General features: G+C 38.7%; 58 protein-coding genes, 2 pseudogenes and 2 other annotated features (1 of these 62 only partly in view). Of the genes and pseudogenes, 17 read left to right on the forward strand and 43 right to left on the reverse strand.

The window, feature by feature from the left end; translation table 11 throughout:
* Positions 1–588: 588 nt before the first annotated feature.
* Positions 589–933 (reverse strand): helix-turn-helix domain-containing protein, encoded by a 345-nt coding sequence (locus I6N95_RS11510; RefSeq protein WP_209527854.1) that lies wholly within the window; start codon positions 931–933, stop codon positions 589–591.
* A 148-nt stretch (positions 934–1,081) separates the two neighbouring features.
* On the opposite strand from I6N95_RS11510, the gene I6N95_RS27055 reads away from it, so the two are divergent.
* The 13 genes from I6N95_RS27055 to I6N95_RS11575 all read left to right on the forward strand — a co-directional run bounded on the left by I6N95_RS27055 (position 1,082) and on the right by I6N95_RS11575 (position 9,939).
* Positions 1,082–1,648: a hypothetical protein gene (locus I6N95_RS27055; RefSeq protein WP_245249447.1), complete on the forward strand. Its 567-nt coding sequence runs from the start codon at positions 1,082–1,084 to the stop codon at positions 1,646–1,648.
* Between the two features lie 9 nt (positions 1,649–1,657).
* Positions 1,658–2,107 carry a hypothetical protein gene (locus tag I6N95_RS11520; RefSeq protein WP_209527857.1) on the forward strand — a complete coding sequence of 150 codons (450 nt, stop codon included), beginning with the start codon at positions 1,658–1,660 and terminating at the stop codon, positions 2,105–2,107.
* A gap of 40 nt (positions 2,108–2,147) precedes the next feature.
* Positions 2,148–2,297, forward strand: coding sequence for a hypothetical protein (locus I6N95_RS11525; RefSeq protein ID WP_209527860.1), 150 nt, complete (start codon positions 2,148–2,150; stop codon positions 2,295–2,297).
* An 84-nt stretch (positions 2,298–2,381) separates the two neighbouring features.
* A complete protein-coding gene (locus I6N95_RS11530; protein ID WP_209527863.1) occupies positions 2,382–2,633 on the forward strand; it encodes a hypothetical protein in 252 nt (83 codons plus the stop codon).
* 50 nt (positions 2,634–2,683) lie between these two features.
* On the forward strand, positions 2,684–4,051 hold the full coding sequence (locus tag I6N95_RS11535) for a hypothetical protein (protein WP_209527866.1): 1,368 nt from the start codon (positions 2,684–2,686) through the stop codon (positions 4,049–4,051).
* On the forward strand, positions 4,041–4,292 hold the full coding sequence (locus I6N95_RS11540; RefSeq protein ID WP_209527869.1) for a hypothetical protein: 252 nt from the start codon (positions 4,041–4,043) through the stop codon (positions 4,290–4,292). The genes I6N95_RS11535 and I6N95_RS11540 overlap by 11 nt, the downstream gene beginning before the upstream one ends.
* 111 nt (positions 4,293–4,403) lie before the next feature.
* Positions 4,404–5,111, forward strand: a complete 708-nt coding sequence (locus I6N95_RS11545; protein WP_209527872.1) for an ATPase — start codon at positions 4,404–4,406, stop codon at positions 5,109–5,111.
* Between the two features lie 352 nt (positions 5,112–5,463).
* Positions 5,464–5,655: a hypothetical protein gene (locus tag I6N95_RS11550; RefSeq protein ID WP_209527875.1), complete on the forward strand. Its 192-nt coding sequence runs from the start codon at positions 5,464–5,466 to the stop codon at positions 5,653–5,655.
* Positions 5,652–5,855, forward strand: coding sequence for a hypothetical protein (locus I6N95_RS11555; protein WP_209527878.1), 204 nt, complete (start codon positions 5,652–5,654; stop codon positions 5,853–5,855). The genes I6N95_RS11550 and I6N95_RS11555 overlap by 4 nt, the downstream gene beginning before the upstream one ends.
* A gap of 153 nt (positions 5,856–6,008) precedes the next feature.
* The gene (locus I6N95_RS11560; RefSeq protein WP_209527882.1) at positions 6,009–6,281 is read left to right on the forward strand and encodes a hypothetical protein; all 273 of its coding nucleotides are present in this window, start codon (positions 6,009–6,011) and stop codon (positions 6,279–6,281) included.
* An 18-nt stretch (positions 6,282–6,299) separates the two neighbouring features.
* On the forward strand, positions 6,300–7,673 hold the full coding sequence (locus tag I6N95_RS11565; protein ID WP_209527885.1) for a replication initiation factor domain-containing protein: 1,374 nt from the start codon (positions 6,300–6,302) through the stop codon (positions 7,671–7,673).
* Between the two features lie 970 nt (positions 7,674–8,643).
* Positions 8,644–9,651 carry a DMT family transporter gene (locus I6N95_RS11570; RefSeq protein ID WP_209527890.1) on the forward strand — a complete coding sequence of 336 codons (1,008 nt, stop codon included), beginning with the start codon at positions 8,644–8,646 and terminating at the stop codon, positions 9,649–9,651.
* Positions 9,652–9,654: 3 nt separating this feature from the next.
* Positions 9,655–9,939: a hypothetical protein gene (locus I6N95_RS11575; RefSeq protein ID WP_209527893.1), complete on the forward strand. Its 285-nt coding sequence runs from the start codon at positions 9,655–9,657 to the stop codon at positions 9,937–9,939.
* Positions 9,940–10,040: 101 nt separating this feature from the next.
* Here the strand turns inward: I6N95_RS11575 and I6N95_RS11580 are convergent, their stop codons facing one another.
* The 19 genes and pseudogenes from I6N95_RS11580 to I6N95_RS11670 all read right to left on the reverse strand — a co-directional run bounded on the left by I6N95_RS11580 (position 10,041) and on the right by I6N95_RS11670 (position 25,348).
* On the reverse strand, positions 10,041–10,766 hold the full coding sequence (locus I6N95_RS11580) for a response regulator transcription factor (RefSeq protein ID WP_209527896.1): 726 nt from the start codon (positions 10,764–10,766) through the stop codon (positions 10,041–10,043).
* A gap of 11 nt (positions 10,767–10,777) precedes the next feature.
* The gene (locus I6N95_RS11585; protein ID WP_209527899.1) at positions 10,778–11,962 is read right to left on the reverse strand and encodes a histidine kinase; all 1,185 of its coding nucleotides are present in this window, start codon (positions 11,960–11,962) and stop codon (positions 10,778–10,780) included.
* A 171-nt stretch (positions 11,963–12,133) separates the two neighbouring features.
* The gene (eutM, locus tag I6N95_RS11590; protein ID WP_209527902.1) at positions 12,134–12,412 is read right to left on the reverse strand and encodes an ethanolamine utilization microcompartment protein EutM; all 279 of its coding nucleotides are present in this window, start codon (positions 12,410–12,412) and stop codon (positions 12,134–12,136) included.
* Between the two features lie 23 nt (positions 12,413–12,435).
* Entirely contained in the window at positions 12,436–13,071 is a 636-nt protein-coding gene (locus I6N95_RS11595; RefSeq protein WP_209527905.1) for a phosphate propanoyltransferase, read from the reverse strand.
* Positions 13,071–14,525, reverse strand: coding sequence for an acetaldehyde dehydrogenase (acetylating) (locus I6N95_RS11600; protein ID WP_209527908.1), 1,455 nt, complete (start codon positions 14,523–14,525; stop codon positions 13,071–13,073). The genes I6N95_RS11595 and I6N95_RS11600 overlap by 1 nt, the downstream gene beginning before the upstream one ends.
* A gap of 262 nt (positions 14,526–14,787) precedes the next feature.
* A pseudogene (locus I6N95_RS27905) lies at positions 14,788–15,048 on the reverse strand (BMC domain-containing protein); the annotation flags it as partial.
* 30 nt (positions 15,049–15,078) lie between these two features.
* On the reverse strand, positions 15,079–15,672 hold the full coding sequence (locus I6N95_RS11610) for a cupin domain-containing protein (protein WP_209527914.1): 594 nt from the start codon (positions 15,670–15,672) through the stop codon (positions 15,079–15,081).
* 20 nt (positions 15,673–15,692) lie between these two features.
* Entirely contained in the window at positions 15,693–15,953 is a 261-nt protein-coding gene (locus I6N95_RS11615; protein ID WP_209527917.1) for a EutN/CcmL family microcompartment protein, read from the reverse strand.
* Between the two features lies 1 nt (position 15,954).
* Positions 15,955–16,266, reverse strand: a complete 312-nt coding sequence (locus I6N95_RS11620) for a BMC domain-containing protein (protein ID WP_209527919.1) — start codon at positions 16,264–16,266, stop codon at positions 15,955–15,957.
* A 15-nt stretch (positions 16,267–16,281) separates the two neighbouring features.
* Entirely contained in the window at positions 16,282–17,127 is an 846-nt protein-coding gene (gene eutJ / locus I6N95_RS11625; RefSeq protein ID WP_209527922.1) for an ethanolamine utilization protein EutJ, read from the reverse strand.
* On the reverse strand, positions 17,124–17,720 hold the full coding sequence (locus I6N95_RS11630; protein WP_209527926.1) for a hypothetical protein: 597 nt from the start codon (positions 17,718–17,720) through the stop codon (positions 17,124–17,126). The genes eutJ and I6N95_RS11630 overlap by 4 nt, the downstream gene beginning before the upstream one ends.
* A gap of 35 nt (positions 17,721–17,755) precedes the next feature.
* Positions 17,756–18,190 (reverse strand): EutP/PduV family microcompartment system protein, encoded by a 435-nt coding sequence (locus tag I6N95_RS11635; RefSeq protein WP_209527929.1) that lies wholly within the window; start codon positions 18,188–18,190, stop codon positions 17,756–17,758.
* On the reverse strand, positions 18,187–18,516 hold the full coding sequence (locus tag I6N95_RS11640; RefSeq protein WP_209527932.1) for a BMC domain-containing protein: 330 nt from the start codon (positions 18,514–18,516) through the stop codon (positions 18,187–18,189). Before I6N95_RS11640 ends, I6N95_RS11635 begins: the two co-directional genes overlap by 4 nt.
* A gap of 12 nt (positions 18,517–18,528) precedes the next feature.
* The gene (cutD, locus tag I6N95_RS11645) at positions 18,529–19,464 is read right to left on the reverse strand and encodes a choline TMA-lyase-activating enzyme (RefSeq protein WP_209528490.1); all 936 of its coding nucleotides are present in this window, start codon (positions 19,462–19,464) and stop codon (positions 18,529–18,531) included.
* 43 nt (positions 19,465–19,507) lie between these two features.
* Positions 19,508–22,078 (reverse strand): choline trimethylamine-lyase, encoded by a 2,571-nt coding sequence (cutC, locus tag I6N95_RS11650; RefSeq protein ID WP_209527936.1) that lies wholly within the window; start codon positions 22,076–22,078, stop codon positions 19,508–19,510.
* A gap of 27 nt (positions 22,079–22,105) precedes the next feature.
* Positions 22,106–23,236 carry a 1-propanol dehydrogenase PduQ gene (locus tag I6N95_RS11655; protein ID WP_209527939.1) on the reverse strand — a complete coding sequence of 377 codons (1,131 nt, stop codon included), beginning with the start codon at positions 23,234–23,236 and terminating at the stop codon, positions 22,106–22,108.
* A 2-nt stretch (positions 23,237–23,238) separates the two neighbouring features.
* Positions 23,239–24,708 carry an aldehyde dehydrogenase family protein gene (locus I6N95_RS11660; RefSeq protein ID WP_209527942.1) on the reverse strand — a complete coding sequence of 490 codons (1,470 nt, stop codon included), beginning with the start codon at positions 24,706–24,708 and terminating at the stop codon, positions 23,239–23,241.
* A 47-nt stretch (positions 24,709–24,755) separates the two neighbouring features.
* Positions 24,756–25,040 (reverse strand): BMC domain-containing protein, encoded by a 285-nt coding sequence (locus I6N95_RS11665; protein WP_209527945.1) that lies wholly within the window; start codon positions 25,038–25,040, stop codon positions 24,756–24,758.
* A complete protein-coding gene (locus I6N95_RS11670; protein WP_209527948.1) occupies positions 25,037–25,348 on the reverse strand; it encodes a BMC domain-containing protein in 312 nt (103 codons plus the stop codon). The genes I6N95_RS11665 and I6N95_RS11670 overlap by 4 nt, the downstream gene beginning before the upstream one ends.
* Before the next feature lie 331 nt (positions 25,349–25,679).
* On the opposite strand from I6N95_RS11670, the gene I6N95_RS11675 reads away from it, so the two are divergent.
* A complete protein-coding gene (locus I6N95_RS11675; protein WP_209527950.1) occupies positions 25,680–26,645 on the forward strand; it encodes a choline kinase family protein in 966 nt (321 codons plus the stop codon).
* Between the two features lie 582 nt (positions 26,646–27,227).
* Here the strand turns inward: I6N95_RS11675 and I6N95_RS11680 are convergent.
* On the reverse strand, positions 27,228–28,016 hold the full coding sequence (locus I6N95_RS11680) for a pseudouridine synthase (protein WP_209527953.1): 789 nt from the start codon (positions 28,014–28,016) through the stop codon (positions 27,228–27,230).
* 192 nt (positions 28,017–28,208) lie between these two features.
* Between I6N95_RS11680 and I6N95_RS11685 the strand changes: the two genes are divergently transcribed.
* Complete coding sequence (locus tag I6N95_RS11685; protein ID WP_209527956.1) at positions 28,209–30,128, forward strand: M13 family metallopeptidase; 1,920 nt, start codon at positions 28,209–28,211, stop codon at positions 30,126–30,128.
* A 17-nt stretch (positions 30,129–30,145) separates the two neighbouring features.
* Here the strand turns inward: I6N95_RS11685 and I6N95_RS11690 are convergent, their stop codons facing one another.
* Positions 30,146–30,547: a hypothetical protein gene (locus tag I6N95_RS11690; protein ID WP_209527959.1), complete on the reverse strand. Its 402-nt coding sequence runs from the start codon at positions 30,545–30,547 to the stop codon at positions 30,146–30,148.
* A 413-nt stretch (positions 30,548–30,960) separates the two neighbouring features.
* Here I6N95_RS11690 and I6N95_RS11695 point away from each other — a divergent pair, with 413 nt between their 5' ends.
* Positions 30,961–31,884: an ROK family protein gene (locus I6N95_RS11695; RefSeq protein ID WP_245249449.1), complete on the forward strand. Its 924-nt coding sequence runs from the start codon at positions 30,961–30,963 to the stop codon at positions 31,882–31,884.
* 37 nt (positions 31,885–31,921) lie between these two features.
* Here the strand turns inward: I6N95_RS11695 and trpA are convergent, their stop codons facing one another.
* From trpA to parE, 18 genes and pseudogenes are all read right to left on the reverse strand, one after another.
* Positions 31,922–32,698 (reverse strand): tryptophan synthase subunit alpha, encoded by a 777-nt coding sequence (gene trpA, locus I6N95_RS11700; protein ID WP_209527965.1) that lies wholly within the window; start codon positions 32,696–32,698, stop codon positions 31,922–31,924.
* Positions 32,691–33,896, reverse strand: a complete 1,206-nt coding sequence (gene trpB / locus I6N95_RS11705; RefSeq protein WP_209527969.1) for a tryptophan synthase subunit beta — start codon at positions 33,894–33,896, stop codon at positions 32,691–32,693. The genes trpA and trpB overlap by 8 nt, the downstream gene beginning before the upstream one ends.
* Entirely contained in the window at positions 33,897–34,508 is a 612-nt protein-coding gene (locus I6N95_RS11710; RefSeq protein ID WP_209527972.1) for a phosphoribosylanthranilate isomerase, read from the reverse strand. It abuts the gene before it with no gap.
* On the reverse strand, positions 34,505–35,269 hold the full coding sequence (trpC, locus tag I6N95_RS11715) for an indole-3-glycerol phosphate synthase TrpC (protein ID WP_209527975.1): 765 nt from the start codon (positions 35,267–35,269) through the stop codon (positions 34,505–34,507). The genes I6N95_RS11710 and trpC overlap by 4 nt, the downstream gene beginning before the upstream one ends.
* Positions 35,266–36,288 (reverse strand): anthranilate phosphoribosyltransferase, encoded by a 1,023-nt coding sequence (trpD, locus tag I6N95_RS11720; RefSeq protein WP_209527978.1) that lies wholly within the window; start codon positions 36,286–36,288, stop codon positions 35,266–35,268. Before trpD ends, trpC begins: the two co-directional genes overlap by 4 nt.
* Positions 36,263–36,874, reverse strand: a complete 612-nt coding sequence (locus tag I6N95_RS11725; protein WP_209527981.1) for an anthranilate synthase component II — start codon at positions 36,872–36,874, stop codon at positions 36,263–36,265. Before I6N95_RS11725 ends, trpD begins: the two co-directional genes overlap by 26 nt.
* The gene (trpE, locus tag I6N95_RS11730) at positions 36,858–38,240 is read right to left on the reverse strand and encodes an anthranilate synthase component I (RefSeq protein WP_209527983.1); all 1,383 of its coding nucleotides are present in this window, start codon (positions 38,238–38,240) and stop codon (positions 36,858–36,860) included. Before trpE ends, I6N95_RS11725 begins: the two co-directional genes overlap by 17 nt.
* A 95-nt stretch (positions 38,241–38,335) precedes the next feature.
* Positions 38,336–38,564: a binding site (T-box leader), on the reverse strand.
* 50 nt (positions 38,565–38,614) lie between these two features.
* Positions 38,615–38,825, reverse strand: a binding site (T-box leader).
* Between the two features lie 120 nt (positions 38,826–38,945).
* Positions 38,946–39,866, reverse strand: coding sequence for a DUF1803 domain-containing protein (locus tag I6N95_RS11735; RefSeq protein ID WP_209527986.1), 921 nt, complete (start codon positions 39,864–39,866; stop codon positions 38,946–38,948).
* A 99-nt stretch (positions 39,867–39,965) separates the two neighbouring features.
* Complete coding sequence (locus I6N95_RS11740; protein WP_209527988.1) at positions 39,966–40,892, reverse strand: manganese-dependent inorganic pyrophosphatase; 927 nt, start codon at positions 40,890–40,892, stop codon at positions 39,966–39,968.
* 13 nt (positions 40,893–40,905) lie between these two features.
* Positions 40,906–41,859 (reverse strand): LysR family transcriptional regulator, encoded by a 954-nt coding sequence (locus I6N95_RS11745; RefSeq protein WP_209527990.1) that lies wholly within the window; start codon positions 41,857–41,859, stop codon positions 40,906–40,908.
* 129 nt (positions 41,860–41,988) lie between these two features.
* Positions 41,989–43,690 (reverse strand): annotated as a pseudogene (locus I6N95_RS27065) (ABC transporter permease/substrate binding protein).
* 10 nt (positions 43,691–43,700) lie between these two features.
* The gene (locus tag I6N95_RS11760) at positions 43,701–44,894 is read right to left on the reverse strand and encodes a quaternary amine ABC transporter ATP-binding protein (protein ID WP_209527993.1); all 1,194 of its coding nucleotides are present in this window, start codon (positions 44,892–44,894) and stop codon (positions 43,701–43,703) included.
* Between the two features lie 240 nt (positions 44,895–45,134).
* Positions 45,135–45,767 carry a GntR family transcriptional regulator gene (locus I6N95_RS27715; RefSeq protein ID WP_209528494.1) on the reverse strand — a complete coding sequence of 211 codons (633 nt, stop codon included), beginning with the start codon at positions 45,765–45,767 and terminating at the stop codon, positions 45,135–45,137.
* On the reverse strand, positions 45,761–46,849 hold the full coding sequence (locus I6N95_RS11770) for a hypothetical protein (protein WP_209527995.1): 1,089 nt from the start codon (positions 46,847–46,849) through the stop codon (positions 45,761–45,763). The genes I6N95_RS27715 and I6N95_RS11770 overlap by 7 nt, the downstream gene beginning before the upstream one ends.
* Before the next feature lie 111 nt (positions 46,850–46,960).
* A complete protein-coding gene (gene pflA, locus I6N95_RS11775) occupies positions 46,961–47,737 on the reverse strand; it encodes a pyruvate formate-lyase-activating protein (RefSeq protein ID WP_209527997.1) in 777 nt (258 codons plus the stop codon).
* 135 nt (positions 47,738–47,872) lie between these two features.
* Positions 47,873–50,119 carry a formate C-acetyltransferase gene (gene pflB / locus I6N95_RS11780; protein WP_209527999.1) on the reverse strand — a complete coding sequence of 749 codons (2,247 nt, stop codon included), beginning with the start codon at positions 50,117–50,119 and terminating at the stop codon, positions 47,873–47,875.
* A 368-nt stretch (positions 50,120–50,487) separates the two neighbouring features.
* Positions 50,488–52,956, reverse strand: a complete 2,469-nt coding sequence (parC, locus tag I6N95_RS11785) for a DNA topoisomerase IV subunit A (RefSeq protein WP_209528002.1) — start codon at positions 52,954–52,956, stop codon at positions 50,488–50,490.
* A gap of 14 nt (positions 52,957–52,970) precedes the next feature.
* Positions 52,971–55,046, reverse strand: a complete 2,076-nt coding sequence (gene parE / locus I6N95_RS11790) for a DNA topoisomerase IV subunit B (protein ID WP_209528006.1) — start codon at positions 55,044–55,046, stop codon at positions 52,971–52,973.
* 372 nt (positions 55,047–55,418) lie between these two features.
* On the opposite strand from parE, the gene I6N95_RS11795 reads away from it, so the two are divergent.
* Positions 55,419–56,300: a Rossmann-fold NAD(P)-binding domain-containing protein gene (locus tag I6N95_RS11795; protein ID WP_209528009.1), complete on the forward strand. Its 882-nt coding sequence runs from the start codon at positions 55,419–55,421 to the stop codon at positions 56,298–56,300.
* 67 nt (positions 56,301–56,367) lie between these two features.
* Here I6N95_RS11795 and I6N95_RS11800 read toward each other — a convergent pair whose 3' ends face one another.
* From I6N95_RS11800 to I6N95_RS11810, 3 genes are all read right to left on the reverse strand, one after another.
* On the reverse strand, positions 56,368–56,550 hold the full coding sequence (locus tag I6N95_RS11800) for a hypothetical protein (protein WP_209528012.1): 183 nt from the start codon (positions 56,548–56,550) through the stop codon (positions 56,368–56,370).
* 251 nt (positions 56,551–56,801) lie between these two features.
* On the reverse strand, positions 56,802–57,233 hold the full coding sequence (locus tag I6N95_RS11805; RefSeq protein WP_209528015.1) for a hypothetical protein: 432 nt from the start codon (positions 57,231–57,233) through the stop codon (positions 56,802–56,804).
* Between the two features lie 15 nt (positions 57,234–57,248).
* Positions 57,249–57,671, reverse strand: partial view of a CoA-binding protein gene (locus I6N95_RS11810; protein ID WP_209528018.1) — the 3' portion only. It continues 6 nt past the right edge of the window; only the last 423 of its 429 coding nucleotides appear in the window; the start codon falls outside the window, past its right edge; it ends in the stop codon at positions 57,249–57,251.

Below are 57,671 nucleotides of genomic sequence, written 5' to 3' on the forward strand. Positions count from 1 at the left end.
TTAAAGTAGCAAGATTAGCCCAATCATAATTTTTCAGTCATTTTTTTTCAAATCTCAATCATTCTCAAACACTTGCTATGACTGGGCTCTCTCTCTTTCATTAAAAACTACTTTGTATAATATATAGTCTGTAAACAATTGATTTTATAACCGTTATCGTTCGATAAACGGATTCTTGTTGTGTTTTCTTTTTGATACAATGAATTTATAAAAAGGAGAGTGAAAAATATGTGTGAGGATTGTGACATGAGACCAGCTGTTGATTTTGTTTATTACCCGGTATGTGAAAGCTGTTTAAAACATCTTTTAGATGAAATTGATAAGCAGAATAAACGGTTATAATTTTATGGATGTAGATAATTCAGAAATCTTATTTATTTTAAGTAAAGGAATCAACACATTTAAAACAGAGTTAAAAATTGATCGACAGTTTAAAAGATATGATAATTTTGATATCGAACAAATAAATGAAGTTATCCTTTATTATAATACCTGTTTAAAACTATTAAGAAAAGAAGACTACACAAAGCTTTCATATCGAAAGTTAAGAAAACACCGCCTGATCAAATTAAGAAAAGACCAGCTAAATTAGCTAGTCTTTTTTTGTATTTTTTTTTCTATTTGTTGGATTTCTCTTGAAAGTTGCTTTAAGTATCTCATAAGTTCTTCTGGGCTCTCCTCTGTTTGACTAGGTCTCAAATTGTAAGGAGGGAAGTCGAAAAATTCTCTTACTGAAATATCTAGAGCGTCACATATATTTGTAATTGTTTTTATCGTCGGGTTTTTACTCTTACCTGTATAGATTGAGTTAAGAGTGCTTGGGGTCAAGTCTGCTAATGTTGCTAAACGATTGGGAGTTATTTTTTCTTGATTAACCAGTTCTTGGATTCTTTTTGAAACAAGAACGTTGTGTTGTTTTTGGTTATCAACCATTACTTCACCTACTCTCTAAACTATATAATATATACAAATGCGCGATATATCAAATGCATTTCATACGATTTATAGTTGACAATGGTTTATATATCGTATACAATATGTTTGTAAATACGATATATAGTATGGTTAAGGAGGGGTTTCAATGTCAAAAATTATCAAAGAAGAGAGTTATCAAGTCATTTATTGTTATCGCACAAAGTTCGGAACGTTCCACTCAAATACGATCGAAGGTTACTTTGATTATGGGCTAGCCATAGAACTACGAGAATCAACTGTTAATGTCCACGTTGATGGTTGTCAAATGATTGGCGCTTATGTGGTGCCTGCTGTTGAGAACAGCGACGATGCTTATTATTTAGAAGACTCAGACATTGATACAGAATCTTTACTACTTGATAAAACCAGTCCTATCTATGTGCCAAAAGGATTGTTTTATATATTAGATTATCAAACGAAAGGAGAGATTTTCATGTTTCAGAACACAGGTAAATTAATTTTCGATTCAGTAGAAGACAAAACTAGTGCTAAGGGGAATCCTTACAGAATAGTCCATATTATTGACCCATTGGACTATCAACGTCTTGAATATTTCGCTGATAATGATTTGAAAGTGAATTGTGTCAAAGGCGAAGAATGTACGTTAGTCCTGAAAGCCACTCGTCAAGGCTATTCAACAAATATGACTGCTTTAGCTGTTAATAAAAAGTAGGTGTAAGTTATGCCTGAAACATTGACAGATAAAGAACTTTTGGAAGTTACCAAAAAGCTTTTAGAAACGTATGAAAGTGAGCTAGAGCGTGAAAGTATTGAACGTGATAAACAGGATGTTGTCGATTCTAAGCAAGCTGAAATACTTGCTAAAGAGAAGGTAGCACAAGAAGAGAAAGAAACATTGTTTAACGAGACTTCGGAATTGGAAAAACAGGAATTAGTTGAGTTTAGAGCTAATCTGATGAAGTCTATCGACAAATTGGAACCCGTTAATTATATGGATCAATTTGTAACGCTTGATTCACGCTTACAGACCATTGAAATGAACACTAATGTTAGTGAGAGTATTGAAAATTCTAGTTTTTATGCAGATATTTCCATCATGTTTTTTTTATGGTTTATCTTTCCGGCAATTTTTATGTATAAAGCATTAGATTGGTTTTTTCATTGGATGTAAGTTGAATATAAATTAAAAATAATCGAAGGAGGGGTTTTTCATGACTTGGACAGCTGAAATGTTTGAACCAATTGTAGATGCAGCTAAAGCGTTCGTCCCAATCGGTATCGGTGTGGGTGTTGCTTACTTTGTTGTTGTGGGTGGCGCTAAAAAAGGTTTTGCGTTTATTCGTGGAATGTTTAAAGGGTAATTTGATGTTAAGGCTCATGCCTGACTTGCTAGGCTTAATTGCCTAGCTTTTTTTATTGATTAACTAATAGAAAGGTGACGGAAAATGATTAATTTGAAAAAAATTGGTAAATGGGTGACGATCGTTGGGCTAGTTTTTTTAGCTTATATCTTGCTCCCACTCATTCAATTGCTGTCGGGCGGTCTGATTCAGTTGGCGTTGGCAGTGCTGATTATGGGAGTAAGTCTGGCAGTGATTCGGTTTGGGGCGACAATGGCGTTTTATGGCATCAAGGGAGTGAAACCAGATTTCAGAGTTCTGCAGAAACTAGGGCGGAAGACGAAAACGGATGGATAGGAGATCTTTTAGATTGGCTGTTAGATGGTATTACGAGTCAATTTACTAAAATGTGGGATAACCTGAGAGACGAATTTGCCAATATGACGGCCATTTTTACTAGTCAAAAAGGGTTATTATCAGAAATTAATTTGCGGTTGACAGATATTAGGGAAGACTTGCGGTTTGTCAAAGCTGATTTAAAAGCAATGGCATCAATTACTAATCATGTGAAATTGCTTCATGAAAATTTTTTGACATATAAAAGTGTGTTTGAACTTCGTATGATTACGGTTATTGATACGATAACTAATTGGAAATTAACAGAACGATTGACTGAGGTTAACACTAATATAAAAAATGCTACTACTGCTGTTACTCGTGTAGGTGATTATATTGGCACTGATAGTGGTTCTAGTGGGTTGAATTATCAGTTAAGACAGTCATTAACTGTTTTAAAAAGTACGAATAGTTATATTACAGCGATAAATAATAGCCTTGGTAGTGAGATAAGTAGTACGGGGATAAATTACCATATTAGACAACTGGTGAGTAATGTTAAGAGTTCACTTAATTATATGCAGTTGATGTATTCAAGTTTGGGAAATGAATCCTCAAGTTCAGGAATTAATTATCATATGAGACAAGCAGTTAATCAATTGAAAAGTGTGAGTACTGTTTTAAGTGCTGTTTATACAAATCTTGGTACAGATACTTCTAGCACAGGGTTAAATTATCAAGTGAGACAAATAATGACGTATGTCAAAGATTCAGCGACTTATTTGGGGCATATATATACAAATTTAGGGTCTGAAGGTTCAAGCGTGGGGCTTAATTATCAAGTGAGACAGATTTTATCGGCTGTTAAAGCGATTAAACCGTCTACGGGTGGTTTTACCTTAGACGAGCTTGAGAAAATGCTTAAAAAGGCACTCAAAGAGATTGATTTTAAAATAAATATTGGGGATACCGTTAACGAAGCTGGTAAAAATATTTGGGACGTATTGGACAGTTTAACGGATGGCATTTTTGATTTAGGAAAAGAAATTGTGAAGGCAACTGCTGAGATTATCAAGGTACTGGCGGATCTAATTGGGGATATCATGAAAGAACTATTGAAATTAATTGTTCCTGATAATACGGATTTTATCGACAAGGGTTTTGAGGATTTGTCAGAGAAATTCAATAAAAAGTTTGAGGTTGTCTTTAAACTAAGTGGTGATATTAAGGCGTTATTCACTCCGATAGAAACGAATGCCTTCGATTCAATGAGTTTTGAGTATATGGGCACCAAAGCAGATATGAACCAAGCTAAGCGATCATTAGACCCCTATGCGTCAAAATTTAGAGTCTTAATGCAAATCATTATCTGGATTCTGTGCGTTATCGGTTGCTATCGTAAAGTAACTGGGAAAGGGGATTTAATTAATGATAGTTGAGTTGTTATTCAAGTTAATTGTAGGGCTCGTTGGTCTATTTTTGAACTTAATCCCCACGATTAATTTTGATATTAGTTTGCCTGATACGACTTATTTTAGACAGATCTTAGGGGCGATTAATTGGGTATTCCCTGTTGAGACGTTGGTTCAAGCTCTTGTCATTTGGTTCCTTTTCCAAAACTCACAATTTGGGTTAAAAATATTTAATTTCCTTTGGAAAAAGATTCCATTTTTAGGATAACTTATTTTTAGGCTCGGCGTAGCTTCACTTGTGAAGCAGGGCCGACCTAAGATAGTTACCTCAAATGAACCGGTTCAAACCATTAATAAATTAAGAAAGTAGGAGTTTTCAATGAAACTTGCTGAGTTTATCAAATATAAATATGTGGATGCCAAGTATGCCTTTACTTTAAAAAAAGAAGGACGTAAACCATTTACTGAGTATGGAATGACATTATACGCTGGTCGACAGGGTGGGGGTAAAACAATGAGCCTAGTTAAACGAGCTAATGAGTTAAGAGACGAATATACGGGGCTATTCATTGCTAGTAACTTCGGATATGAGTTTGAAGACTTTAGCCTTAATTCGTTTAAAGACATTTTAAAAGTGGTCGAATTAGCTCAATTACGTGATTCTATCGGTGTGCTAGTCCTTTGGGACGAGATTCAAAATGATGTGGACAGCTTTTCAAAGACACCAATTGAGATTCTAAGATTTATTACCCAACAGAGAAAACAAGGCGTGAAAATTTTAGCCACGTCTCAAGTCTTTACACGCGTTTCTAAGGCGATTAGAGAACAGACTTATGAAGTTGTCGAGTGTAAAACATTAGCTGGTAGATGGACGTTTAACCGCTATTATGACGCTGACGAGTACGAACTATACTTTGACAATCCTGATAAACGAAAAGAACGGTTATCTTGTAAAAAGCGTGATAATTTCATTCAAACTGATTTTTTACGTGGTTGCTACGATTCTTATTTAGTCATTCAAACTCTAAACGAAAAAGTGAAACAGGAGGATAAAAAACAAGTAATTGCGATTGGGGTTGAAGTTTAATGACAGATTATGTGAAAGCCTGTTGGTTTATTTACATTGTGGTAGCTATTCTTGCGATCATTTACTTTAAGTTCATGGATAAGGAGGATTAAACATGGAGATATGGCGCAAATTGGGAATTGATAAAGAATTAATTATTAGTGTTTTGTTTATCATTGTCATGTTTTTTATTTTAGGACAATTTGTCAAATAATTATTAATTAGCCTGGTTAAAGTGTGTAACTGCTACTGCAGTAAAGGTGTGTAACTTTTAGCCTGGCTATATTTTTTACTGTAGTAAGGTGAGTAACTTTTGCACGTGTGAAAGTGTGTAACTGCTCCAGGGGCAAAAAAATAGGAAAGAGGTTTTCTCATGGCTATTAAAGACAATAATTTTAGAATTTCAATCACGTTGACACCTCTACAAAATGAACGGATGTTGTATTTGCTAGATAAACTCAATGAACATCGGCATTGGAATAAGTACAGTAAAACAGATTTATTCACTAGCTTGCTAAATGAGCGGTATAAACAAGAAATCTATAAAGGCGGTGTCGAAAAATGATAGATGCACTGTTGGTATTTATATTAGTCCCTATTTTAATTTGGGCGTTGATTGTGTTGTTTAAACCGCTAATTAATTTAGTATTTCAAGATAGAATCGCAAAAGAAAAAGAGGATTTGGCAAACGAAATCATGAAGGCAATTAGGCTTGAAGTAGATAAAGAATATAGAGAGTCGATTGAAAAACATAAGGGTTGTTAGGGCTTGCCCTGACCGTCCCAACCGTGGGGCGCAATCCAAGGGAGATTAAAAGTTACTGGTAATAATAAGGTGACGTCAAAAACTTGCTAAATACACCATGCCCAACCACCTTGTTTACTTCTTTTGAACTTATCTTTTAAGGGGGTGATATTTTTGTTCTTTGATTTTGACTTTGTCATTGTCGAGAAGTTTGAACGCTATGAATCAAAACGAATTGACCGGAAACACCAACTACTAACGATTAAACTACCACACTCAAAACAAAAGTTATGCTTTGTTATTAATCGTTATGTTAATGTCCCCCATCTAAAAAAAGGGGATAGGGTGCGCCTGCGTTTAGAAATTTTTGTGCGGGGGAGGAGTACTACACCTTTGTTTAAAGTGGTCGCCATTTTCAAAGAAAATGTTGACTTTGTTGTTATTTAATTTTTGAGGAGTGACAAAATGACAAACGAAAATCCAAAAATAACCCCCTCCTCTAACAGGGGGGTTATGACATCATCACCAAAAACTCTAAGTGCTTGCGTTGACTGGTTTACGTGCACTTTTTTCTCTGCACAAAAATGGCAAGAACTGTGCGGAATTATGCAACTTAAAACAGGTCAATTTGTTGAGTCAGAAAAAGGGTTAAATGGTTATCGTAAAAGTGCTAGATGGGATCATATTGAAATTTACTATGAACCCCATGCTGATACTATGGGTATGTCATTAAATATGAGTGGGCAAGGGTGCCGTCAATTTGAATCAACGTTTGAGGAAAATCAATGGTCATGGTCAGATTTTTTTGAGTATGTGCTTGGTTATGATACACAAATCACACGCTTAGACCTTGCGTTAGACGATTTTAAAGGGTATTTCACGTTGAAACAGATTGAAAATAAGATAAAAACCGGCTGTGTTGCTAGTATTTTTAGGACAGCACGTAATTTTGAAGAACATTTGTTAGAAGACGGTTCGACTAACGGTCAAACGATTTATTTTGGAAAATCAGACGTTATGATTCGTTTTTATGACAAGTATAAAGAGCGGATTAATAAAGGGTATGCTCTCAAGGAAGATATCACATTTTGGCAACGGACTGAGATACAACTTAGACATGAGCGTGCTAATAAAGCAATTGAGACCATTGTTAGACGACCTGATGAGCTGGGGGAATTTATTAAAGGCGTGTTAAACCGTTATCTGGATTTCAAAATTAAAGGCAATGATAAAATTAAATCACGTTGGGAAACGGCTCGTTGGTGGAAACGTTTTATTGGAAAGGTTGAAAAAGTTTATTTAACTCAAGACGTGGCCGATAAAACCATTTTACGGACGAAAAATTGGATTGATTCTCAAGTATCTGGTTCAGTTGCGACACTATACGAAGCGTTTAACGATGATAATTTGTTCTTAGAATACTTACTAAAGACTGGAAAAGCTAAAATGACAGACCAACAAAAAGAGCTTGCTAAGGGCTTTAAATCTGATTTGAACCAACAATTAATGGTTAAAGGTGAAATGTTAGATAGCTTAAATCAGGTACTAACTAAAGGAAATCAAGTGTTTGGTGACGATTCTATGAACATTTCGCCAATTGATTACATAGATATGGTCGAGATTGAATCTGAAATGTTAGTCTCAAATCAGTTAAGAGATCTCGACGAACAAAAACGTATGCTCCAGAAACAATTTGATGAACAGCTGGCAACACAAAAACATTTAGAAACATTAATAAGTCGTTATGGCGAACTGCCAAATATGCCAATTGATAATCATACGAAACTCAACGGAACTTTTCAACAATACGATAAAGAAACTGGCGAACTTTTATTTTAAAGTAGCAAGATTAGCCCAATCATAATTTTTCAGTCATTTTTTTTCAAATCTCAATCATTCTCAAACACTTGCTATGACTGGGCTCTCTCTCTTTCATTAAAAACTACTTTGTATAATATATATTATGTAAACTAGAAATAAATATTTTCAAGATACCCAAATCAGCAAACGCTTCTCTTCTCCCCTCGAGTAATCTGTCGCTGAATTCTATATAATCCGTTACTCCTCAAAACTAAAAAATAATCAATTCAGCATGTTTCAAATGATCTGGATAACTCAAAATTATCTACAGTAATTTTTTTCTTTACACTCTTGAGGAATTCGGATATAATCATTATGAAACATATAGTTTTTCCTTTCTGAATGGGTTTTAGTCGATTTCATTCTAGTTGGAAACTACTATATGTTTCTAATTGTTTGCACTAAAATATGTTTAAATATTTTTTCTTCATCCACACCGTAAATTACACAAGCGTAAAGCCGAAATGGTAGTTTACATAATACTTATATTGTTAACTTAGATCCCCCGTTAAACAAACTTTTCCAACAATCGGCAAAAACATTTGAACACCTATGCTCGATAGATTGCTTTATTGATGCTGATAAGTTCCTCACTTGTTAAGTCCCTCCACTGCTCTTCAGGTAGTTTCCCCAGTTGAACGTTCATTATCCTCTTATGCTATAATGTAACGACCTAATAGTATAATAAGTGACACATTCTCCTAATTGGACGATTTAAACCTTGTTTATTGACTTGTTTTCTATGATAGATAATCCATAAAAGTAAAAATAATCCTAAGCAGAAATAAAAATACGCTTATAAGTCCAATAAAATCTTTCAATTGTATAATTTTATCCCGCATATTTCACTTATAATAAAGGAGTAGCAATTATCTCGAAGCAGATTAGTTGTATCCGCTTTCTGAGCGTGCAATCAATCTGTCAAATAATTAATTAGAGGTGTAAATGTATGGAAGAAAAACTAAATGTCGGGAGCGGACTAGCTCTAGATAAAAAGAAAAAAATGTCATCATCATTCGTAAAACAAGGTATTGCTGCTGGTTTTATATCAGCCATTACTTTTGGGCTCTACAGTACCGTCTCTGCTTATGCAATGGGATTAGAACCGATGGTTGGCATTGCCAGTGTCTTTGCAGTTCCTTTTGTGGCATCAGCGATCAATGATTCCATCGCTGCGATTTGGTTAGTGATTTTCAATACCATTAAAGGACGCTTTAAAGAAATCGGCAGAAGTCTCTGTACCATTCCAGGTCTAATGGTTATCTTAGGCGCTGTTTTTGGAGGACCTATTGCCAATGGTGCTTATTTAATCGGAATTGCTTCAGCGGGTGCTGCTGCCATCCCAATTTCAGCCTTATTTCCAATGTTCGGTGCAATTTTTGCCAGGATGTTTTTAAAACAGCAAATCTCTAAACGAGTGGGGATTGGTATGGCCATTTGTATTGTTGGAGCTATCTTAATCTCCCTCGACGGTGGTGGAAATGTAGGGACTAATTTCACTTTAGGAATTATCTGCGCATTAATTGCAGCAGTTGGCTGGGGATTGGAAGGCGTCTTTTCAGCTTTTGGTATGTCAATGATTGATTCCAATATTGCCATCACTATTCGTCAAGGTGTTTCTGGTATTTTATTTATTACTGTTGTCTTACCAATCTTCAAAGCTCTTGGGTTGTTTACAGCTGTTCTTTCTTCACCAAAAATCATGATTGTCATTGCGATTGGTGCCTTATTCGCCGCCGTGTCATTTTTAGCATGGTATATTGCCAACAGTAAAGTTGGTGTGGCAACGGGAATGTCTTTAAATAGCACTTATGTTTTATGGGGTGTTATTTTCTCAGCAATTTTCTTGCACACTACTTTAAGCCCAATGATGATTATCGGGGCCGTTATTATCACAGCTGGAGCGATCATCGTTTCCGTTAACCCCTTAGACTTTATTAAGAAAAAGGAGGCTTAGTCAATGTTACTACCAATTAGATCACGGGTATTGCATTTTCTTGCTACCCAAAAAAAAGCCGACATTGAACAAGTCATGGCTGGTCTCAAACCTGAATATGGAACAGAGCGTCAATTTAACGAGGCCAATTTTCTAGACCATCTTCTTTCGCTTAAAGAAAACGGCTTAATTGACGAAGCATCCTATGACTTAAATCAAGAAGGTAACTTGCAAATCGTCTATCAAATCAATCAAGATGGCTTAGATACCATTAACAAATACTTACCAAAGAAATGGCGTTTAACTTAAGACAAAGTCATTTATATCGTGACTCGAAAAATAATTAGAATACTTTCTCTATATTCCAAAAAAAGCGTCTGGGCGCTACTCCCAGACGCTACATATTAGGCTCACAATTGTTTTCGGTACTTAATCGGAGTAATTCCCATTTGATTACAAAACACACGATTAAAATACGAAGGATCATTGAATCCACATTCGCTTGAAATCCGATAAGAAGGATAATTGGTTTCTTTTAGAAGCTTACAAGCAAGTTTGATTCTAAGGTGATTGACATAGTCGGTATATGAAACACCTACTTCCTTTTTAAAGACACGACTAAAATATTGAGGCGTCATAAAAACATGGGCAGCAACAATTTCTAATGTTAACTGTGTGCGATATTTGTCTTCAATAAACTGTATCGCCTCTTTAATGAAACTTTGATAGTTCGCTTGCTCTGGCTCTTCTTTAGGCATTTCTGAAGATGTTAACGCAATGAGTTCCACTAATACAGCCACAATTTCTCTCGGATTCGCGGGTTTCAATAAGTATTTGTTGACGTTCAACTCAATCGCTTTTTGAGCATAAGAAAAATCAGAAAAAGCCGACAAAACCACAACTTTTACATCTGGTAAAAATGTTTTAATGATTTTTAAAGCACTTAAGCCGTCTTTTTCAGGGATTAAAATATCCATAAAAATAATGTTAGGTTGCTTCTCTTTCGCTAATTCGATCGCTTGATTACCAGTAATGCATGTCCAAACGTCAAATGCTGTTCCAACTTCCTTTTCTACTATTGTCGCTAAAAACTCACGCTCAATATCCTCATCTTCAACGATTAATATGCCACTCATTTTGTCTCACCTCAACTATTTTTCGGGATTTTTATCGCAATCGTACTACCACTATAATCCGACTTCGTGATAAACAGACCAAAGTCTGAACCAAAATATTTCTTTAGTCGACGGTCTGTACTACGAAATCCTAAACTCATTTTATCATCGCGATTAGCCTTTATCTCCTCTAAAACGCTTCTAGGAAAACCATTGCCATCATCCGCTACTGAAATAATAATGTGATTACCTGATTCTTCTGCCCACAAACGAATCGTGCCACCATCACGTTTTGGAGTTATTCCGTGAATTAATGCATTTTCAACGATCGGTTGGAGTGTCATGTTTAAAATATAGTGGGACCGAAGATGATCCGGAATATCAATCTTATAATTCAACCGATCCTTGAACCGCACTTTTTGAATATAGAGGTATTTTTTTATGTAGTCAATTTCTGATTCAATTGTATGAACTTGACTTTCTTGCTTCAATGTATAACGTAAAATATCTGATAGGCAATAAATCAACTCTTCTGTCGTATGAGACTCTTCAAAATACGCCGTTCTGGCAATCGAATTCAGAGTATTAAAGAGAAAGTGAGGATTAATGACAAGGGAATCATTTTTCGTTTCTAGTTCGACAATCTTTTTTTCAAGTATCTCTTTTTCAATCGACATTCGTTCCAGGTCATGGTGACCATCGATTATTTTTTCTTTAATATCCAATGCGATATTGTTAGCCACATGCCCACAAATTTGCTCATAGATTCGAATTTCTTTTTGGTCGACTGTTTTAAGAGCTGCCAAAGCCTTGGCAATTTTTTCGACTGCAACCCCTGTCTCCTGTTCAATTTGAGGCAGATCAAGTAAAAATTTCTTATACTCTGTTTCTGTTGAAAAAGCTTGAATACCAATAACATATCCCAAAATCTGCTCCTCAACAATAATCGGCATATAAATATTTTCTAAGCCATAGTCGCAGACATAACGATTATCGACTTGTTCATGTAGGCATTTTAAGCAATAATCACAAACTTGGTTACTACGCTCTTGACAAACGATTTTACAAAAATCCGGTACTGGATTAAATTCCATTAATATTTCCCCTAGATTATCGACTAATATTAGCGAGACACTAGAAATGGGAATCAAACTACTATACCGACTGTACAACTTATTGTCCACTAGTTGATGTAAAGGGTTCGCTACACTGTCCACTGAAGACACCACCTTAAATAGTTTTACAACTTTTAACTGTCGGGCTAAAGGTTGATGTATAAAGCGTTTACCTATTTAAACATACTATATAATTAAGACAATTACAAACTCAAAATGATAGACTTAAGAGGCTTTCCCTCTTAAGTCTATCACAATCATTGTGCCATTAAATTAAGCCTTTGTTGGCAAGATGGTTTCCACATCACCATGAGGTCGTGGAATCACGTGAACTGAAACTAACTCACCAATCCGTTGTGCTGCTGCAGCTCCAGCATCGGTTGCTGCTTTTACTGCTCCAACATCCCCTCGGACCATAACCGTTACTAAACCACCGCCGACTAATTCTTTACCAATTAAAACAACATTTGCTGCTTTAACCATGGCATCCGCCGCTTCTATTGATCCTACTAATCCTTTTGTTTCGATAAGTCCTAATGCTTCTGATTTCATGTTTGTTTCCTCCTAATAGTGTGTTAGTTAATATATACTCTGGATTTTGAAGATAATCCCATAGCATTCGCTTCTTCAGTGTCAAGATGACACTCCAATCTAAATGAGTCGCTGACTCGTACCACAACGTTCTCTAGTACACCGCCACGCCCTCCAACTAATCGCAAGCTAACCTCTTGTTGATCTGCCAGACCATAGTGTTTCGCATCAGATCTTGTCATATGAATATGACGCTGAGCAATGATGGTTCCTCGTTTTAAAATAATCGTTCCTTTACTACCAATAATGGTCAGTCCAGGTGTTTGATCTATTTCGCCAGATTGCCTAACTGGTGCTTTCACACCTAGTTTGAAGCAGTCACCTGCTAAAATTTCCACTTGTGTCTCTACTCTTGCAGGGCCTAAAACACGTACTTTTTCAATGGCTCCTTTTGCTCCAGCAATTAAGACTGTCTCTTTACAGGCATATTGTCCTGGTTGAGACAATTCCTTTAAAGGAGTCAACTGATATCCTTGGCCGAATAGCTGAACAATATCTAGCTCAGACAAATGAATATGCCGATTAGAAATCCCCAATGGAATCCCTTCATCTGACTGCCCATCTAAGTCTGCCGCTAAGATATCAACAAAAAGCTTGGCAAACTCTGTCGATTTTGTCATTAATCGCCACCACTTTTCTGTAGTAATCTCACTAACTCCGATACTAAATCCACTAATCCATGTGACTCAGATGAGTGCGAAGGTAAATCTGGCAATTGCGGACACTCTTTAATTCCGTATGCCACACGTTTGATATTTATCAAATGTAGAGGCGTCACATTATCAGAGGTGGCACTACCTCCCCAAGTTCCACAGCCTAAAGTAAAGGCCGGAGAAAGTCCTGTACTGACACCAACACCACCATGTGTTGATCCTGTATTAACCAAGATTCGGAAAACAGGTTTCTCAGAGAATTTCATGACAATGTCAGGATTTTCAGTATGAATGGAAAAACTGTGACCAATACCACCATTATTAAGTAACGAAATAGTCAATTCACATGCTTCTTCCCAATCTTCAACTGTGTAAAATCCTAGAACTGTTGTTAATTTTTCATAAGATAGAGGGTCACTTGCTCCAACAGATTGCTGTCTTCCTAATAACACCTTCGTTCCTTGAGGTATTTTAATACCTGCTACCTCAGCGATTACTTCTGGTGAACGCCCAACGAGCTTCGCATTCATCGCATGTCCTTTTACAAATAAAACTGAGGCTACTTTTGCTGTTTCTTCAGCAGTCATAAAGTAACACCCTTGTTGTTCAAACTCACGAACGACTTCCGCTTCAATGATTTTTTCAACAATTACCGTCTGTTCAGAAGCACAAATCGTGCCATAGTCAAAAGTTTTACTGGCGATAATATTCGCTACAGCTTTTGGAATATCTGCACTTCGTTCGATATAGGCTGGAACATTACCTGGTCCAACCCCCAACGCCGGCTTGCCAACACTATACGCTGACTTAACCATCGCAGCACCACCTGTTGCAATAATCAAGGCAATTTCTTGTCGGTGCATTAATTCATTGGTGGCAGCCATTGACGGTTTAGAAATACATGTCACAATATGGTCTGGGGCACCAGCCTCAACAGCTGCATCGTTCATTAACCGTGTGGCCCTCATCGTTGCTTTTAACGCTGAGGGATGAGGGGAAATAACAATTCCGTTACGGGCTTTGATGGCAATAATCGCTTTATATATAACCGTTGACGTCGGATTAGTAGACGGCACAATCCCCATTAGCAAGCCCATCGGTTCGGCAATTTCGATTACTTTGGATTGTGAATCGTTTTTAATAATTCCGACTGTTTTCATCTCTTTAATAAAACGATAAAGCTCAGTTGAAGCATGACGATTCTTAAATGTTTTATCTGAAACCTTACCAAATCCTGTCTCTGAAACAGCCATTTCTGCCAATTCGACAGCATGCTCTTCTGCTACTTTAACCATGTTTCTAATAATTCGATCAATTTGGTGCTCATCAAAGTGAGCGAGTTGTTCTTGGGCTTTCTTACCCGCCCGAGCTAAACTCCGGGCTTCTTGAATAGACTGCAAGTCATTATCAAAGACTTCCAACTGATTTCCTCCTTCTTATCTACTGGCAAATGAGACGACAACAGCTTAACTACTCACGCTCGGCTAATTTCTCATTAAATCGTTTGAGTAAGGTCGCCTTATTTGCCATAGCTAGTGCTTGTTCTGACAAACCGAGATTGTCATATTGTGTCGCTAGCTCTCGCAGTCGTTTAACTGATAGATGACTAAGTACTTCTTCTGACAATATGTCTGGTAAGTTGCTCTTCTCTACTGGCAAATCAATCGCCTTCACCCTTAGAAAAAGAGACTCTACTTCACTATGTGGTCGTGGAATCACATGATGGGTTTTCAAATGGTTCGGGCCAAACTGTAAAACAGCAGTCACACCTGCATCAACAGCCGCCTTAACAGCTCCGACATCACCTGTAACTGTGATTGCCACCAAACCACCACCTACAAAAGATCGTTCTAGCAACTCGACTTGTGCTGTTTTTAACATTGTATCGGCTGCTTCAATTGCTGGAATTAACCCCTTTGTTTCAATTAACCCAATTGCATTCATCTAATCCCTCCTTTGCTATAAGTGTCTCAATTAATCTATAGAAATTTTCTTGATTACCAATAATTGAGTTGCCTCTTTAATTACTATTTTTCGCTCCAATTGAGGAGGAAAATAATGAATATCACCTTTTTTACTTTCAAATTGCTTTTGATTAATGGTTGTTACTAGTTCACCTTCCAAGACAAAATAGATGGCTTCCTCTGAGAAGGAGCTGTCAACAACTCCTTTATTTAAATCCACTATTTCAACTTTCAATTGATTAAAATTGGCAAAAAGAGTTTGTTTAGCTATTCCCTGTTTAGAATCACTTGGTTCGAAACAAATCGAATCACCATCGATTAACTGAAAACCTGATGAATCTTCTTGACTTTTAAAGGGCTCTTGTCGGCTTAATACATTGATCATTTGCTGTAACAGCTCTTGATCTGAACAAAGCCGAGCCATTATCATGCTGATGTCTCCAGAAGCCAACTTGTTTTTTTCTTGTTTGATAAAACGAATTCCCGACTCCACAGCTAAATCCATTGCAGCTGCTGTAATAATGGTTTCCATTGGAATATGACAGGTATTTTTCTGGTCATCGATTAATTGTTGAATATCTGCGACACAGATAAGTTGCTTCATCTTTCCTCACCTACTCTCTTTTAAAAGTGGCAGTCCTCATCAATAATGCCAATAACAGCTGCATCCACAGGCATCGCTCTTTCTTCAAAAATAAGTTTGGCAGAAGAGCCCGTGCAAATAATCACGCGGTCGCCAATCCCTGCGCCAATCGTGTCTGCAACAATTAATCGCTGTTTCTCTTCTTGATTATTGATAACTTCCGCTAACATAAACTTCAGACCATTGAGTGAGTTGATCTTTCGCGTTGCCCATATATTGCCAACTAATCTCGCTGCTAACATCCTAATCACTGCCTCTACTTTTTTTCATGTTAATTTTAATATCTGATAATGCCGTTTCTACCGAAGCCGTATCACCAAACAGAGCCAACAATATCATATTCTGGGGACAACTACCGCGAATATCAACCGCCACAATTCCAGCTGCCTTCTCTGCTAAATCGGCTACATAAACCATATCGATCAATTTACCTTGAATTAAGCCAATCGCATCATAATCTCTAAATTGCTGAGATGCAGACTGACTCATACCCATTCGTCTGGTAATAATGTCCAAAGCGCCCTCAGAAGGAGATTGAATTATACGATAGTCCATGTCCTTACCCTCTTTCTATAAAACAATTTCTGTACAACTTAAAGCAATGCCAATCGGTGTTACAAACATCGGATTGTCCGGTTTAAATGTCGGAATCTGCGTTTCTTTTTCAATAATGCTTTCTATTCCCGTCAGACAGCAAGTACCACCTACTAAATAAATCCGACTGACATTGAAAGAGCTAATTGCCTGATTAACAATACTGGCAACTTTTTCAATAACAGGTGTTAATATTGGCAGTAACTCCTGATGATTTAGAGCATTTCGTTTAAATTCGTCCGCTTTTTCAAAAGACAAACCATAGGCACCTGAAACCACAAGCGAAAAATGAGTCCCACCTGTAGCTTCATCCGTTACACCAATTACTTGTCCTTCTTCCAAAATCGTAATCCCCGTCGTTCCACCACCAATATCGACGATTGCCCCATTCCGAATGTTTAAAACGCCATTAGCTGCAGTCGGCTCATCTAGCAGTGCCGTAATCTCAAAACCAGCTGCTTCTACCACGTGGCGAATAACACCTGAATCTAGTGTTTCCGTTCCTGGAGGTAAAGCTGCTGCACAATAATGCAACTCAGTCGCAAGCTTTTGTTCAAGCTCCATTTTTAGTTCTTTAACAATTTGAATGGCGCCAAGATAGTCAACAATCATGCCATCTTTGACAACATTGGCATAGCGATAAGCACCAGCAACAGGTTGCTGATTTTCATCAAGAACCGCTAACACAATGCAGGATGTACCTAAATCGACACCTGTATAATAACTCTCAGTTTTAGATCTTTTCGGCGTTACAATTACTTCTTCAAATGCCGCAATAAGTTGATTGGAGAATATAATCGGTTCTTTTATATTAATCGTCATTCAGTCTCACTCCTAAGCAGTCTGATAATGGTTGCACCGATGGCACTTTGAATTTTACAAAGCTCTGTCTGTAATTGTTGACAGTCCACATTTTCGGTGATCTCTAATTGATACGTAATCTGAGTTACTAATTCTGCTAAAGAAGCATTAAAACAATTTAAAATCGCTAAAGCTCTTCCTTGAGGCAGTTGAACATGAAAAGGTCTGATCTCACAAGCACTCCCAAGCTCAGTACTGCTAACCAAATCACTTTTGGGAATTGGCTGTCCCCTTTCATATGCCTTTTGTACGCTGATTAAATGCTCATGCCAACCCATTACTTCCTCAGCCAAGGTAAGATGATTGTCGAGTAATAAGCTAAAACCTAATAAAAAAAAGGAAGACATTTTTTTGCAGGAAGCGAGAATTTCCTTGTTAACATTCGACACTGACTGAGTGGCCCCCCTCTTCTTCTCTTGGATTATTGTTACCTGACGATCAATAAGAAACTGCCGAGCCTCTGGTGTTAAGCGCGTCTCAAGCTGCAATTGAAATGTCTCAAAAGGACGTTGACGATACTGTCCTTTTAAAACCTCCTCCGTAATGAATAACATTCGCTGACCTCCTCCGCTAGTTTTTACTGATGACATTAGTCGTCAAGTTGTGCCACCCATCTCCGCCTTATATCAGCTAATTCCCGATTCGTTAAATCAAAGAGAAAATAAGGCGGCGTCACCCCCGCTGCTTGTAACACTTCCTCGGCAAACATCTTTTCTTCCTCGTTAGTTCCTCGAACCATCCCAACAACAGGACAAGGAAAACTTTTAGCAAAGTTCGGTGGAAAAACACTAATTGTATCTTTGCCATTTGCCAACAATAAAATTAGGCCAGCAGTTTGAGATAAAGAGAAAATGTAACGATACATCGATGGATTTTCTAGATAACCAGCCGGTATGTCCAATGTATACTGACCGTAGATGGCATCTTGACGCTTCTTTAAAGGTTTTTCTGTCTCATTTAGCCAATTGGCAACTGATGACTTGCCGCTGCCTTGAGCACCGATAATCATAATCTGCTTTCTCATGTTCGAGTGACCTTCACAACACTAAAACCTAGTAAATGTTGAAGTGTCTCATTAACTGCTATCAGAGAAGCCTCCACACTAGCGATATCACCTGTAATCACCAAGGAACCAGTAAAACGATCTAAAAAGCCAATTTCAACTGCCCCTGCTTTTGTCGCCACATCCGCACCGATAATTGCCGTTTCTGAAGGCGTAAATGTCATGATTCCAACTGCACCAAGTTCAGCTACGCCTAATCTTTCGCAAATATCTGACATCGGCGACGCTAAAATATGAGCAAGAGTCACCTGCTTTCCAGGTACTGATTCTTGAATAACTCGCTCCATTACTGCCCCTCCTTAATGTCGAATAACTTTTACTGGAAAATCATAGGTTGCAATTTGTTCCTCAATAACATCTAAGTCTTCTTCGGATAAACTCAAGTCTTCCTTGACCGTGTAAATTTTATCTAATTGATCGTATTTATTAACCCCTAATTTATGATAAGGCAGCAAATCGATTCCCTGAAAGTTGCTACGGTCCTTAAATGGCATTAAAAAATTTATCGTTCGACGAATTGTCTCAGAATCACTATTTAGCCCTTTCATCAGCGGCATTCTTACTTTAACTTGATACCGCCGCTCAATTAATTCCATCAAATTTTCCAAAATCCGCTCATTTCTAACACCTGTATATTCTAAATGTTTATCAGGATCAATATGTTTCATATCATATAAAAACAAGTCACAAAACTCAGCAATTTTTAGCAATGATTTTAATGGTGCATGACCACATGTTTCAATCGCTGTGTGAATGCCAACTGTTTGACATTCCATCAATAAATTTGCGGCAAAGTCCGGTTGGGTTGCGACTTCTCCGCCCCCTAATGTAACACCACCACCAGAAGTTTGGTAAAAAGGCAGATCCTCTTTGGCAATCGCCAATAAGTCTGATATTAAGCGATCTTCACCAGCAATTGAGAGAGCTTTTTTCGGGCAAACTTCTTCACATAAACGACAACCACTACAATTAATACTACGATCCACATAGTGAACGCCTTCTTGTTCATCCATTTTATGAATCATTAATGGGCAAACCTTGACACATTCACCACAATCTATGCACATTTTACACTGATACATGACTTGATATTTTCGCTCTAAACTTTCAGGATTCGAACACCATTTACATCTTAATGGACAACCTTTAAAAAAGAACAAGGTGCGAATACCTGGACCATCGTAGATAGAATATTTTTGTATATTAAAGATGCGCGCTTTCCGCTCAATTTGCATGATATTTTCCAATTATACTCACCCTTGTTCGTCATATTTCCGATTAAAAATGCTCTAAGACTGTCCGACTAATAATTTCATCTTGGACTTCCTTACATAACTCTGTAAAGTAAGCACTATATCCTGCTACTCGAATAATTAAATCGCGGTAATTATCCGGATCTTCTTGAGCCTTTAATAAGACTTCATTATCGACATAACTAAACTGCATCTGACCATTTCCTAAAATTGAAGAAGTCCGCAACAGCGTAATCAATCCTTGGCGACCTTCTGGCGTTTCTAAAATACCTTTCAACAACTTGAAATTGTGCACCATCCCGATGTTCATCGCAGCTACATCCATCTTAGAAACTGATTTAATAATCGCAGTTGGCCCTTTTTTATCCGCGCCTTGCGTTGGACTAATACCATCAGAAAGTGGTGTCCATGCCCGGCGTCCATTAGCACTAGCACCTAACATTTCACCAAATGGTGTATTGTTTGAAATCGATAGTGTACCATGACTAAAGATTGAATAAAGAGTCTTAAACTTACTGTGAGTTCGTTCTGTCCAGTTGATGATATCCGCTGCAATTAAATCCGCATAATCATCATCATTACCGTATTTAGGCGCATCTAAACAATCGCGACGAATTTGCTCATATCCAACAAAGTCAGCTCGAGTAGCATCACGAATCTGATCCAATGAGTATTTTTTATCATCGAAAACTAGCTTTTTAATTGCAGCCATTGAATCTGCATAGGTACCTAAACCTGACCAAATTAAACCTGGCCCCCAGTTGTTAACACACCCGCCAGCGGCAACATCACGCCCATTTTCCATACATCCTTCCATCATCAATGACATCAGAGGTTTAGGTGCAATATCGCGGTGAACCCGTTGACTAATAACAGTACCAACAGCTGACAAACGAGTGATATATTCAATTTGTTTTTTTACAGCTTCATCAAATTCTTCATAGGTGTTGTATTGATCAATGCCACCTAAATCTAGCCCTGGATTTAGCTTACACCATAACATCTCACCTCTGTTTAAGACAAATTCGATGGCAACAGGGAATTGGGTGTAGCCAGTTGACGTCCATTGATACAAACGACCTGATTTTTGAGGCTCTACACATCCCATTAAACAATAATCACGAGCATCTTCCATATTAAAGCCTTTAGCTAACATCATTTTAATATGAGAATCATCAAAATGGATTGCCGGGAATCCCAGACCCGCTCTTACAACATCAACAATTCGTTCCAAATACTTTTGTGGCGACTGGTTGTGAACACGACATGCTAATGACGGTTGATAAACGCCAACATGGCGAACGGCATCCATCAACAAGTAAGTCAAATCATTGGTGGCATCACCACCTTCTCGTTTAAGCCCGCCTACACACATATTGACAAATGGTTGGTAGCCAGCGAAATGCTTTGATCCCCCCTCACTGGAAACCCACATCATCTCAGAACACTTAATAAGGAAACAACCTGCCATTTCAAACGCGTCATAATCAGTTAAACGGCCGGCTTTTTTATCTGCTTCGTAAAACGGATAGATATATTGGTCCATACGACCAACAGATAACCCAGTTTGATTTTCTTCAAGCATAAACAGCGATTCAACTGTCCAAACTGATTGCAATGCTTCTTGAAAGTTTCTTGGAGCATTGGCTGGTACATGGGCGTTGACTTCGCCAATCTTTCGTAGTTCCTCTTTTCGACGAGGATTGTTTTCTTTTTCAGCTAATTCAAAGGCATGATCCGACAATCGTTTTGCGTAAATCATAACCCCTTCAGTCGTGTCTAAAACAGATTTATAGTAATAAATACGATCAATGTCTTCTGGCTTTTCCATTGACAAGTGTTCCAAATGAGCTAAGGCTTCCCGTTTGATATCTTTCATTCCTTTTTTCATTAAAATCACATCATAGCCCGGATTAGAATCACCACCACCATTAATTTGATGATAAGATAAATCACTGACAAAGGCCTCGCCAGAAAATTCCCAAAGTCCTGCTTCCCGATATTGTTGTTCACAAATTTCATCCAAAGAACGGCCTTCCCAAAACGGAAACAGTTCTTCTTTCATCACGCGTTTATCTTCATCAGAAATATAAAATGGATCTTGTGGGCGATTGTGAATCGTATCCAACTCATCGCGAGTCCAGCGCCAAGCAATATCTGGTGAAAAAGAACCAGCCCGTGGTGCCCCATTTGGATGACCAACAATTAATTCATCATCCTGGATTAGCAATGGTGCTGTTTCACAAGCTTTTCTAAATGCTTTTGCTCTTAGCATAATTTGCGGTAAACCTGGATTTGCTTTCGTTACCTCAGTAAAGGCCAAAGCTCGCTGAATGGTAATCGACGGCACTGCCGTTAAATAATGATCTTTCAAGCGTTTTAAGCGCTCCGTCATACCTTCAGGATAGCTTCCATCCTTTGGAATATCAGGATTGGCAACCGAATGATTTGTGGCACATGAGGTATTGACGACACCATCTGGTTTGCCTAATTCTTGAGAAATACCTTGGAACAGTTTTAACATTGCTGTCTTTTCGTCTGATGTCATATTTTTAGTTGCATCAGCGAATTTTTCAGAAATTTCATTTACATTCATTTGTAACCCTCTCATTCTTTTCGTTTATTAGTAAATCATCTGATAAATGGCTTCCAAGTGAGCCGTTGTCGGTGATACAGGATTAGTCGGCGTACAGCGATCTGCTAAAGCCACTTTTGCCATTTCTGGAACCGCTACTTGATAGTCTTCTTCCTTAAGGCCTAACTGACTTAATCCAGACTCAACGCCTAACTGCGTTTTCAATTGGCTGATGGCATCTAAATAACTGACTACCCCCTCACGAATCGTCCTAGCAGGTAGACCCAACATTTTGGCTAATTGAGCGTATTTTTCAGCTGCCTTCGTTTCAGCTGTACCAGCCAATTGAGCGTTATAACTGATTACTTTTTCTATCAGCAGCCCATTACAACGGCCATGTGGTAAATGAAAACGACCACCGATAGCATGAGATAAGCTGTGAACAATGCCTAATCCAGCATTATTAAAAGCTATTCCTGCCATACAGGAGGCATTATGAACCCGATCTCGAGAGTCATCATTGCCAATATCTTCATATAGTATCGGCAAATGTTGGAACACCAAACGAATAGCTTTTTCAGCTAAGGCATCCGTAAAATCCGTTCCATTAATTGCCACATAAGCTTCCGTCGCGTGGGTCAATACATCCAGTCCTGTGTCAACTACTACTTGTTGCGGCAGTTGGTCTATACAGCTAGAATCAAGAATTGCCAGATCTGGACTTAAAGAGTCATCTACAATGACCACTTTTTGATCGGCAGCGGTAATCACAGAAAAATCAGTTACTTCTGATCCAGTTCCACTTGTAGAGGGAATAGCAATAAAATAAGGTTTTGCTAGTGGTTCTTGACTCATTTGCACCGCATAAAAAATCCCCTTTGCAGCATCAATAGCTGAACCGCCTCCGATGGCAACCATCACATCTGGCTTAAATTCCTGATAAACTTTTATACCCGCCGCAATCACTGCTGTATCTGGATCAGGTTTCACGTCACTAAAGATTTGTGACTGAATCCCTGCTTCAGCTAAGTACCCTTTAACTTTTTCTAAATACCCCAATTGATCCATAATCTTGTCTGCCACAATTAATGCAGAATGACCTGAAATAGTTTTTAAGGTCTCTAACGACCTTTGGTTCATTACAATTTTAGTCTTTAAGGTGAATTGATTAATTATCACTCTCACTCCTTTATCTCATTAATAATCTGCCGCAAAATCACTTCAATTGATGGTTGAGTATTCCCTTCATTTGCCGTTACTGAATGATTCTCTCTTTGACTAGGAAAGCACTCCTCAAAACGTCGAACACCATACCCAACTTTTCGAATTCTAACAAGATGTTCTGGTGAAATATTGTCAGAACCTTGGACAATCCCTAAAGAGGTACTACCTAAGGTCATGGATGGAAATAAATTAGTGGTTGCTCCCATGCCACCTAACGTAGACGGTGTATTAACAAGCACTCGTGCCACTGGTTTTTTCATGGCAAACTCTCGAATGACTTGTTCATCTTTAGAATGAATGACCAATGTATGACTCTTGCCCCCTTCCATCAATAATTCGATACACTTCTCGCAAGCCTCTTGCCAATTAGGTTCTACAAACAACGCCACAATTGGACTAAAGAACTCTTGAGAGAAAGGGTTATGGTCAGACACATAGTCTTGCTCATAAATAAAAATGCGTGTCTCCTTTGCGACCTCAATCATTGCTCGCTTGGCTAATTCCTGCGCCGAGCAGCCAACGCTTTCAGCATTTAACTCACCGTTAGCTTTAATTAAAACGCCTAGCAAACGTTGTGCCTCTGCTTCACTTAAAAAATGAGCGCCTTGTCGATTTAATTCGTCTTTAGCTCGTTCGGAAATTGGACCGTCTAGAACAATTGATTGTTCAGCTGCCGAAACAATACCATGGTCAAATGTTCGACTCTCGACTATGTCATGAATCGCCTGTTTAAGATTACACGTCCGTTCAATAAATACTGGACCATTACCACTACCTCCATAAATAAACGGTTTTCCCATCTGATAGAGTTTAGGAAGTAACTTAGGTATCCCCGTGACAATTGTAAGAGCCGTTTCCTCATGGCTCAACAAAGCATCTGTACTTGTGGTCGAAACCAACTGCATGCAATTAATTCCGCCATCTGGTAATCCCGCTAATAAAGCAGCTTCTTTCAAAAGTTTGACCGTTTGCTGAATCGTTTGTTTGGCTCGTGGGTGTGGTGAGACAATAATTGAATTGCCTGACTTTATAGCAATCAAAACATTGTGAATTGTCGTTGATACTGGACTTGTAGCTGGAATCAATGACACGATGACACCCAGCGGCACACCAATTTCTAAAGTCTGATTATGCTGATCTTCGGCAATAACCCCAACATACTGTTTACCTGACAATTTCTTACTCACAAATTCACAAGAAAAACGATTTTTCAACGCTTTGTCTTGGTATCTGCCATAAGCCGTTTCCACCACCGCTGCCTCGGCTAACTCCTGACAATAGGGAATCATCGCTACCGCCATTTGATCGACAATTTCATCTAGCTGATTTTGAGAAAAGTCTCGCAACTCAATCGCCGCCTCTTTCGCCGCCTCAATGTGGATGCGAGCTTCCTGAATTGCTAGCAAATCTTTGTCAACCTTGTACATGTCTATCACTCTCCTTTTGGTGCAGCATCACATGTTTAGGCGTCACCTTAGTCAAACGAATAGCGCGCAATAATTTTTTCGATTTCTTCATGAGGATGTGGAATCACGTTTTGAGTGTAAACTTCTGCGCCCATATTTTTTACTGCTTCAACACCGGCTGCAACCGCCGCTTCAACTGCGCCAACATCTCCTTTGACAAGGACAGAGATATAACCTGATGCCACATTTTCATAACCGACTAATTCCACATCTGCTGATTTACACATCGCATCAGCTGCTTCCATAACAAACACTAAACCAAATGTCTCAATAAAACCTAGCGCTTTAATCATTCGACAATCCCTCCACTATCAATATCATGAGCCATGACAATATGCCCAATAGGACGAATTGGCCTTGGCATCACATTACTAGCAGTGACTTTTCCAATTTTTTTTGCCGCCTCAACACCTGCTGCAACTGACGAAGTGACAGCGGCCACATCCCCCTTAACCATGACCGTCACTAATGTCGATCCGACATTTTCATATGAAACTAGCGCTACATCTGCTGCCTTCAACATTGTATCTGCCGCTTGAATCGCAGGCACCATGCCGATTGTTTCAATTAGGCCTAAGGCTTCATCACCGTGATATTCCATCTAACTGCTCCTTTTTGTCATTTTTGTTTGTGTTTGACTAATTGTCAAAGACTTAGTTAAACACGCCATTGCTTAAGTACCTAAATAGTAGCATGTCGCTAATTTAGAAAAACGCAGATTCTTTTATTTATGTGGTACTTTTGTAACCGATTTCCATTAAAGGATTGGATTATTTTGCTTTTTTAGGATTTTTCTGTTATTTCCTTGGAGAATAGACACCATTTCCACTTTCCCTCACTGAAGTCATGCCTTATACTTTTTTTCACAAGTGAAATAGAGTATAATTGTTGATAAAGTAAGCTTTCCATAAAATGCGATTGGATGTAATGTGATGATAAACAGAGATGAAATACGACAATCAACTAATATAGATGAACTGATAAACGAAAAATTACAAGAAGTCTTTGAAGACCCGACCTTAACCTTTGATCGATCCATCTTTACTGGCGGACTAACAAATTACAATTATCGGATGCACATTCAAGGAAATGATTATGTCATCAGAGAACCAGGAATATTGACGGACATCATGATCGATCGCTCAATTGAACAAATAAATACCAAGGCTATTTCTAACCTTGGTATCAACTCGACATGTATCTATTTTGATGCGACAACAGGAATTAAAATTAGCAAGTTTATTCCCAATAGTCAGAACTTAGCCCAAACGAATCCTTTCAGTTCAGAAAGCCTTAAAGCAGTCACAACACTGCTAAAAAAAGTTCACATGTCAACAACGCCTTTTGGCACAACCTTTGATTGGAAAAGTGAGTTAGCAAAATACGAAACCGTCATTAAATCAATAAATGGCGCTTTATTTTTTGACTATAACTCATTAAAAGCCAAACTCTATGACTTTTTTGATAAATATGTCACAAATGTCCAATTCGTTCCCTGTCACAATGACACTGTCCCAGAAAACTTTTTGGTTGATGATGCAAATAATTATTATTTAATTGATTGGGAATATTCTGGTTTGAATGATTTAAATTTTGACTTGGCGGCCTACATCGTTGAAACACGGTTGACAAAAGATGGGATTGATCAATTGTTAGAAAACTACTACGGAAATCAGATCCCAGAAGACGCTATCCAAAAAATGAAGGCATATATTCTGGCACAAGACTTACTGTGGACTGTTTGGGCTTTGATTCGTCATTACTGTGGCGATAATTTTTTGGATTATTGTGACATGCGCTATGAACGGTTTAGAAAGAACATGATAAATTTAACTAACGATCCTGATTATCCCCTAGATAAAATGGTTGAAAATGAGAACCGCGGGGACAGCCCTTAAGTAACTCTACGTCAAATGATGTGGATAGCTAGAATTTAATCGAAATTATCTGTAATTAAAGCGGCTCTGTCGATGATGACAGGGCTTCTTTTTTTGTATAAAATTACAGCTAACTCAGATGCAACGTTTGCAGTTCCAAAAACTTCGGTACCCCATAAACCACTCTTTTGATGAGCTGTATTTTAAAGATCGTACTTAAAACATACCTTTAGAAAAAAACGCAAAAAAAATCACATAACGTTGATAACCGAGATATCTTAAATGAAATGGCTAATCGACTCCATGTAAATAAAGCATATTTTCCCTGGAATCGGTTAGTCGATATGATTTCGTCAAAAGAAAAGTGGCAGATAAATGAGTAAAATCATCTTTGAACAAGCAATTGAATTGTATGAGCACGCGATTGATATCATAGGTTTCTATTTTTTTGCACTAAAATAGGTGTGAATGATTTTTCTTCATCCACACCATAAATTATACAAGTGTAAATTCAAAACTCTAGTTTACATAATATTTATATTGTTAACTTAGTACCGTGTCACAAAAAAACTTTTCCAACAATCGTCAGAAAAGTTTGAAAGTCTATATTCGATTAATTGCCTCATTGATACTGATAAGTTCCTCTTTTGTTAGATACCGCCATTGTCCTTCAGCCAAATTCCCTAATTGAACATTCATTATTCTTTTGCGCTTCAATGTAACGACCTGATAGCCTAATTCTTGACACATTCTTCTGATTTGACGATTTAAACCTTGTTTCAAGGTTAGATTAAAACTTCTATTCCCGATAGGTTCAATTTTAGTAGGTAATGTTATTTGGCGTTTATCCGCAACAGGATTATAGATCATGACACCTGTTTCCATATTTTTAACAAACTCACTGTCTATTTTCTTATCAACCATGACTTGATATTCTTTATCGTGACCATTTTCTTCCCTAAGAATTTTATTCACGATATCTCCATCATTAGTCAGTAAGATTAGTCCTGTTGAATCCTTATCTAAACGTCCGATAGGAAAGATCATCTCGGGGTAATTCATAAAATCTGTTAGATTCCCAGGAATCGCCTGATCTGTTGTGCTTGTGACGCCTTTTGGTTTATGTAAGGCGATGTACACTTTTTCAGTCTTTAAAGTGACTGGGTTGCCATCAATTGCCACTGTTTGGCCAGAAGTCACCCTAAGACCTACACTTGCTAACTCACCATCGACAGTAACTCTACCAGCTTCAATAAGACGATCAGCTTCGCGACGCGAACAATGGCCGGTATCGCTAATAAACTTATTTAAGCGTAAACTGTCTTTTGCTTCGTGCTGAATGTGTTGCCCCTCATTTACTTGATTTATTGATTGTTGACGTGCTTGTTTCATGATTTACTCCCTTTAACTTATCAATATAGTCTTCATTAGCTAGCTCCTATGATTATAACACAAAGCTATCCAGTCGTTGAGCGTTTCTGCCATTTTATTTCTCGGTCCGATATTGTTGACCTAAGCCCCACTTCTTTTAGTGTTGAGGTATAATAAATGAGAACAACCAATACATTTATTTAGGAGGACAAAATGAAGGCAAAAGATTCATCACTGACCCCACAAAATGACTTTTACGAGTATGTCAATGCTAAGTGGTTAGAAACCGCAGAAATTCCAGCAGATAAACCCGTAACTGGATGCTTTAAGCAACTCGCAGAAGAAGTTGAACAACTTTTAATGACAGATTTTGAAGGATATTTGCAGAATCAAGAAGATCATCCTGAACCTGAACTCAACCATTTTATCAATTTTTATCGATTGGCTACCGACTACAAACAGCGAGATTTAGCTGGCGCTACCCCACTACTCCCTTATTTAGCCGAAATAGAACAGTTAACTAATTTAGAGCAGTTCTCAAAACTTTTGCCAAAATGGATTTTAGAAAGTCGGCCATCACCTTTTTCTCTAACGATCGATGTGGATATGAAACAGACAAATCAGCATCTTTTTTTTGCTTCAGCTCCACAATTATTTTTACCAGATAAAACCTATTATGACACAAGTAACGAATCTGGCAAGAAACTTAGGAACGTTTTTACAGATATGATGCTTCAACTTCTCAAGTTTGCAGGTAAAACAGAGGAGCAAGCTAGAAAAATTATTAAAGAAGCAATTGAATTTGATGCATTATTGGCGCCTCATTCGAAAAGTTCTGAAGAAGAAGCAGATATTCTGGCTTCTTACAATCCACAAACTATAAATGAATTTGCCAAGAATAGTTCCTATCTTGATTTCACAAAAATAGTAACGGACCTTGTTGGAGAAACACCTACTGATTTAATCATGACAGATCTTGCCTATTTCCAAGCTTTCGACAAAATCGTGGTACCAGAGAATTTTTCCAAACTTAAAAGTTGGATGGTAATTGTCGAAACGCGTCGCTTAAGCAGCTATCTAAGCGAAGAAATTCGTCAAACAGCAGGACTCTTCGACCAAGCAACCTCCGGGAGCCAACAAGTTACTAAGCAAGAGAAAGCGGCTTACTACTTAGCTTGTCATTATTTTGACCAGATAATTGGCAATTATTATGCCAGACGATATTTTGGAGAAGAAGCCAAACAAGACGTCCTAGGGATGGTTGAAAAGATGGTCTCTGTTTACGAAAAACGTCTAGTAGCAAATACATGGCTCAATGATGCCACGAAAAACAAAGCGATTATCAAATTGAACAAACTTGGCATTCAAGTTGGCTATCCTGATAAGCTACCTGCTGTATACAAAAAATTTATTACCATACCTGCTGAATCTGGCGGCACTCTTCTGAGTAATGCTCTGAGATTTGAACATATTCGTCAGATGGATATGTTTGCTAGATATAGAAAACCAGTGGATCGTTTAGAGTGGGAAATGAGTCCCGATATGGTCAATGCCTATTATCACCCGTTTAAAAATATTATTGTTTTTCCAGCTGCTATTCTTCAAGCTCCTTTTTATAGCTTAAACCAAAGTAGCAGTGCAAATTATGGTGGAATCGGTGCGGTGATAGCTCATGAAATATCCCATGCATTTGATAACAACGGGGCTTCTTTTGATGAGTATGGCAATTTAAGTAATTGGTGGTTAGATGAAGATTTAGCATACTTTAAAAATTTAGCACAAAAAATGATTTTACAATTTGACGGATTACCCATTGGTAGTGGCACAGTTAACGGAACTTTAACTGTTTCTGAAAATATCGCAGATGCTGGTGGTTTAAGCTGTGCTCTAGAAGCTGCTAAAAGTGAGCGCGAGGTTGACCTAGATCAGTTTTTCACCAATTGGGCTACTATTTGGCGCATGAAGGCCTCCGCAGAATATACAGATTTACTATTGACGATTGACGTTCATGCTCCTAATAAGTTGAGAGCAAATATTCAACCTCAAAACTTGTCTGAATTTTACACCACCTTTAATATTACAGAAGGTGACCCAATGTTTACAGCTCCAGAACAACGATTAACCATTTGGTAATCAAGAGTGTCTCGATTTTAGCTAATTAAATACCACATCATCGTTAATAAGATATATATTAAAATTCGGTAACCCAAGTAATTATTATATTTGATTACTTGGGTTAAATTGCTTTTCAATAACATCACACCAGAAGGATATCGGGGATCTTTATAATACCAGGACTCCTTCTCTTTGGGAAGATTATCATCAAGCGAAAAAAGGGACAAATTGATATATGCCGGTTCATCAAAGGATTTCTTATAGATACCAATTGCTATTATTAACCCGAGAATCATCAAGATAACGGGTAACCAACGAATAACGTATAATACCAGGGAAAAGGTTAAAACAATTTGGAGATACAACATTAGTTGTTGTTGTTTCATCATTGACTCGTTAGAGGCACGTAACCATTCTTTAAATTGTTTTTCAGTCATTGAAAGTCCTCCTCCCTACAAATCGATTGATAAAATAAGTTATTTATGTGTATTGTAACATGTCAAAACACTCAACTCTAGCCTCTGTTTTATTAAAGCTCTCTTATTGAAAAAAATCCGTAAAAAGAAAGGGAAGTAGTTTCCGCTACTTCCCCCCATAGGATGAAAAAAATTTTAAACAAAATTATTGTGAACATTTACATATTTAATATAACATCCTAAACAATATTAACCAAATCAGATTCTTCATGATGATATGCAGTTTTTGAATATCTTTGGATTCAAACAAATAACATCCCTCTAGTCCCTTACCTCAACTAATAGTCATTGCACTTCTCATTGAGATCGCTTAAGATAAGACTAAAGCTAACTTGCTTATTTGTACATAAGTTACAGAAAAGGACGTGAACATATTGACTCTTTTAGCACTAGACATTGGTGGTTCAGCAGTGAAACACGCTATTTGGCATAAAGATAACTTAATCGAAAAAGACAGCTTCCCTACCCCATTAACCCGAAAGTCGTTTTATGAAGCAATTAATGAGCTAATAAACAACTATCGGGGCAAGTATCATTTTTCTGGCGTTGCCCTCAGCTGTCCTGGAGACACCGATGAAACAACTGGCATGGTTAACGGCATTAGTTACGTTCCTTTTTTACACTTAGGTGAATTTCAACAGGAATTTTCTGAAGCCGTCAGCTTGCCAGTCACGATGTTTAATGACGCCAATAGCGCTGCTTTAGCTGAAATGACAATGGGAATTGGCGTTGGCCATCAGGAAGCTGTTTTTCTGATAATCGGTTCAGGAGTTGGTTTGGCAGTTGTGCACAATGGGAAAATAGCTATGGAAACCTCTGAAAAGATTGATCAATTGGATAAACTCGTTGCAGATGGTGTCAAAGCATTTAACAATAGTAAAGTCTCACCAGTTCATATTGCTCGAAGAGTCTCTTTAAAAAAATTAAAAATGCCCTCTGCGATTGATGGCAAAGATGTTTTTCAATTGGCCAATGACGGTGATCCGATAGCTACTAAAGAAGTTATGTCCATGTATTCATCGCTAGCTGAAATTGTCATCTCGATAAACGGAGCATTTAAACCAGAGTTAATCGGCATTGGTGGTGGCATCAGTAACAATCAAGAACTTTTGCCTAACTTAAAAAAAGCTGTCACAAACTTACTGGAAAAAGAGAGCGGATTACTCTCTATTTTTAAAACGCTCTTTAATAATCAGGAAGACTTACCCCAGCCTAATATTCAATTGTGCCAATTTAAAAATGATGCCAATCTTTTAGGCGCGATTATTCATTTTAATGAAACCAAAGACCTTCCCTAAAAACAGCCACCTCCCAGTTTTGGAGGTGGCTGTTTTTTTACGTTGTTAAAGCTGATACCTCAGTCATAAAGGTTTTAACCTCTTGCTGACGGTTTTCCAGAAAAAGGTTGACAATTTTACTGCCAATAATAGCTCCGTCACAACTTTTAAGAAACTGTTCCACCTGTTCTTTCTGAGAAATCCCAAAACCTGCTAATACTGGCACCTCTGTTTGTTGGCTTAATTTCATTAAGTACTGACCAACGGATGAATCAAAGTCTTGTCGTTGTCCTGTCGTACCATTAACTGTCACAGCGTAAATAAATCCTTCTGCTTGACTCACCAATTCTTTGATGCGTGCTTCTGGACTAGTTAAGGACACTAGTTGAATAATAGCGATATCCGTCCCTGCTAAATATGGTTGGATGTAATCTTGATGTTCAGCCGGTAAATCTGGAATAATCAGCCCTTTTACAGTTGTCTCTTTTAATTCATTAATAAACGTCTCGATCCCCATTCCATAGATCGGATTAAAATAACTCATAATAACCAACGGTGTCTGAACTTTGGTTTCTTGAATCACTTTAATAATGCCCTTCAAGCTAACGCCTGCTTCTAATGCCTTTAAACCTGCCGCTTGAATCACTGGACCATCGGCAACGGGATCGGAAAAAGGAATGCCGATCTCAATGGCACTGACATTTGCTTCCTCTAACAACTGTAACTCCGCCTCCAGTTGATCCAGTCCTTGAGCGCCTGCCATAATATAAGGAACGATTAATGCTTTCCCTTCAGCTCGGATGCCTTTTAAATGAGTTTCCAACGTCTTAACCATGCGTTTTTCCTCCTTCTAACTGCTCTTTTATTTGAGCCACATCTTTATCTCCTCGACCAGAAAGACAAATAATCATTGACTTATCAGGTCCTAATTCTGCAGCTAGCTTTACAGCATAAGCAATCGCATGTGAACTTTCCAAAGCAGGAATAATCCCCTCCGTTTGACAAAGTAGCTGAAAGCCTTCTAGAGCTTGATCATCCGTAATACTGACATAACGCGCTCGGCCTAATTCATCAAAATAACAGTGTTCTGGTCCTAGGCCAGGATAGTCCAAGCCAGCAGAAATGGAAAAAGCTTCTTCTATTTGGCCATTTTCATCTTGTAATACTTTCATCAAAGCGCCATGAAGAACGCCTTCTTTGCCTTTGGTGATCGACGCCGCGTGCTGACCTGACTCTAAGCCCAATCCAGCTGCTTCCACGCCATGCATCGAGACCTCTAAATCATCCACAAAGGGATAGAACAGCCCCATAGCATTGCTGCCACCGCCAACACAAGCAACAAGTGCATCTGGTAAATGACCCTCTAATTCTAAAAACTGACGACGTGCTTCGGTGCCGATCACACTTTGATAGTCCCTAACAATTTCTGGGAAGGGATGAGGCCCTAAAACGGATCCCATGACGTAGTGAGTGTCTTCCACATTAGCCACCCAAAACCGCAAAGCCTCATTAACGGCATCCTTCAAGGTTTGGCTGCCTGACTCTACACTGACCACAGTAGCACCCAATAATTCCATTCTAAAAACATTTAAGGCTTGACGCTCAACATCTTTTGCTCCCATAAAAATAGTGCATTCCATATTGAATAAAGCAGCGACAGTAGCAGTCGCCACACCATGTTGACCTGCGCCTGTTTCAGCAACTACTTTTTGCTTGCCCATTCGTTTAGCTAACAGTACCTGACCAGTCGTGTTATTAATCTTATGAGCACCCGTATGGTTCAAATCCTCACGCTTTAAATATATCTTAGCTCCACCAGCCGCAACCGTTAATCGCTCTGCAAAATAAAGAGGCGTTTCCCTGCCCACATACTGCTTTAAATAATAATTAAGTTCTGCTTGAAATGCTGCGTCCTCTTTTGATTCTGCGTAGACGTCAGTTAATTCCTTCACTGCTTTCATCAGTGACTCTGGTACAAACTGGCCGCCATATTGGCCGTAAAAACCATTTTTTGTCGGTGCTTCGTAAGTCATTTATTTGTCTCCTTTCGCTTCTGCGATAAATCTCATTATTTTTGACACATCTTTTTGCCCATCGGTTTCAACACCTGAGGAAACATCGACACCGTATGGGTCAAAATAAATCACCGCCTGATGAACGTTTTCGATGTTTAAGCCCCCTGCAATGAAGACTCGTCCCATTGGCAGAGTCTTTGGCTCAATGGCATGCCAGTCAAAGACATGGCCGCTCCCGCCCTCATAGGCACTACCAGGTGCATCCAATAAAAAGTGAACATTTTTCGGATATAAACTAACCGTTGAAAGATCCGTGCCAGCTGAAAGTGTTATTGCCTTTATAACAGGTACCCCTAACGTCTCAACGAAGGAAGGACTTTCCTGACCATGCAACTGGACGATGTCAAGCGGCACATCCTTCACGGCTTGCAACACGTCAGCCATTGAAGGATTGACAAACACCCCAACCGTTTTAACACTTGTAGGAATAACCGTAGCCAAATCATGCGCTTCTTCTAAGCTAACCTGTCGGCGACTTTTAGCAAAGACAAAGCCGATATAATCCGCCCCTGCTTCAACAGCCGCTTCAATATCTTTTTTGTGGCGTAATCCGCAAATTTTAACCTTCATCTCAACACCTGTAATTGTTTAGCCGCAATCTCTGGTTCAGCAGCTCGCATTAAGGATTCTCCCACTAATACACCATTGAAATAGGGGGCTAATTCTGCAACTTCAGCCGGCTCACGGATACCAGATTCACTGAAATACAGAGCCGATGTTTGGAATTTCGGTCCTAATTCATGGCTAACCTCCAAAGAGACATCGAAGGTGGTTAAATTTCGATTGTTAATCCCAATCAATTTTGCTCCCAAAGCCTCAGCAGTCTCCAGTTCTGCCAGATTATGAACCTCAACAAGGACTTCCAACCCTAAATCCGTAGCAGCTTGATACAAGCGATACAGTAAATCCTTATTAAGTGCGGCTACAATCAACAAGATAATTGAAGCGCCAGCGTTAAATGCTCGTACAAGTTGTTTTTCATCTATCATAAAATCCTTACACAAAATAGGCAGTTCAATTTCATCAGCAATTTCTCTTAAATCCTCAAGGGAACCTTTAAAAAATTGTTCATCTGTCAAAACAGAGATGGCACTAACACCTGCTTGTTCATAAGCCTTTGCTTGTTGGAGACAATCAACATCTAACTTAATTTTCCCTTTTGAAGGCGAAGCTCGCTTGACTTCAGCAATTAAGTGCATCTGCCCGGAGTTCCCTTTAACCTTTTCGTAAAAAGAAGGACGTTTTTTTCTTACAGCTAACTCCTCCGGTTCCAATAATGCCACTTCTTCCTTTTTAACAGCGATAATTTTTGCTAAAAAATCTTCCATCATTTATTCCCTACTTTCAAATTTGCTTGAAACGCTAATAAATCAGTTAAAACTTGATAAGCTTCACCACTTTGCAGAAGCTGATTGGCTTCGTGAACTCCCTCCTGAACCGAGCTTACTTTACCACCGGCAAATAAACCTAAACCAGCATTCAGTAATACAGTATCGTAATAAGCACTTTTCTCACCTTTTAAGACATTTAAGAGAATTTTAGCATTCTCAGTTGCATCGCCACCACGAATTGCCTCATAATCGTAATAAGGTAACCCAACATCTTCTGGGGTGATAACATGACGCGTAATCAGCCCATCTGCCAATAGTACATAATGAGTTTCCCCAGCTAAGGAAGCTTCATCCATTTCATAGGGACCATTAACAACAATCGCCCGTTTTCGTCCTAGTTTTTTTATTGTTTCTGCTGTTTTTTCCAATAAACTGCGGCGATTAATTCCCATTAGCTGATATTCTAAAGGGACCGGATTGGTCAGTGGCCCAATCAAATTCATGATTGTCGGTGTACCTAATGTTTTGCGAGCAGGCATCACATATTTCATTCGCGGATGAACATGGGGCGCGAATAAAAACGTTAAGTTGATTTCAGCTAGTTGTTGCGCTTGTTGCTCAGCTGAAACCAAAAAGTCAATGCCCAAAGCCTCGCAAGTATCAAAACTCCCCGCTTTACTTGAAATACTACGATTTCCTGTCTTAGCTACTTTCATCCCCCCCGCTGCTAGTACAAAGGAGGCTGTCGTGCTAATATTAAAACTATTGGATAAATCTCCTCCTGTCCCACAGTTGCAGATTGTATCTGTTAACTCCGTATCAATTGGCACAGAAAATTCACGAATCGTTTCCGCCAACCCTGCCATCTCTTCCGCAGTTTCTCCCTTTATTTTTAACCCGATTAATAAGGCGCCAATTTGAGCCTCACTCAGTTCTCCTTGAAATATCTGACGGGAGAGAATTTTCATCTCTTCAAGCTCTAAATCTTTTTGTTCATATAATTTCGTTAATAGGTCCATTTGCTGTTCCTTCTTTCTCAATAATTAACGTCATAAAGTTCTTTAGTAAATCTTGTCCATACTTTGTTCCGATGGATTCCGGATGAAACTGTAAGCCATAAACTGGTAGCTCACGATGTTTCAAGGCCATGATTTCCTGATCATCAGTTGCCACTCCGATAACCATTAGCGATGCCGGCAATGTATCAGGATGCAAAATCAATGAATGGTATCGCATAATTGCAAACTCTTGCGGAAGACCTTTCAATAGTGTGTCTGTTTCTTGGCAAATCATAGTTGAAACTTTACCATGCCGAATTTCTTTCGCCTGGGTAATTAATCCTCCATAATGCTGTGCAATAGCTTGATGGCCTAGACAAATACCTAGCAGCGGCTTTAGTTCAGCGTAACGAGCAATCAAGTCCTTCATCTCTCCAGCGTCCTCCGGTCTCCCAGGTCCAGGAGAAAAAACAATGCCATCTGCTTGCTCCGCAATTTCCAACAAGTCCTCAGCGTCGTTTCGACGGACAATCACCTCACCAAAAGGGCTTAAATAATGGTGCAGATTGTAGGTAAATGAATCATAATTATCAACGAGTAAAATCATAGTTGTACACCTCCAATAGAGCTTTAGCTTTATGTAACGTCTCTTCATATTCCTTTGTTGGGTCTGAGTCATGAACAACACCTGCTCCAGCTTGAACATGGGCCACCCCCTGATGTAACACCATCGTGCGAATAGCAATGGCAAAGTCCGCCTTACCTGAATGAGTTAAATAACCAACTGCGCCACCATAGACATTCCGTTTAACAGGTTCCATTTCATAAATTCGTTGCATCGCCCGAATCTTGGGAGCACCACTGACCGTTCCTGCTGGTAAAGTAGCTTTAAGAGCGTCCATGGCACTAACGTCAGAACGCAAGCGTCCTTCAACAACTGATACTAAATGCATCACATAACGATATTTTTCAACAACTAAGTAGACAGGCACTGTCACAGAGCCAACTTCTGCAATCCGACTAATATCATTGCGACTTAAATCAACTAACATTTTATGTTCCGCTAACTCTTTTTCGTCCTGAGCTAACTCTTCAGCTAATGCCTGATCTTCCTGAATTGTTTGCCCTCGCCTACGAGTCCCAGCAATCGGATTGGTTAACACTTTCTCTCCTTGAATACTGACCAAACTCTCTGGCGAAGAACCGATTATCTTGGTTTCGCCAAAATCAAGATAATATAAATAGGCAGAAGGGTTACTTAGGCGTAACCCCCGATAATAATCAAAACTATCAGCAGTAAATGGGGCTGATAGCCGTTGGGAGGGAACCACTTGAAAAAGATCACCAGCTTGTATCAACTCCTTGCCTTTTAGCACTAACTTTTCATAACCCCTTTGGCTTAAATTGCTAGTAAAAGATAACGCTTCGAGAGTTAGCTCTCGCTGTTCTGCTACATGAGGGACTTTTATTTGAGCTACCATTTCTTTCAATGACCTGTCTAATTCAGCCTCACTGCGTTGAGAGTACAGATTGTCCTGAACGAATGTTACCTGCTCCTTTAGATGATCAACGATGACAAAGCTTTCGTAGACATAGAAGTGGCAATCGGCAATCCCCAGTTCATCATGAGGTATTGGGCCGATATTTTCGTATAAAGCACAAACGTCATAGCCGACATAACCAATCGCACCCGCTTCAAAAGGAAGATCAGATTCAGATGGTTCACTTTGACGACTTAAAAACGATTCAATTGCTTTTAGAGGATCCGCCACTTTTTCGACGCGCTGATCAATGCTTAACTCATGACCAAAAGAACTAATCTCATGAACCGGATCAACGCCAATAATCGAATAGCGAGCCTGATTTTTATCCCGAGGAATGCTTTCAAGCAAACTCTTTTTTGTCCCTTTTAGTCGTAAATAAATACTAATAGCTGTTAAACAATCAGCCGATATTGTTTTAATCTTTCTCATTACTAAAACACCCCTTCTATTTTTATCTCAATCAACCGGATTTTTCTGTGAACCGCCAGAAAAATCAAAAAAAGCCCTCAAATGATTAATAATCATTTGAGGGCGAATTTCACTCACGGTGCCACCTCATTTTGGATAAACTTATCCATCTCTACAGTTATCTAACAATAACCTGCTCGTTAACGGGAGCTCCCGTAAATCCCTACTATTACTTCAAGATTTCACTAACAGGTCCATTCCTCTTCGTATTGCTATTAGCTCACACCACCGCTAACTCTCTGAAAACAACTACTAAAAAGTACTCCTCCTGCTTGACGCATTCATGTATTCAATTAGATAAAATAAAAAAGCCCTCACACTTATTTTCGAATGAAAATAAGGACGAGAAACCCGCGGTACCACCTTAATTGATTGACTAGTCAATCCAACTTAATGACTCTGATAACGGAGAATCATCCGAAAGTGTCTACTACTGTTCAACACTTAGCTCAAAAGTCCATTCATAATGATGATTTACTAACTTTCAGCACCGTTAGCTCTCTTAAAAATCAACTCACTATTACTAATCTTTCTCATCGCTTGTCTTTTTTACAATATTACTGGACTTAAGATTAAAAGTCAATGATAATTTTTCGTTTTATTTAATCGAATTATAAAAAAACGTTTACAAATCCGAATTAAATGACTAACCAGCAGTCAAAATATTTACTGACTAGTTTTGCTGCTGGTTACTAGGATAACCTCTTTTGTTCCTTGGAGGGTTATCAATAATTGATTGAAAACTAACGCTTGCAAGACATCTTGTTCCACTTCATCTTCCCTTCGATCAGTAAGCGTCTCTTTAATTTTATTTTCGACGAAATCAAGCCCATGATTCAACTCAATAGAGTCAATAAAAGTGAGCTCACCTGTCAATTTAAATCCATCTGCCTCAGTGATATAACCAAGCAGTTCAAGTGCCTCAATAAAAATATTGCCACGGCTTCTTCGAGGTTGCTGACCATCATGGATGAGTCTCAACTGTTTACCAGTCATCTCCATAAAATAGTGATCATTTACATCGCCAATTTTTGCAAATAACTGTTGACTTTTTGCAGTTCCCTTTACATCTGCAAAATAATTAGCTAGTCCAACTGGACGGTCTTCTTGACTATCTACATCAACAAATAAGTAGTGGCCACTTTTGTGGCAGGTCGAAAAAACTGGGGTTATGGCTGATTCAGGTAATGCCACCACTCGTGAAAAAGTCTGTTGTTTTAAGCGAGCAATGCTATAAGTAATTAGCCAGGGATTATCTTGAACAGTTGGAATGTTTGCCAATAAATCATCATGGAGCTCCTGCGTTAATTGGACAGCCTGTTCAGACAATTCAGCTAGCAGCTCGGTAGAAATTTCTGGAACCAGAGTGTGATAGGTTTTCTTATCTCTTTCGATTAATTGACGACTCACAAATAATTCCATTTCTCGATCAGCTTTTGACCAAGGGATCGCTCTTTTTATTTCTTGCATGCTAGCTCCATCCCTTTGAGTAGATAACCAGTTATGCAACGTCTTCAGCTGCTCGAAATTAATTAGTTCAAATGTATCTGTCTGTTTTAAAAAAGGCACTTTAATCATTTCAAACATCTTATCACTCCATCTAGTTAACATAATATTATTATGTGTGACTCATCTCAAAAAATAAAAGGGCAACTCAAAATTCAAGTTGCCAGTTTATTCGATTCGCTATTTAAAAGCTTCTGTTAATTGAGGTACTACCTGTTTTTTACGAGACACAACACCTGGTAAATGAGCCACACCATTGACTAACGTTGTCTCAAAAGCAGCTTCAACAGTCGCCTGATGATCCCCTACCACAACGATGGCAGAATCACTATCTAAAATATTAGTTACAACTAAGATAAATAAATCATAGCCACCTTCAGCGTTTTGAGCGGCCATAGCAGCTTCCAATGCTGATTGACGAGCAAGTACTTCATTCACATCAACGGTATTAACTTGACCAATTCTAACTTGTTTATCACCCATCGGGAAATTTTTGGCATCGGTATTAAGAAGCTCATCTTCTGTTTTCGTGCTTAGATTAGTCCCTGCCTTAAGCATCTCCAAGCCGTAAGCCTCCAAATCGACTTGGGCAATCGCTGCTAATTCTTTAGCGGCTGACACATCTTCTGGTGTACAGGTCGGCGATTTAAACAATAAAGAATCAGAGATAATCGCTGACAGCATCAAACCAGCAATATTTTGCGGAATTTCAATGCCATGTTCTTTAAATAATTTTAATATAATGGTGTTCGTACAACCAACTGGTTCTGCACGATAATAAAGCGGGTTAGCTGTTTCAAAATTAGCAATGCGGTGATGATCGACAACGGCTAACACTTCCAACTCATCTATGTCACTAACACTTTGCTGTGCTTCATTGTGGTCCACCAGCATAACCTGTGAGACTTCATTAGCTGCTGTTTCAATCACACGAGGTGCAGCTGTTTTAAAATGAGTTAAGGCATAATCAGTTTCTTCACTTGGTGTGCCGAGTGCGACAGCTTCCGCATCAACCCCCAATTGTTGTTGTAAATGGGCAAACGAAATAGCTGATGTAATAGCATCAGTGTCGGGATTTGAGTGCCCGAAAACTAAAACTTTAGACATAAATATGACTCCTTTATTCTTTATTTTTTAAACGAGAAATATAATTCTCATTGTTTACATATTGATCGAACTTATCAAAAAAATGCTTAATTCTTGGAACATCAATCTTTTCTTTGCGATAAACAAAAGCAAGCTCCAACTGAATTGGCGGCTCAAATGGAATGGCTCTCAAAATCCCTTCACCTTGATGTGCCTGGAAAAATGAACGTGGTAACGCTGTGTTAATCCCTGTTTCATTACTAAAGCGAAACATTTGATCGGGTTTCGTAAAATGAGCCACACTCTCAGGCAATGTTAACCCACGCTTTTCAAAAGCAGCTTGAATCACTTGAGAAACAAAATAGCTCTTTGGGTAAGAAACCCAAGGAAACGCCAGTGCTTCATTAAACGTAATACTCGTCTTCTCACTTAATTCTTCATGATGATGCAAAAAAAGCAACTCATCATGAATGATATTTCGCGAAGCAAAATCTTTATGCTTTAATAAGACACCTGTTGGTAGATAAAGAATGGCGATATCAATGCGATTCTTTTCCAGAAACTCCCAGACTTCTTTTCGCCCTACCATAAATAAGGTCACCGCTATGCCAGAATATTCTTTGAAATACTCCGTGATGAATTTAGTGAAGACCTTATCCTCAACGGAAGCTGAAATACCAATCGTTATTTTTCCTCGAGTACTGGAATTTTCATCATGGATTCGTTCGGTCGCCTCTAATAAAACATCATAGATTGACTCAACGGTTTCTTTCATAATTAAACCCGCTTTTGTTAGATGAAGTTGTTTGCCGACTGTATAAAAAAGATTAGCTTCCAGCTTGCCTTCCAATTTCTTTATCTGTTGGGTCAAGGCTGGTTGAGTAATCCCTAAAAGCTGAGCCGTTTTAGTGTAATTTAGCGTTTCAGCGAGCTGTAAGAAATAGGCAAACGCGCGGGAGGAAATAAGTTTACTCGGATGCTCTTTCATCGACGAACCTTCTTTCTACAAGCATTTTATCCTTAAACACTTGTATATTGTATCATAATTACGACTAATTAGACATTCGTTTTGAGGCAAAAAACAATCATTTTTCTCATTGAGAAAAATGATTGCCCTTTATTCTTTCCACTTTGCCACTTTGGTGGGATTTTTAGCAATCCAGTTTTTAGCAGCAACTTCTGGATCTTCCCCTTTATTAATTTGCAACATAACCTCTTCCATATCCTGTTCTTCCCACTGAAAATTGGCTAACACCTGATAAACTTCTGGTAAATCATCTTTTAATCCCTGACGAACAATCGTGTTGATCGACTCTTCGCCACCAAAACTGTTTTTAGGATCATCTAGATATTTAAGCTTATGTTTAGCGAATTTCCAGTGTGGCGACCAGCCTGTTACGATAATCTCTTCTTGATTGCGTATCGCTTGATCAAGAGCCACTGTCATAACGCCAGAAGAAGAAGTATCAATTGTCCAGTCCTTTAAATTAGCGTAATCTTCCAATGCTTTTTCAGTCGCCATAACAACCCCAGCACCCGGTTCAATACCGACAATGGTTTTTTTGGCTTGCTCATCCAAATCGGCAATCGAATCCACCTCCATATAAGTTGGCACCACTAAGCCTACACGAGCAGTTGGCAAGTTAACCCCTAAGTTATCTACTTTATCTTTAAACTTCTCATAATGAGCCCCACTGGTATTGGGTAACCAGGCCGCTACCATTCCATCCGCTTCGCCCTTAGCGATTGACTCCCACATAATCGCATTATCCAGAGGAGTTAAACTCACATTGTAGCCCATCTCTTCAATCACTTGAGCAATCACGTTAGTTGAAGCTAATTCAGTGTCCCATTCCACATAAACCAGAGACACATCGCCTTTACTATCGCCTTGTTCCGCTTGGCTACAGCCACTAATAGCCACAGTCAGCAGACAAAACAACCCAATCATCCATTTAGTTCGTTTCACAAAAAAACTCCTTCTAACCTTCATATTTATCCTTATTCAAATATTGCGTAAAGCGATCAATAATAATAGCCAGAACAACGATGGCCACACCGCTGACAAAGCCATTCCCAACTTGCGCCCGCTGTAAAGCTGAAAGAACACCGCGACCTAGTCCGGGAGCTCCAATCATTGAAGCGATAACGACCATCGACAAGGCCAACATGACCGTTTGGTTAACCCCTGCCATAATTGTATTTTTTGCCAGTGGGAGCTCTACTTTAAACAGCTTTTGCCAGCCCGTACTGCCAAAGGAATCAGAGGCTTCCACTAATTCAGTCGGTACTTGACGAATGCCTAAATTTGCAAAGCGAACAGTTGGTGGCAACGCGAAAATAACCGATGCAAAAACCCCAGGAACCACACCAATACCGAAAAAGGCAACAGCCGGAATCAAATAAACAAACCCGGGCATGGTTTGCATAAAGTCCAGAAAGGGGGTTACAATGGTTTGAACCTTATCTTTTTTAGCCATGAGAATGCCCAAAGGTACCCCAATAACCACTGACACCAAACTTGAAACAATAACCAGCGTAATAGTATTCATTAAATCATGCCAAAGTTGTTGGTTATAAATAAACAATAAGCCAATCCCACTAAAAGCCGCTAGTCCCCACTTCCTGCCAGAAGCGAAGTATGCAGCAACGACAATCAGAATAATAAAAATAAAGGGCGGTATCATTACCAACAGTGCTGTAAAGGAGTCCATAATAAACTGTCCCACCACCTGAATCACTCTAAAGAATCCTGCGAAACTTTCTGTTAACCAGTCCACAAAAATGGTCACCCATTTAGCGACAGGGAGTTTTGTCATCATGCTTGTATTAGTCATTTCCTGTCACCCCATTTGTTTTAGTCAGAGCCGCTACAATTGCGCCTCGAATAATAATGCCTAATAACCGACCATTATCAGTAACAGCGACTGGTGCAGGTGAGTCGTGAATCAAGTCAAAAATCTCATTTAGTAACGTATCCCGGTCAATCGCGATAATATCCGTCCGCATGACTTCAGCTAATGACAACTCTTCTTTCTGAGCTTTTAACGCATCATCAACGGTAACATATCCTTTTAACTGCCGTTTACGGTCAACCGCAATTAATAAACTAACTTCTGATTTTCTAATACGACTCAAAGCCACGTTAGGCCCATCAACATCAATATTGGTGGTAATTCCTGGAATCATGATGCTCTCTGCTGTTAAGACTTTCGAACGATCAATGTCTTCAATAAAGCTTTCTACATAATCGTTTGCTGGATTTTTTAATATTTCTTCCCCAGTCCCCACTTGCATAATTTCGCCGTCTTTCATCAAGGCAATCCGGTCACCCAGACGCAACGCTTCGTTTAAATCATGGGTAATAAAGATGATGGTTTTTTTGACAGTTGCCTGTAAATCTAATAGCTCGTCTTGCATTTCATGACGAATCAGTGGATCCAACGCCGAAAAGGCTTCATCCATCAACAAAATTTCCGGATCGTTATCCAACGCCCGAGCAAGTCCTACTCGTTGCTGCATCCCACCGGAGAGTTGATTAGGAAATTGATCTTTATAAGGTAATAGACCAGAGTTTTCTAACGCTTGAAGAGCTTTTTGCTCCCGTTCTACTTTAGGTATACCGCGGATTTCCAATCCAAATTCAGTATTTTCAAGAATGGTTTTATGAGGAAACAACCCAAAGTTCTGAAAAACCATGCTCATTTTAGTCCGTCGCGCTTCTCGCAATCCTTCTTTATCCAGTGTTGAAATATTTTGATTATCAATAAAAATATTGCCATCAGTCGGCTCAATTAAGCGGGTTAATAGGCGAATTAATGTTGACTTACCACTACCGGATAAGCCCATAATCACAAATATTTCCCCTTCCTCCACTTCAAAGTTAACGTTATAAACACCAACTGTGGCACCGGTTGATTTTAAGATCTCCGTTTTACTTTTACTCTGCTTTGTCATTGACAATGCCTGTTTAACTTTTTTACCGAAAATTTTTGTTAAATTTTCTATTTTTACTTTAGGCAAATTTGCTCCTCCAAATAACTTATTCTCTTACGTTCCATGTAAAAGTGACTTATCAACCATATAACGAGATGGTCACTTTGTCAAAAAAACCTGTTATTTATTCCGTGTATTTTCAAGTTAAAGTATTGATGTTAGCCGTTTTCATATCAGTTACAAAAGGGTTTATCGCCAATTAAAAAAAGAGACCACATAAATCATGTTATAATGATTTATGTGGTCTCTTTTCATCTTTTTCACTAACTATTCTTCTGGGTAAAATAGTTTTTCAACCTGCTGATTCGATAAATCATTTCCTACAAAATAGAGGAGGTCCCCCACTAGCAACTGTGCATAAGGTCCCGGAGAGACAAATAGTTCATTCTCTCGATTAATCGCAATCAGTGTCGCAGTCGTCTGTTGCCATAGATTAATATCGGCCACTGTTTCATTTAAATAACGACAATCCTCCGTTACTTTTACGTGAAAAGGGTTTAAAGGATTAGTCGTATAGAAGTTGTCAGTTTGAACCAGCAGTTGGTTTAACGCACCAGCAAAAAAGCTAAGTTCTTCCTGCTGCCGCATCATGCTGTCTTCCAGCATGACTTTCAAATCACCAATCGTCTGAACATCGTGATATTGTTCCACAAACTCTCTGGCTAATGTTGTGGAAGCCACTGTAAAGCCGCTACCATGCTTAACTTTTACAATATCTAAATCCACTAACACCGTCACGGCTTTTCGAGCCGTTTCTGGCGAGACATTATAATAGTTTGCTAGTTTTGAGCGGGCGTGGAGTTTATCCCCTACTTGAAATTCATTTTGAGAGATGCGTTTTGCCACATCAACCGCCACTTTTTGATAGCGGGAGCGGCGTGCTTTTGGTTGATTTAAGATAGCGTTCCCCTCCTATTAAAATGGATGACAGCTTGCTCATCTAGCCACTCAATAACGTTTAGTTCAACTTTGGCCTCCCCTTTTAGAGGGACTTTGTCAAAGAGCTCCAATCCTTCCTGAGTGAGTGTTGAGCCCTTTTGCCAGTCTTCTTGCACAAAGTAATAATAGCTAGCTAAAATCCGTTTATTTCCCATCAATGGCTGTTTTAAGCTTTGATTAACTCCTTTATCCGTCATCAGCTCATCCATTCGCTGATCTTTGGCGTCTAGCATAGCCAAACAAAATAGTAATTCCTTTTTCAATTCTATCTGATAAATAAGAATCAATGACTGGCGATTATCCCATAGTTCTTCCAAAATAGTCCGTCCTTGGACTAAATCCAAACGCTCCATAAAATAATAATATCTCAGAAAAGCGTGAAACGTCACAAAATAATTTCCTAGGTCTCCTGCTAAAGGTGCAACATAAGTTTGTGGTAACCTCTCATAGGTGGTACCAATTGACAATTGATAATTAATTTCTACTTGCAAAAACAATAGGTATTGCATGGTCGGATTATTCCACGCCATCTTCAAACTCATGCCATCATTAAATCCCAACGGAATCAAATTAGTCAACACTACAAATAAGCCAACCACTGAAAACAGCACACCATAGGGAGAATCAAACAACACAAGTATTAACACACTTGCCATACTATTAGCCAAGACGCCACCTAACAAATATAATTTAAAGGGATAATTGGCTTGATAGGCTGGCGGACGCATCAAACACTGTCCCAACGTTCCTGGTACCTTTTGCCGCCGATACCTGATGCCTTCTTCCTGCCAAACCCACAAGTAGGACAGTACTCGATAACTGACCATTTTGTAACCAGTTAAGTAACCAAAGATACCATGACCCGCCTCGTGAATCACGATATGCAACAAATAATATAATGGCAGCAAAATCAAAAGTGCTATGTCGTCATAAACGGATAATGACTGTGTCGATAAATATAGACCAATACAATAACCGACTGCAGCGCCAACGAACAACATAGCAATAATCGATATCACTTTATTAAATTTTTGATTGATCATCAAAAGCCTCCTTTCCATTGATTTTTAAGGATAATCCTATAAGTTTATATTGACTCATTATAGCGTAGCATGAGTAAAAAAGCACTAAGCAAATTGCTTAGTGCTACCTGATCATTTACCATAAGTTTGTGTAGCATACCCCTGATAGTCGTTGATATGTAAAATATCCTGAGCGTTCTTAACCCGTTCTTGGGTCGGTGGATCAATCCCCAATAATGGGTAATCCAAACCTAACTCATCCCACTTATAAATCCCCATCTTGTGATAAGGTAAAATTTCGACCTTATCAACATTTGTCAACGTTTCAATAAAGGCATTCAAACGAATCAAGTACTCATCATAATCAGTCCGTTCTGGCACCAGTACATGGCGAATCCAAACAGGTTTGCCAATTTCAGATAAGTATTTAGCCATTTCAAGAATATTCTCATTGGTGTTTTTCGTTAACAATTTATGACCCTCTGGATCAATGTGTTTAATATCAAACAACAATAAGTCAGTATATTTCATAAGTTCTTGGAACTCACTGAAAAAGGGTTCTTCTCTAGTAAAAGGCTTGCCACAGGTATCAATCGTTGTATGGATCCCCTCTGCTTTGGCTTTTTTAAAGAGATCGGTTAAGAAACCAAGCTGTAGCAACGGCTCACCACCACTGACTGTTATACCACCCTTTTCACCCCAGTAACTACGATATCTGATGGCTTCTGCCAGTACTTCATCAGCGGTGACTTCACGTCCACCGACACCAATTTTCCAGGTATCTGGGTTATGACAAAACTGACAACGCATGCGACATCCTTGAGTAAAAACGATAAAACGCACACCTGGTCCGTCAACGGTACCAAAACTTTCTGTTGAGTGAATTCTTCCTACTGCTGTTTCTGCCATCTCTCTTCCTCTTCCCCTATTTCAAAAGGGATGACTTGGCTTAGTCACCTAGTCACCCCTTCAAGTTTATGTTAAGTTTAAAGCATTTTACGAATAGTTGCCACTATCTTGTTCGAATCGACCAGTAAGTAATTCTTACATGTGGTCATGTGATGTTCTAGAGATAACATCCGCTTGTTGTTCCGGCGTTAAATCACGGAATTTAACAGCGTAACCAGATACTCGAATAGTCAAGTTAGGGTATTTTTCTGGATGTGCTTGAGCATCCAATAACAATTCATTTGTAAAGACGTTGACGTTTAAGTGGTAACCGCCATTATTGAAGTAACCATCCATAACGTTACGCAAGTTGTTGATGCGTGTGCTATCATCTTTACCTAAACCATTAGGATTAATCGTTTGGGTATTGGAAATACCATCTAAAGCATGAGTGTAATCCAAACGAGCTGTTGAGTTAAGCGATGCTAACAAGCCGTTTTTCTCACCTAAGTATTGGCCATCTTGATAACTTGGGTTAGCCCCTGGAGCCAATGGTTTACCTGCACGACGTCCATCTGGTAAGTTACCAGTTGCTTTACCGTAAACAACGTTTGACGTAATTGTCAATAATGACGTTGTCGGTGTAGAGTTACGGTAAGTATGTTGACGTTTAATTTGTGTCATAAAGTAGTTTAAGATCCAGTTAGCCATATCGTCAGCTTCTTCTTGATCATTACCATATGTTGGGAATTCATTCATTGGTTTGTAATCAATCGCAAGACCATTTTCATCACGAATCACTTGCACGTTACCGTGTTTGATTGCCATGATACTATCAGTTGCATGTGAAATACCAGCGATACCTGTTGCGAAAGTCCGTTTTAAATCACTTTCCATAAAGGCTAATTGTGGTGCTTCATAAGCATATTTATCATGCATGTAATGAATAACATTTAGAGTGTTAACATAAAGTTCTGCTAACCAGTCTAAAATATCTTTATAGCGATCCATAAATTCATTAAACTCTAAAGTATCACCAGTCATCGGACGGAACTTAGGCGCAACTTGCGCTTTCGTCATTTCATCTACCCCACCGTTAATCGCGTATAAAACAGCTTTTGCTAAGTTAGCACGAGCGCCAAAGAATTGCATGTCTTTACCCATAACAGTTGCAGATACACAACAAGCGATAGCACAGTCATCAGATCCCCAGTTAGCACGTAGTAAGTCATCGTTTTCAAATTGAATAGATGAGCTTTCTTTGGCAATCTTAGCCGCAAAGGTTCTGAAGCCTTCTGGTTCATGAGATGAATATAAAACAGTTAAGTTTGGTTCTGGAGAAGGTCCCATATTCGTTAAAGTATGTAAAATACGGAAATCACTCTTCGTTACTAATGAACGACCATCTAATCCCATACCAGCGATTGATAATGTTGCCCAAATTGGGTAACCAGAGAATAATTGATTGTATTCTGGTGTTCTTGCAAATTTAACCATACGTAGTTTCATGATTAAGTGGTCAATCATTTCTTGAGCTTCAAACTCAGTGATAACACCATTGTCCAAATCACGTTGGATGTAGATATCCAAGAATGCAGAGACACGGCCGATAGACATTGCCGCACCATTTTGAGATTTAATTGCAGCTAGATAACCAAAGTATAACCATTGGATTGCTTCTTGAGCATTTTTAGCAGGCTTAGAAATATCAAAGCCATAGCCAGCTGCCATTTCTTTAATTTGACCTAATGCACGGTATTGTTCCACGATTTCTTCACGTAAACGAATCACGTCATCAGTCATCACTTTATTACCAGTGTTAGCATGGTCTTTTGATTTTTCTTTCATCAAGAAATCAATTCCATATAAAGCTAAACGACGGTAGTCACCAATAATACGGCCACGGCCATAAGCATCTGGTAAACCAGTAATGATTTTGTTTTTACGAGCCGCTCTCATTTCAGGGGTATAAGCATCAAAAACACCTTGATTATGCGTTTTGCGGTAGTCTGTAAAGATGTGAGTCATTTCTTCATCAACTTCATAACCATTTGCTTTTAGCGCGTTGTTTGCCATGTTAATACCACCAAAAGGTGCAAAAGCTTGTTTCAATGGCACATCTGTTTGTAAGCCAACAATTTTTTCTTCTTCTTTGATTAAGTAGCCAGGTTTATGAGAGGTTACGGTTGCAGGGATATTATTATCCATGTCGTAAACACCATTTTTTTCATGTTGTACATCAAATAATTCTTGTAATTTTGTCCATAATTTGTCAGTACTAGGTGCGATTGGTTCTAAAAAGCTATCGTCGCCCGTATACTCTGTGTAGTTCGCTTGAATAAAGTTTCTAACATCCACACTTGTTTTCCATTTTTTTCCTTTAAAGCCATTCCAAGATTCCATTTAATGGGCCTCCTTAAAATTATATGATTTACATCATATGTAACAGGTTTATAAACATAGTATAACACAAGATAATAATATCACAAGCATATTTTGAAAAAAAACCAACAAATTATCATTTTTCAATATTTATAAGCTTAAAAATGCCGTTTTTTCGGGGTTTCATGTTTGAATATTAATGAACAAAGATTTTTTATTTTTTTATAAACCTGTGTCAAAATCACGTTTTTCTGTACTATAACAGATTTAGGGTAACTCTTATTTTGTATAACAGAAACGGTTTCCTTTGTGAAAAACATCTTTTAATCACTGGACTTACCCATATTAAAAAGACTGCCCGTTTGGATTACAGGCAGTCTTTTAATCGGTTAATTCGCTGTATCTTGCTCAGGTACAATCACATTTGTTAAGGTTCTAACTGAATATACCAAACCATCTTTTTTCTCATCAGAGATAAAGGAACCGTTTGATGTGCGATCGCTAATTGGATAGTCTTTCGCTTCAAATTCGTAACGAGTATTATTTTGAGTTGTAACTTCAATCACTTGATCCACAATGGATTCTCCCATATACGCCACACGATGAGGGTTGTTTTTCAACTCACGAATCACCATTAATCCGCGTTTAGCTCGACTTAAAGTGGTGACTTCTTGAGCTAACATCCTTTTGATTGAACCACGCTGAGTAACAATCGTAATCGGTGTATCCCCTTCTGGAATAACAAGTACCCCATTAACGACAAAATCACCGTCTTTTAAGTTGATCGATTTAACCCCGGCAGCACGTGCTCCCACTGTTGGCACCTCGGCTAATGGATATCGCAAACCAAATCCACGGTAACTGACCAGGAAGATATCTAGGTCGGCTTGATCAGCTACCAAGTAACAGTTGACGATTTCTTCGGTTTCGCCCTTTAAGTTCATACACATAGTCGGCCGTCCTTTATAGGTTCGCCAAACTGCAAACTCCGACATCTTAGTTTGTTTAATCATCCCATCTCGCGTGATGAAAACAAACGATTTCTCATTGCTCATTTCTTTATAATCGAATACGGATACGATTACTTCATCTACTTCAAGGCCAGAAATATGTTGAGAAATGTGTTCACCAACATCTTTCCAACGAATATCTGGCAACTCGTGAACAGGACGATAAATCATATTCCCTTGATTTGTCACAAGCAATATATGCTCCAAAGTGTTTAACTGTTTAGCAAAAATCAAATAATCCGTATCTTTCATGCCGATTTCATCAGGACTTGACGCACCAAAAGATCGCAAGCTACTGCGTTTCATATAACCTTCTTTGGTCACCGTGACAATCACATCTTCTTGTGTCACTAAGACTTCTGTGTCAACCACAAGTTCCTGGATCTCATCTTCAATAATCGTCATTCTTGGATTCGCGTATTTCTTTTTCACATCTCGCAGCTCCGCCTTCATCAGCTTCAATAATTCGTGAGAATTGTTTAAAATGCTCATCAAGAAATCAACCGTTTCCTGTAAGTCCTTCGCTTCACTTTCAAGGGCAGTGATATCTGTATTTGTTAAACGATAAAGCTGTAAAGAGACAATGGCTTCTGCTTGCTCTTCGGTAAATTCATAGGCCTTGACCAAATTCATCTTAGCATCTTTTTTGTCTTTACTGCCACGAATTGTCGCAATGACGTCATCTAAAATGGATAATGCCTTAATCAAACCGTCCACGATATGCTGACGTTTACGAGCTTTTTTCAAATCAAACTGACTCCGTCGAGTGATAACTTCCTGACGGTGGGCGATATAGGCTTCAAGAAAACGTCTTAAACCAACTTGTTTTGGTCGCTGTTGATCAATCGCTACCATGTTAAAGTTATAATTGACTTGCAGTTCTGTGTTTTTGAAAAGATAATTCAAAATCCCAGTAGCATTAACGTCCTTCTTAAGTTCCACTACGATTTGTAACCCCGTCCGGTCAGTTTCATCACGAACTTCTGCTATGCCATCGATTTTTTTGTTAAGGCGAATTTCATCCATTTTCTTCACTAAATTAGCTTTATTGACTTCATAAGGAATTTCATTTATCACAATTTGTTCCTTACCGCCTTTGATGCCTTCAATTTTAGTTTGTGAGCGCAAAACCACTCGCCCTTTTCCTGTTTCATAAGCTTGCTTAATTTCTTTTTTCCCTTGTAATATACCACCTGTCGGAAAATCCGGTCCAGGAATATATTCCATCAACTTATCGAGACTAGCATTCGGATGATCGATTAAATAAATCGTGCCATCGATGACTTCACCTAAATTATGAGTGGGAATGTCTGTAGCATAACCAGCAGAAATCCCTGTGGAACCATTGACCAGCAAATTTGGGTATTTTGCAGGTAAAACAGTTGGTTCTTTTTCTGTATCATCGAAATTCCAAACCATGTCCACAGTTTCTTTTTCGATGTCTTCTAGAATTTCACCACTCAGTTTTGACAAGCGTGCTTCTGTATAACGCATCGCAGCCGGTGGATCACCATCCATGCTCCCGTTATTACCATGCATCTCAATTAATATCCCACGAAGTTTCCAATCTTGGCTCATTCGGACCATAGCTTCGTAGATACTGCTATCCCCATGGGGATGGTAGTTACCCATAATATTCCCCACAGATTTAGCTGATTTTCGAAATCCTTTATCAAAGGTATTGCCATCATGATCCATGGCATATAAAATACGGCGTTGAACTGGCTTTAACCCATCTCGGATATCCGGCAAAGCCCGCTCTTGAATGATATATTTTGAATAGCGACCAAAACGATCGCCCATGACTTCCTTCAGGGCAAGTTCTTGAATATCATCACGTGCACTCATCTCAATCTTCCCCCTTAATCCTCTAAGTCAAATAAATTAAGTTCATTTGACTCGTCATTTGTTTCCTGATCATCTGTTTGACTAGTAAACTCTTCATACGAGAGAGCATCATTATCATCGTCATGATTTTTGTTTTCTAAAATACTGTCCGCTTCTTCTAACGTAAAGGCCACATTATTTTCAATCCAGGTTCGACGTCGGTCGACTTTATCCCCCATTAAAGTGGAGACAATCCGTTCGTTGCTGCCGGCTTCACCGTCTTCTTCATCCAGAGTTACCCGAATTAACGTCCGAGTTTCCGGATCCATTGTAGTTTCCCACAATTGATCAGCATTCATTTCACCAAGACCTTTGTAACGTTGTAACATGTAGCCTTTACCGATTTTTTGAGCCGCCAGCTCCATTTCTTCATTGGTCCAGGCGTATTCAGAAATAGCTTTACGTCCCACACCTTTAGAAATTTTATAGAGAGGGGGTAACGCAATATAAACTTTTCCTGCTTCTACTAGAGGTTTCATAAACCGATAAAAGAAAGTTAGCAACAACGTTTGAATATGGGCACCATCGGTATCCGCATCGGTCATGATAATAACTTTATCATAGTTACAATCCTCCAAAGAAAAATCGGGATCAATTCCAGCGCCAATCGTGTAAATCATCGTGTTAATTTCTTCATTCTTTAAAACATCTTGAATTTTAGCCTTTTCCGTATTTAGCACTTTGCCTCGCAATGGTAAGATTGCTTGAAATTTTCGATCGCGGCCTTGTTTAGCAGAGCCACCGGCAGAATCCCCCTCAACTAAGTACAATTCATTGCGTTTAGGGTTACGCGATTGAGCAGGTGTTAATTTACCTGATAGTAGGGATTCACCTTTACGGCGCTTTTTGCCAGAACGACTTTCTTCTCGAGCTTTCCTTGCGGCATCACGAGCTTCCCGCGCCTTAATGGCTTTCCGTATCAACATTTGACTCATTTCACTGTTTTCTTGCAAATAAAAACCCATTTGTTCGCTTATGACATTTTCCACCACAGAGCGAGCCATTGGCGTTCCTAATTTACCTTTTGTCTGTCCTTCAAATTGCAATAAATTTTCAGGGATTCGAACAGAGATGATAGCCGTCAACCCTTCACGGAAGTCACTACCTTCTAAGTTTTTATCTTTATCTTTCAATAGACTGGCTTTACGGGCATAGTCGTTAAAGGTTTTGGTCATAGCAGTTTTCATTCCTACTTCATGAGTTCCGCCATCTTTTGTTCTAACGTTGTTTACGAAAGACAAGATATTTTCTGAATAGCCATCATTGTATTGATAGGCATACTCCACTTCAATGCCTTCTTTTTCACCTGAAAAATAAACCACAGGGGTTAGATCATCCTTGTCTTCATTTAGGTATTCAACAAATTCTTTAATGCCTTCTTCGTAGTGGAAGATTTCTTCAACAGGTTCGTCAGGACGTTCATCGCGAATGGTAATCTTGACTCCCTTTAATAGGAAAGCAGACTCGCGCAGGCGCTCTGACAAGGTCTCATAAGAATATTTAGTTGTAGTGAAAATCGAATCATCTGGTAAGAAGCGAATAAACGTTCCGTTTTTCTTTTTAGTTTTGCCGATTTTTTTAAGTTTACCATCGACTTTACCGCCATTGATAAATTTTTGTTCGTATTCAATGCCATCCCTAACAATTGAGACATAAACCCACTTGGATAAAGCGTTCACGACACTCGCCCCGACACCATGAAGACCACCAGAGGTTTTATAGCCACCTTGGCCAAACTTTCCGCCAGCATGTAGGACAGTGAAGATAACTTGAACGGTTGGCACACCAGAGGCATGCATTCCTACAGGCATTCCCCGACCGTAGTCCTGAACACCGATACTATTGTCTTTATATATCGTCACATCAATTTGATTCCCGTATCCAGAAAGTGCCTCATCGACTGCATTATCAACTATTTCGTAAACCAGATGATGAAGTCCGCGAGAATCAGTTGAACCGATGTACATTCCTGGCCGTTTACGGACAGCTTCAAGTCCTTCAAGAACTTGAATGGAAGCATCATTATAATCATTCATTACTTTTTTTGGCATTATATAACTCCCTTGTTTCAAACTAATCAGGTATTGTAGCCAAACCTACATATTCGTAGTCATTGCCCACACCATTTTTAATCATACTCTAAAATTTGCAAATTGAAAAGGCATTTTAAATGATAGCTGCTCTTTTTTAGCTAAGGTTCGCCTTTTCTAGCTAACATTATACTCAACTATCCCTGAGAAATCAAAAATCAACTCAGCAAAGTTAAAAGATGAAAGCTGTGCTACTTTACCATAAAAACGCCGACAATTCAACTTTTAGGTCAAGTAGTCGCTACTGCTTCTGATTTTTAATGAAATAGGATATGATGAACATAGACTTATTTAAACTATCTAATCTAGTAGTTTTACTAAAGGAGACGAATCATGACAAACATATTGGTATTTGGCGGAACTCGCTATTTCGGAAAAAAAACTGTAGAACATTTTATCAAACAAGGTTATGAGGTGACCATTGCCACAAGAGGCCACTTACAGGATCATTTCGGCAATCAAGTGAAGCGGATTATTGTAGATCGACGAGATGGTAATCACAGTGGTTGGCAAATCATCGGAGCAACAGATTGGGATATTGTGTTTGACAATATCTGTTACACTGAATCAGAGGCGCGTATTGCCTTAGAGCATTTGGTAACAGTCGATCATTACTTAGTCACGTCAAGTTTGGCAGTTTATCAAGGGGAACCTGGGCCAAACGGCTTCACGGAAGCACAATTTAACCCAGTCGATTATTCTGTTGAGAAACAGCAAGAAGTTGATTATGGTGAAGGGAAACGACAAGTAGAGACTTTTTTTACCAATCACGCTTCTTTTCCCGTCACATTTTTACGTTTTCCAGTTGTTCTGGATGATGACGATTATACTGAACGTCTTCATTTTTATATTCGACGTGCTTTAAAAGGTGAAGATATTATCTTTAAAAGAGACTCTGGTCACTTTTCTTTTGTGAGAGCAGCAGAAATTCCGCTAGCCATCCAATTTGTGATCGATAATAAAGTAGTTGGTCCGATTAATATAAGTTCCACCAACTCATTTACAACTGCTCAATTTATTGAGAGTTTAGCCTCGTCCACACAAAAAGAGTTGACGATTGTCTTCGATCCACGAAAAGAGTTGTCACCCTTTTCTCATTACGATTTAGCGATGGATGCTAGTTATCTAGCACATCTCGGATATCCTGTTCCCCCGCTAGCATCTTGGTTGCCTGACTTAATGGATCGACTAGTTGTGACGATAAAAAACGAATGAACAAAAAAACTGTCCGTTGGACAGTTTTTTATTTCTTAATATTCAGATAGTTTAATTAAAAATTAGATTAATCTTTGTTGCGTTTCTTTTTCTTGCGAGAACCGCTATCTCTTGACGATAGCTCTTCTAACCTATCTTCAAGGTATTCAACCCGACCTTTAGTTCCACCAGCTTTAATAAATGCTACTAGACTAATAATTAATGCTAAAATACTAGCCACTATGCCAACGTATTGCATGATTGCGTCCATTACATACTTCCTCCATTCGATAACTTTGTTTGTTTTTAACTCGTTAATTAATTGATGATCAGTTGTAAACATAGAATAAATTGATTATTACAGCACTTCTTCATTTTATCACATGTTACCAGTGATGTTAACTAATTCATCGTATTATTAGAACACTTTTTCTCGAGTCATTCTAATTAGGCGCTTTAAAGACCTTTCAAAATCCATTCACCTATCGACAACATCAGCTCCTATAACACTTGCATCAAAACCTAAGCCCTTTCTTTGCCATCAACTTCAGCTGCTAACAACTCACTTATTTCTATTTTTTTCACCATTAAGGCCTTGGACTGTTCGTCAGTCGATTCACTAAAAACTTCCAACCCTTTAAAAATCAATTCTTGATACAAAGGCGATTGATTACTGGTACTTCTTTCAATTCGTTTACGCAAAAACCCAGCTTCTTCTTTAGAATAATTGCCAAACTCTTCTAACATCTGGCATTCAACTTGCTCCACAATTTTATCCTTGGCTTTCACCGATTTTAGATAAGCACTTAAATATCCTAATCCATAGGTCAACCAATATTCTTTTTCAAACGTATTAGTCAAATCAATGACTGAGTCACTAAAAAAAGTCACCATTAGCTCATGCCAATCGTTTTCTGGTGAGGGTTTAGCTTCTTTTTTTCTAAATCGAAACATTAACATTCCTACTTTCTATCGGGCATCAAGCAAACGCAATTCAATGGCAATACAACGATTCATGATCACATCATTGCGACCTGCATTGGCTAAAACACTCGCCGCCTCTTGGCTTTCTAGCTCTAACTGGGCCCAAAATACTTTTGCGTCTGTTTGAATAAACTCACGGGCAACATCGGCTAAATACTCACTGCGACGAAAAACATCTACAATGTCTATTTTACCAGGTACGTCCATTAGAGTAGCATAGACTTTTTCTTTCAATATTTCTTGACCAGCTAAAGTTGGATTAACTGGAATTATTTCATAGCCTCGTCGTTGTAGATCCTCGGCAATTTGATAACTAGTGCGATCTGGGTTGTTACTTAAACCGAAAACAGCGATTCGTTTTGCCTCTTTTAGGTAGTTAAAGATTGTCTCCTGATCTGGATTGATAAA

The sequence above is a fragment of the Vagococcus allomyrinae genome (assembly GCF_017829975.1).
GTDB classification, from domain to species: Bacteria; Bacillota; Bacilli; order Lactobacillales; family Vagococcaceae; genus Vagococcus_D; species Vagococcus_D allomyrinae.

Coding starts and splice junctions, on each gene's coding strand:
- I6N95_RS11510 (WP_209527854.1), bottom strand. CDS start 933: ATGGTTGATAACCAAAAACAACACAACGTTCTTGTTTCAAAAAGAATC.
- I6N95_RS27055 (WP_245249447.1), top strand. CDS start 1,082: ATGTCAAAAATTATCAAAGAAGAGAGTTATCAAGTCATTTATTGTTAT.
- I6N95_RS11520 (WP_209527857.1), top strand. CDS start 1,658: ATGCCTGAAACATTGACAGATAAAGAACTTTTGGAAGTTACCAAAAAG.
- I6N95_RS11525 (WP_209527860.1), top strand. CDS start 2,148: ATGACTTGGACAGCTGAAATGTTTGAACCAATTGTAGATGCAGCTAAA.
- I6N95_RS11530 (WP_209527863.1), top strand. CDS start 2,382: ATGATTAATTTGAAAAAAATTGGTAAATGGGTGACGATCGTTGGGCTA.
- I6N95_RS11535 (WP_209527866.1), top strand. CDS start 2,684: ATGTGGGATAACCTGAGAGACGAATTTGCCAATATGACGGCCATTTTT.
- I6N95_RS11540 (WP_209527869.1), top strand. CDS start 4,041: ATGATAGTTGAGTTGTTATTCAAGTTAATTGTAGGGCTCGTTGGTCTA.
- I6N95_RS11545 (WP_209527872.1), top strand. CDS start 4,404: ATGAAACTTGCTGAGTTTATCAAATATAAATATGTGGATGCCAAGTAT.
- I6N95_RS11550 (WP_209527875.1), top strand. CDS start 5,464: ATGGCTATTAAAGACAATAATTTTAGAATTTCAATCACGTTGACACCT.
- I6N95_RS11555 (WP_209527878.1), top strand. CDS start 5,652: ATGATAGATGCACTGTTGGTATTTATATTAGTCCCTATTTTAATTTGG.
- I6N95_RS11565 (WP_209527885.1), top strand. CDS start 6,300: ATGACAAACGAAAATCCAAAAATAACCCCCTCCTCTAACAGGGGGGTT.
- I6N95_RS11570 (WP_209527890.1), top strand. CDS start 8,644: ATGGAAGAAAAACTAAATGTCGGGAGCGGACTAGCTCTAGATAAAAAG.
- I6N95_RS11575 (WP_209527893.1), top strand. CDS start 9,655: ATGTTACTACCAATTAGATCACGGGTATTGCATTTTCTTGCTACCCAA.
- I6N95_RS11580 (WP_209527896.1), bottom strand. CDS start 10,766: ATGAGTGGCATATTAATCGTTGAAGATGAGGATATTGAGCGTGAGTTT.
- eutM (WP_209527902.1), bottom strand. CDS start 12,412: ATGAAATCAGAAGCATTAGGACTTATCGAAACAAAAGGATTAGTAGGA.
- I6N95_RS11595 (WP_209527905.1), bottom strand. CDS start 13,071: ATGACAAAATCGACAGAGTTTGCCAAGCTTTTTGTTGATATCTTAGCG.
- I6N95_RS11610 (WP_209527914.1), bottom strand. CDS start 15,672: ATGAAGCAACTTATCTGTGTCGCAGATATTCAACAATTAATCGATGAC.
- I6N95_RS11615 (WP_209527917.1), bottom strand. CDS start 15,953: ATGTTAGCAGCGAGATTAGTTGGCAATATATGGGCAACGCGAAAGATC.
- I6N95_RS11620 (WP_209527919.1), bottom strand. CDS start 16,266: ATGGACTATCGTATAATTCAATCTCCTTCTGAGGGCGCTTTGGACATT.
- eutJ (WP_209527922.1), bottom strand. CDS start 17,127: ATGACGATTAATATAAAAGAACCGATTATATTCTCCAATCAACTTATT.
- I6N95_RS11630 (WP_209527926.1), bottom strand. CDS start 17,720: ATGTTATTCATTACGGAGGAGGTTTTAAAAGGACAGTATCGTCAACGT.
- I6N95_RS11635 (WP_209527929.1), bottom strand. CDS start 18,190: ATGAGAAAGCAGATTATGATTATCGGTGCTCAAGGCAGCGGCAAGTCA.
- I6N95_RS11640 (WP_209527932.1), bottom strand. CDS start 18,516: ATGGAGCGAGTTATTCAAGAATCAGTACCTGGAAAGCAGGTGACTCTT.
- cutD (WP_209528490.1), bottom strand. CDS start 19,464: ATGCAAATTGAGCGGAAAGCGCGCATCTTTAATATACAAAAATATTCT.
- cutC (WP_209527936.1), bottom strand. CDS start 22,078: ATGAATGTAAATGAAATTTCTGAAAAATTCGCTGATGCAACTAAAAAT.
- I6N95_RS11660 (WP_209527942.1), bottom strand. CDS start 24,708: ATGTACAAGGTTGACAAAGATTTGCTAGCAATTCAGGAAGCTCGCATC.
- I6N95_RS11665 (WP_209527945.1), bottom strand. CDS start 25,040: ATGATTAAAGCGCTAGGTTTTATTGAGACATTTGGTTTAGTGTTTGTT.
- I6N95_RS11670 (WP_209527948.1), bottom strand. CDS start 25,348: ATGGAATATCACGGTGATGAAGCCTTAGGCCTAATTGAAACAATCGGC.
- I6N95_RS11675 (WP_209527950.1), top strand. CDS start 25,680: ATGATAAACAGAGATGAAATACGACAATCAACTAATATAGATGAACTG.
- I6N95_RS11680 (WP_209527953.1), bottom strand. CDS start 28,016: ATGAAACAAGCACGTCAACAATCAATAAATCAAGTAAATGAGGGGCAA.
- I6N95_RS11685 (WP_209527956.1), top strand. CDS start 28,209: ATGAAGGCAAAAGATTCATCACTGACCCCACAAAATGACTTTTACGAG.
- I6N95_RS11690 (WP_209527959.1), bottom strand. CDS start 30,547: ATGACTGAAAAACAATTTAAAGAATGGTTACGTGCCTCTAACGAGTCA.
- trpA (WP_209527965.1), bottom strand. CDS start 32,698: ATGGTTAAGACGTTGGAAACTCATTTAAAAGGCATCCGAGCTGAAGGG.
- trpB (WP_209527969.1), bottom strand. CDS start 33,896: ATGACTTACGAAGCACCGACAAAAAATGGTTTTTACGGCCAATATGGC.
- I6N95_RS11710 (WP_209527972.1), bottom strand. CDS start 34,508: ATGAAGGTTAAAATTTGCGGATTACGCCACAAAAAAGATATTGAAGCG.
- trpC (WP_209527975.1), bottom strand. CDS start 35,269: ATGATGGAAGATTTTTTAGCAAAAATTATCGCTGTTAAAAAGGAAGAA.
- trpD (WP_209527978.1), bottom strand. CDS start 36,288: ATGGACCTATTAACGAAATTATATGAACAAAAAGATTTAGAGCTTGAA.
- I6N95_RS11725 (WP_209527981.1), bottom strand. CDS start 36,874: ATGATTTTACTCGTTGATAATTATGATTCATTTACCTACAATCTGCAC.
- trpE (WP_209527983.1), bottom strand. CDS start 38,240: ATGAGAAAGATTAAAACAATATCGGCTGATTGTTTAACAGCTATTAGT.
- I6N95_RS11735 (WP_209527986.1), bottom strand. CDS start 39,866: ATGTTTGAAATGATTAAAGTGCCTTTTTTAAAACAGACAGATACATTT.
- I6N95_RS11740 (WP_209527988.1), bottom strand. CDS start 40,892: ATGTCTAAAGTTTTAGTTTTCGGGCACTCAAATCCCGACACTGATGCT.
- I6N95_RS11745 (WP_209527990.1), bottom strand. CDS start 41,859: ATGAAAGAGCATCCGAGTAAACTTATTTCCTCCCGCGCGTTTGCCTAT.
- I6N95_RS11770 (WP_209527995.1), bottom strand. CDS start 46,849: ATGATCAATCAAAAATTTAATAAAGTGATATCGATTATTGCTATGTTG.
- pflA (WP_209527997.1), bottom strand. CDS start 47,737: ATGGCAGAAACAGCAGTAGGAAGAATTCACTCAACAGAAAGTTTTGGT.
- pflB (WP_209527999.1), bottom strand. CDS start 50,119: ATGGAATCTTGGAATGGCTTTAAAGGAAAAAAATGGAAAACAAGTGTG.
- parC (WP_209528002.1), bottom strand. CDS start 52,956: ATGAGTGCACGTGATGATATTCAAGAACTTGCCCTGAAGGAAGTCATG.
- parE (WP_209528006.1), bottom strand. CDS start 55,046: ATGCCAAAAAAAGTAATGAATGATTATAATGATGCTTCCATTCAAGTT.
- I6N95_RS11795 (WP_209528009.1), top strand. CDS start 55,419: ATGACAAACATATTGGTATTTGGCGGAACTCGCTATTTCGGAAAAAAA.
- I6N95_RS11800 (WP_209528012.1), bottom strand. CDS start 56,550: ATGGACGCAATCATGCAATACGTTGGCATAGTGGCTAGTATTTTAGCA.
- I6N95_RS11805 (WP_209528015.1), bottom strand. CDS start 57,233: ATGTTTCGATTTAGAAAAAAAGAAGCTAAACCCTCACCAGAAAACGAT.